This window comes from Mycolicibacterium grossiae (assembly GCF_008329645.1).
GTDB classification, from domain to species: domain Bacteria; phylum Actinomycetota; class Actinomycetes; order Mycobacteriales; family Mycobacteriaceae; genus Mycobacterium; species Mycobacterium grossiae.
In genome coordinates, this window is the sequence record NZ_CP043474.1 from 3,309,548 (window position 1) to 3,366,940 (window position 57,393).

Below are 57,393 nucleotides of genomic sequence, written 5' to 3' on the forward strand. Positions count from 1 at the left end.
GGCGCGGGCGGCTCGGTGCCGGACTGCATCACCAGCGGCAAGTACGTCAAGATGGTCGAGGGCCTCGCGTCGGCCACCGGCATCAACGCCACGCCCACCGTGCGGATCAACGGCGAGGACTACCAGTACTCGACCCCCGACGCGCTGGTCGCCAAGGTCAAGGAACTCGCCGGGGACGTCCCGGGTGCCTCGGCGGTACCGCCGGCGCCCGCCCCCACCCAGCCCGGCGGCGCGCCGACCGCGCCATGACCGTCACCGCACCGGAGGCCACCCCGGCCGACGCATCGGCCACCCCGCCGGTCCGCGTCGGACGGGCCAGCGCGGTATGGATCCTCGTCGCCGGCGTCGTCGGCTTCGTGGCGGCGTTCACGCTCACGGTCGAGAAGATCGAGATCCTGATCAACCCGGCTTACGTCCCGTCCTGCAGCATCAACCCGGTGCTGTCCTGCGGGTCGGTGATGGTCACGCCGCAGGCCGCGGTGTTCGGCTTCCCGAATCCGCTGATCGGCATCGTCGCCTTCACCGTCGTCATCGTCACCGGCGTCCTCGCGGTGGCGAGAGTCAGCCTGCCGCAGTGGTATTGGGTGGGCCTGGCGGTCGGCACACTGCTCGGTGTGGTGTTCGTGCACTGGCTGATCGTGCAGAGCCTCTACCACATCGGCGCGCTCTGCCCGTACTGCATGGTGGTCTGGGCGGTGACCATCCCGCTGTTCACCGTGGCCGCGTCGATCGCGCTGCGCCCGCTGGCCGCGAACCCCGTCGCGCGGCTCGTGCACCAGTGGCGGTGGTCGCTGGTCGCGCTGTGGTTCACCGCACTGATCCTGATGATCCTGGTGCGGTTCTGGAACTACTGGTCGACGCTCATCTGAGGCCAGGTCCCGGGCGGCGCGGGTTAGGGTAGCCCGTGATTTCCAAGCTTCTGGTGGCCAATCGCGGTGAGATCGCGATCCGGGCGTTCCGTGCGGCATACGAGTTGGAGATCGCCACCGTGGCGGTCTACGCCCACGAGGACCGCAACTCGCCGCACCGGTTGAAGGCCGACGAGTCCTACCAGATCGGCGAGATCGGCCATCCCGTCCGGGCGTATTTGTCGGTCGACGAGATCATCCGGGTGGCCCGGCACGCCGGCGCCGACGCGGTCTATCCCGGGTACGGCTTCCTGTCGGAGAACCCGGAACTCGCCGGCGCGTGCGCAGCCGCCGGCATCACCTTCGTCGGCCCGGGCGCCGAGGTCCTCGAGCTGACCGGCAACAAGGCCCGCGCCATCGAGGCGGCCCGCGCGGCGGGCCTGCCGGTGCTCGCGTCGTCGGCGCCGTCGGCATCGACCGACGAACTGCTGGCCGCAGCGGCGGACATGGACTTTCCGGTGTTCGTGAAGGCGGTGTCCGGCGGCGGCGGTCGCGGCATGCGGCGCGTCACCGAACCCGCGGCGCTGGCCGAGGCGATCGAGGCGGCCAGCCGCGAGGCCGAGTCGGCCTTCGGCGACCCCAACGTCTACCTCGAGCAGGCGGTGGTGAACCCGCGGCACATCGAGGTGCAGATCCTCGCCGACGGCCGCGGCGAGGTCATCCACCTCTTCGAGCGCGACTGCAGCGTGCAGCGGCGCCACCAGAAGGTGGTCGAACTCGCGCCCGCGCCGAACCTCGAACCCGAACTGCGGGAACGAATCTGCGCCGACGCGGTCGCCTTCGCGCGCGGCATCGGCTACTTCTGCGCGGGCACCGTCGAATTCCTGCTCGACGAGCGTGGCCGGCACGTCTTCATCGAGTGCAACCCGCGCATCCAGGTGGAGCACACGGTGACCGAGGAGATCACCGACGTCGACCTGGTCGGCTCGCAGCTGCGCATCGCCGCGGGGGAGACGCTGGTTGATCTCGGTCTCAGCCAGGACGCGGTGCGCATCCGCGGCGCGGCCATGCAGTGCCGCATCACCACCGAGGATCCGGCCAACGGCTTCCGGCCCGACACCGGACGCATCACCGGCTACCGGTCCCCGGGCGGCGCGGGCATCCGGCTCGACGGCGGCACGAACCTGGGCGCCGAGATCTCGGCACACTTCGACTCCATGCTGGTCAAGCTGACCTGTCGCGGCCGCGACTTCTCCGTGGCGGCGGCCCGTGCCCGCCGCGCGCTGGCCGAGTTCCGCATCCGCGGCGTGTCGACCAACATCCCGTTCCTGCAGTCGGTGATCGACGACCCCGACTTCCGCGCCGGGCGGGTCACGACGTCGTTCATCGACGACCGGCCGTGGCTGCTGACCGCGCACACCTCGGCCGACCGGGGCACGAAGATCCTGAACTACCTGGCGGACGTGACGGTGAACAAGCCGCACGGCGAGCGCCCGTCGACGGTCTACCCGCACGACAAGCTGCCCGACGTGGACCTGACCGCGCCCCCGGCGCCCGGCACGCGGCAGCGCCTGCTCGCATCCGGCCCGGAGGCGTTCGCCGCGTGGCTGCGCGACGACCCGGCGGTCGGGCTCACCGACACCACCTTCCGCGACGCCCACCAGTCGCTGCTGGCGACGCGCGTGCGCTCCAACGGGCTGCTGATGGTGGCGCCCTACGTCGCGCGGATGATGCCGCAGCTGCTGTCGGTCGAATGCTGGGGCGGCGCCACCTACGACGTCGCGCTGCGCTTCCTCAAGGAGGACCCGTGGGAGCGGCTCGCCGCGCTGCGCGAGGCGATCCCCAACATCTGCCTGCAGATGCTGCTGCGCGGCCGCAACACCGTCGGCTACACACCGTATCCGGAGACGGTGACCCACGCGTTCGTCGACGAGGCCGCCCGCACCGGGGTGGACGTGTTCCGCATCTTCGACGCGCTGAACAACGTCGACTCCATGCGGCCCGCGATCGACGCCGTCCGCGAGACCGGTTCTGCCGTGGCCGAAGTCGCGATGTCCTACACCGGTGACCTGTCGGATCCGGCGGAGACGCTGTACACGCTGGACTACTGGCTGCGGCTGGCCGAGGACATCGTCGCGGCCGGGGCGCACGTGCTGGCGATCAAGGACATGGCGGGCCTGTTGCGGCCGCCCGCGGCGGCGACGCTGGTCTCGGCGTTGCGCAGCCGCTTCGACCTGCCGGTGCACGTACACACCCACGACACCCCGGGAGGCCAGCTCGCCACGTACACCGCGGCCTGGCAGGCCGGGGCGTCGGCGGTCGACGGGGCGGCGGCGCCGCTGTCGGGGACCACCAGCCAGCCCCCGCTCAGCGCGATCGTGGCCGCCGCGGCGCACACCCGGTACGACACCGGGCTGGACCTGGCCGCGGTGTGCGACCTGGAGCCGTACTGGGAGGCGCTGCGCCGGGTGTACGCGCCGTTCGAGGCGGGCCTGCCGGCGCCGACCGGGCGCGTGTACCACCACGAGATCCCCGGCGGGCAGCTGAGCAACCTGCGCACCCAGGCCGTCGCGCTGGGGCTCGGCGACCGCTTCGAGGACGTCGAGAACGCCTATGCCGGCGCCGACCGGGTGCTGGGCCGACTGGTGAAGGTGACGCCGTCGAGCAAGGTCGTCGGTGATCTCGCGCTGGCGCTGGTCGGCGCGAGCGCGACCGCCGACGAATTCGCGGCCGATCCGGCGCGGTTCGACATTCCCGACAGCGTCATCGGGTTCCTGCGCGGCGAACTCGGCGATCCGCCCGGCGGGTGGCCGGAACCGTTGCGCAGCAAGGCACTCGAGGGCCGCGGGCCGGCACGCCCGGAGCAGGAGGTCTCCGACGAGGATGCCCGCGTGCTCGCCGAACCCGGTGTGGCCCGCCAGGCCACGCTGAACCGGCTGCTCTTCCCCGGGCCCACCAAGGAGTTCGAGGCGCACCGCGAGACCTACGGCGACACGTCGAGGTTGAGCGCCAACCAGTTCTTCTACGGCCTGCGGCACGGTGATGAGCACCGGGTGGAGCTGGAACCGGGTGTCGACCTGCTGATCGGCCTGGAGGCCGTCTCGGAGGCCGACGAGCGCGGCATGCGCACGGTGCTGTGCATCATCAACGGCCAGCTGCGGCCGATTCTGGTGCGCGACAGGACGATTGCCGTGGACGCCCCGGTGGCGGAGAAGGCGGAGAAGGGCAACGCCGATCACGTCGCCGCGCCCTTCGCCGGCGTCGTGACCGTGGGCGTCGCCGAGGGGGACGCCGTGACCGCGGGCCAGACGGTCGCCACGATCGAGGCGATGAAGATGGAGGCCGCCATCACCGCGCCGAAGGCGGGCACCGTGGCGCGGGTGGCCGTGTCGGAGACCGCTCAGGTCGAGGGCGGCGACCTCCTGGTGGTGATCGGCTGACCCGCATCATCGGCGGCCGCTTCGGCGGTCGTCGGATCGCGGTGCCGCAGCCGCGGTCCCGCCGTGCCAGTGGTACCCGGCCGACCGCCGACCGGGTGCGCGAGGCGCTGTTCAACGTGCTCGCCTCCGACGTCGGCCTGGACGGTGCGCGGGTGCTGGATCTCTACGCGGGGTCGGGGGCGCTCGGCATCGAGGCCGTCTCGCGCGGCGCGGCGAGTGCGGTGTTCGTCGAGTCCGACCGCCGGGCGGCCGCGGTGCTGGAAGCCAACCTCGCCGATCTCGGCGTCCGCGATGCGGTGGTGCGCCGGGCCACCGTGACCGCGGCGCTGGCGTCGGCGCCGGCCCACCCCGTCGACCTGGTGCTCGCCGACCCGCCCTACGACGTGCCGCACACCGAGGTCGAGGCCGTCCTGGCGGGACTGTCGGCCGCGGGGTGGGTGGCGCCCGGCGCGGTCGCGGTGGTCGAACGACCGGCCGGCGGGCCGGAGCTGACGTGGTCGGACGGCTGGACGGCGTGGCAGGTGCGGCGGTACGGCGACACCCGCTTGGAGTTCGGCGAGTACGAGCCGATCGCGTAGCGTTCCGACCCATGAGCGGCGCGGTGTGTCCAGGTTCGTTCGATCCGGTGACGCTCGGTCACGTCGACGTGTTCGAGCGGGCGTGCGCCCAGTTCGACGAGGTCGTGGTCGCGGTGCTGGTGAACCCCAACAAGAAGGGCATGTTCACCGCCGAGGAGCGCATCGACCTCATCCGCGCGTCCACGACGCACCTGCCGAACCTGCGCGCCGAGTCCGGGCAGGGTCTGGTGGTCGACTTCGCGAAGGCACGCGGCATCACCGCCATCGTCAAGGGGCTGCGCAGCAGCACCGACTTCGAGTACGAGCTGCAGATGGCGCAGATGAACTCCCACGTCGCCGGCGTCGACACCTTCTTCGTGGCGACCAACCCGCGGTACGCGTTCGTGTCGTCGTCGCTGGCCAAGGAGGTGGCCGGGCTCGGCGGCGACGTGTCCGACCTGCTGCCCGGGCCGGTCAACGACGGGCTGCGAGCCAAGCTCGGCGGTTGAACCGGGCCCGCACGGGTAGGCCGGGCGTGGCGACGCAGCCCCGTCGCCATCCCCTTCTCCGCCCGCACGGGAGGTTCGGCCATGGTCGAGACGTTCGTTCAATCCACCGATGACGTCGTCCGGTTCCTCAAGGATCAGCACAACCTGATCAAGGACTTGTTCGAGGAGGTGTTCTCCGCCTCGTCCGACGACGCGCGCCGCACCGCGTTCACCGAGTTGCGCCAACTGCTGGCCGTGCACGAGACCGCCGAGGAGATGATCGTGCACCCGCGGGCCCGCGGCGAGGGCGCCGCGGGCGACGAGGTGGTCGACGCCCGACTCGCCGAGGAGCACCGGGCCAAGGAGATGCTCGCCGCGCTCGAGGACACCGATGTCGCCGCACCGGAGTTCCTCCCGGCGCTGGCGAAGTTCCGCGACGCCGTCGTCGAGCACGCCGACGCCGAGGAGGCCGAGGAATTCGACTCGCTGCAACGCGATCTCGACGCCGGACAGCTCAAGGCGATGGCCGCCGCGGTGCGCGCCGCAGAGGCCATCGCGCCGACGCGGCCGCATCCCGGCGTCGAGTCGGCGACGCTCAACTTCGCGGTCGGACCGTTCGCGTCGATGCTCGACCGGGCCCGCGACGCGATCGGCGCCGTGCTGCGCTGAACGCGACACACCGCGCCGCAAAGCCGAGTCACACGCGCAACACCAGGCACACTGGTCTCAACAACTACGCCTGGAGGGTGTCGCCGTGTACCGAGTTTTCGAAGCGCTCGACGAGCTGGGGGCCATCGTCGAGGAGGCCCGCGGCGTGCCGATGACGGCAGGCTGCATGGTGCCGCGCGGTGACGTCCTGGAACTGCTGGACGACATCAAGGACGCCATCCCCGGCGAACTCGACGACGCCCAGGACGTCCTCGACGCCCGCGACGCGATGCTGCGCGACGCCAAGGAGCACGCCGAGAACATGGTCAACAACGCGACGGCGGAAGCCGATTCGCTGGTCGACCATGCACGCGCCGAGGCCGACCGGCTGCTGTCGGACGCCAAGGGGCAGGCCGACCGGATGGTCGCCGAGGCCCGCCAGCACAGCGAGCGGATGGTCGCCGAGGCGCGTGCCGAGGCCGACCGCATGTCGGCCACCGCCAAGCGCGAGTACGAGGCCTCCACCGGCCGGGCGAAGTCGGAGGCGGACCGCCTCATCGAGAGCGGCAACCTCGCCTACGAGAAGGCCGTCCAGGAGGGCATCAAGGAGCAGCAGCGCCTGGTGGCCCAGACCGAGATCGTGCAGACCGCCACGATGGAGGCGACCCGCATGGTCGACGCCGCCCACGCCGAGGCCGACCGCCTGCGCGGCGAGTGCGACATCTACGTCGACAGCAAGCTCGCCGAGTTCGAGGACTACCTCAACGGCACGCTGCGCTCGGTCAGCCGCGGCCGGCACCAACTGCGCACCGCCGCCGGCACCCACGACTACGCCCAGCGCTGAGCCCGTTGCCGCGCGGCGGATGACGTCGCCGCGCGGTCGTAGGATGACGGCATGACACGGACGAAGGCCACCGGCACGCGACACGCCGCACGGTCGCCGTTCGTCGTCGACGTGGCGCGCCTCGGCCGCAGGCCGGGCTCGGTGCAGGACCTGCACGAGACGGTCGAGGCGCCCGCACGCATCGGCGTCGAACTGGTGGCGATCGCCGCGGGTGCGCCCATCGACCTCGATCTGATCCTGCAGGCGGTGTCGGAGGGCGTGCTGGTGACCGGCACGGTGTCCGCGCCGACCACCGGCGAGTGCGCGCGCTGCCTCACCCCGGTGACGGGCCGGGTCGACATCGACCTGACCGAGCTGTTCGCCTACCCCGACAGCGTCACCGAGGCCACCACCGAGGCCGACGAGGTGGCCCGCGTCGGCGCCTCCGGCGTGCCGGACACCATCGACCTCGAACAGCCCATCGTCGACGCCGTCGGCCTGGCGCTGCCGTTCTCGCCGCTGTGCACCGAGGACTGCCAAGGGCTGTGCCCGGACTGCGGTGTACCGCTGGCCGAGGCGGAGCCCGGCCATCAGCACGACAAGATCGACCCGCGCTGGGCGAAGCTCGCCGCGATGCTCCCCACCGACCCCGACGGCGAGGTCTCCGACGGGGCCCGCGGGTGACGGCCGATCGGACGCCACTGCTCGACGCGCTGGGCGTGACGCTGCCCGAGGAGCTGCTCACCATCGCGCTCACCCACCGCAGCTACGCCTTCGAGAACGGCGGGCTGCCGACCAACGAGCGCCTGGAGTTCCTCGGTGACGCCGTCCTTGGCCTGCTCATCGCCGACATCCTCATCCGCCGCCACCCCGACAGCCCCGAGGGTGAGCTGGCCAAGCTGCGCAACAGCATCGTCAATACCCAGGCGCTGGCGAGCGTCGGGCGCGGCCTCGCCGACACCGGGCTCGGGTCGTTCCTGCTGCTCGGCCGCGGCGAGGTCGTCACCGGCGGCGCGGACAAGGCCAGCATCCTCGCCGACGGCGTCGAGGCGCTGCTCGGTGCGGTGTACCTGGAACACGGCTTCGACGCGGCCCGCGGGGTGGTGCTGCGCCTGTTCGGCGGCCTGCTGGACGCGGCGCCGTCGCTCGGCGCCGCCCTGGAATGGAAGTCCAGCCTGCAGGAACTCACCGTCTCCCGCGGCCTCGGCGTTCCCAAGTACGTCGTGACCTCCGACGGCCCGGACCACGACCGGGTCTTCACCGCCGCGGTGATCGTCAACGGCGAGGAGTACGGCTCCGGCGTCGGGACCACCAAGAAGGACGCCGAGATCAAGGCGGCCGCCCAGGCGTGGACCGCGCTGGACTCCGAGGCGGCGCAGCCGGGCCCGTCCGACGCCGCGGTGCCCGATATGCCCGATGCCTGAGCTGCCCGAGGTCGAGGTCGTACGCCGCGGGCTCGACGCCCACGTCACCGGCCGCAGGATCACCGCCGTGCGCGTGCACCATCCGCGCGCCGTGCGCCGGCACGAGGCCGGGCCCGCCGACATGACCGCCCGCCTGCTCGATGCCGAGATCGTCGGCACCGGCCGGCGCGGCAAGTTCCTGTGGCTGGTGCTCGGCGGCAACCGCCCGCGCGAGGCCCTCGTGGTGCACCTCGGGATGAGCGGCCAGATGCTGCTGGGACCGGTCGCCCGCACCGAACACCTGCGCATCGCCACGCTGCTGGACGACGGCCTGTCGCTGAGCTTCGTCGACCAGCGCACGTTCGGCGGCTGGATGCTGTCCGACATGGTCACCGTCGACGGCACCGAGCTGCCCGAGCCGGTCGCGCACATCGCGCGTGACCCGCTCGACCCGCTGTTCGACCGCGACGCCGTCGTGAATGCATTGCGGCGCAAGCACTCCGAGATCAAGCGGCAGCTGCTCAACCAGACCGTGGTGTCGGGCATCGGCAACATCTACGCCGACGAGGCGCTGTGGCGGGCCAAGGTGAACGGCGCCCGGCTCGCCGAGGCGTTGAGCAGGCCGAAACTCGCGGCGATCCTCGACCACGCCGCCGACGTCATGCGCGACGCGCTGGGACAGGGCGGCACGTCGTTCGACTCGCTGTACGTGAACGTCAACGGCGAGTCCGGGTACTTCGACCGCTCCCTGGACGCCTACGGCCGCGAGGGCGAACCGTGCCGGCGCTGCGGCGCGGTGATGCGTCGCGACAAGTTCATGAACCGCTCGTCGTTCTACTGCCCGAAATGCCAGCCCCGCCCGCGTGGTTGAGCGGTGCGGGGATACGAGAAGGGATCGGAGGCCACATGACCGAATTGTGGGTGGAGCGCACCGGGGTGCGCCGCTACACCGGCAAGAGCAGCAGGGGCGCGGAGGTGCTCGTCGGCTCCGAGGACGTCGAAGGGGTCTTCACCCCCGGTGAGTTGCTGAAGATCGCACTCGCGGCGTGCAGCGGTATGTCGAGCGACCATCCGCTGCGCAGCCGCCTCGGCGACGATTACCAGACCACCATTCGCGTCTCCGGGCCCGCCGACCGCGACCAGGAGCGCTACCCGCTGCTCGAGGAGAGCATGGAGATCGACCTGTCCGGTCTCTCCGAAGCCGAGGTGGCCAAGCTGCGGACCATCGTGGAGCGGTCGATCGACAGGGTGTGCACCGTCGGGCGGACGCTGAAGTCCGGCACCGAGGTGCGCTTCGAGATCTCGTGAGTGCGTCCGACGCCGACGACGTCCGGCTGAGCGCCTGGGTGCACGGCCACGTGCAGGGCGTCGGGTTCCGGTGGTGGACGCGGGCCCGGGCCCTGGAACTCGGGCTCACCGGCTTCGCCGCCAACAAGCCCGACGGTCGCGTGCACGTCATCGCCCAGGGCCGCCGCGACGCATGCGAGCAGCTGCTCGACGCCCTGCGCGGCGAGGCCACGCCGGGCCGGGTCGACACGGTGGTCGAGGACTGGTCGAGCGCAGGTCAGCCCTTCGACGGCTTCGTCGAGAGGTGACCGCCGGGCACCACGCCGGAAGGTAGGGTCACACGCCATGCATCTGAAGAGTCTGACGCTGAAGGGCTTCAAGTCCTTCGCCTCGCCGACGACTCTGCGCTTCGAGCCGGGCATCACCTGCGTGGTGGGGCCGAACGGTTCGGGCAAGTCGAACGTCGTGGACGCCCTCACGTGGGTGATGGGCGAGCAGGGCGCCAAGACGCTGCGCGGCGGGAAGATGGAGGACGTCATCTTCGCCGGCACGTCGTCGCGCGCGCCGCTGGGCCGCGCCGAGGTGACGCTGACGATCGACAACTCCGACAACGCCCTGCCCATCGAGTACTCCGAGGTGTCGATCACCCGGCGGATGTTCCGCGACGGCGCGGGGGAGTACGAGATCAACGGCAGCGGCTGCCGTCTGATGGACGTGCAGGAGCTGCTGAGCGACTCGGGCATCGGGCGGGAGATGCACGTCATCGTCGGTCAGGGCAAGCTCTCGGAGATCCTCGAATCGCGCCCCGAGGACCGGCGCGCCTTCATCGAGGAAGCCGCCGGGGTGCTCAAGCACCGCAAGCGCAAGGAGAAGGCGCTCCGCAAGCTGGACTCGATGCAGGCCAACCTCGCCCGGTTGACCGACCTCACCACCGAACTGCGCCGCCAGCTCAAGCCGCTCGGCAGGCAGGCCGAGATGGCGCGGCGCGCGCAGACCATCCAGGCCGACCTCCGCGATGCGCGCCTGCGGTTGGCCGCCGACGACCTGGTCACCCGGCAGGCCGAATTCGACGACACGAACCAGGCGGAGACGACGCTGCGCCGCGAACACGGCGAGGTGACCACCCGGCTGGAGGCCGCCGCCATCGAACTCGACGCACACGAGGCGGCGGTGGCCGGACTGTCCGAACGCGCCGAAGCCGCCCAGCAGACGTGGTTCCGGCTGTCGTCGCTGGCCGAGCGGGTCGGCGCCACCATCCGCATCGCCCGCGACCGCGCCCAGATGCTCGACGCCGACCCCGACCGCTCACCGGGCGCCGACCCCGAGGCCCTCGACGCCGAGGCCGACGAGGTCGCCGAACACGAACGCGAACTCCTCGAAGACCTCGAGGAGTGCCGACTGCGGCTGGAGACCGCCCGCGAGGAACTCGCCGAGCGCGAACGCGTCGCCGCCGAGGCCGAACGCGCGCACCTGGCCGCCGCGCGCGCCGAGGCCGACCGCCGCGAGGGCGTGGCCCGTCTCGCCGGTCAGGTCGACACCATGCGCACCCGGGTCGAATCCACCGACGAGGGCGTGGCCCGCCTGACGGTCGGCATCGAGGAGGCCGCCACCCGCACCCAGGCGGCCAGGGCCGAGTTCGAGACCGTGCAGAGCCGCGTCGGCGAACTCGACGCCGGCGAGGCCGGCCTCGACGAACACCACGATCGCACCGTCGCCGCCCTGCGCCTGGCCGACGAGCGGGTCGCCGAACTGCAGGCGGCCGAGCGCAGCGCCGAACGCCAGGTCGCCTCACTGCGCGCCCGCATCGAAGCGCTCGCGGTCACCCTGGACCGCCGCGACGGTGCCGCGTGGCTGCGGGACCACCGCGGCGACGCCGGCCTGTTCGGGTCGGTCGCGACGCTGGTCAAGGTGCGCGCGGGACACGAGGTGGCGATCGCCGCCGTCCTCGGCGCCGCGGCCGACGCGCTGGCCGCCGACGACTTCGGCACCGCGCGCGACGCCGTGGCCGCCCTGAAGGAGGCCGACGGCGGACGCGCCGCGCTGCTGCTCGGCGACTGGCCGGAGGATCTGGCCGCGCACCGCGGCAGCGGTGACCTGCCCGACGGCGCGACGTGGGCGCTGGACCTGGTGGACGTCCCGGCGCGGCTGCGCGGCGCCGTCACCGCACTGCTCGGCGACGTCGCCGTGGTGACGGACCTCGCGGCCGCCCAGCGGCTCGTCGCCCAGCGCCCCCGGCTACGCGCGGTGACCGCCGACGGCGACCTCCTGGGCGCCGGCTGGGTGACCGGCGGCTCGGACCGCAAGCCCAGCACGCTGGAGATCTCGTCGGCCATCGACACCGCGACGGCCGACCTCGAGCGTGCCGAACGCCAGGTCGACGAACTCGCGGCGGCGCTGGCCGGCGCCCTGACCGAGCAGCGCGCCCGTCAGGACGCCGCCGAACAGGCGCTCGCCGCGCTCAACGAGTCGGACGCCGCCATCTCGTCGATCTACGAACAGCTCGGCCGGCTCGGCCAGGAGGCCCGCATCGCCGACGAGGAGTGGCAGCGCCTCATCCGGCAGCGCGAGGAACTCGAAGCAGGACGGACGCGGACCGTCGAGGAACTGACCGCCCTGGAGGAGCGCCTGCACAACGCGCAGCAGGCACCCACGCTGGAGGCCGCGCCGGTGGACCGGCAGACCTCGACCGCAGCCGCCGAGATGGCCCGGGCGGTCGAGGTCGAGGCTCGCCTCGCCGTCCGCACCGCCGAGGAGCGCGCCAATGCCGTTCGCGGACGGGCGGATTCGCTGCGCCGCGCCGCGGCTGCCGAACGCGAGGCCCGGGAGCGGGCGCGCCGGGCGAAGGAGGCCCGCGAGCGCGCCGCCCGCGTCGCCGCCGCCGTCGAGGACGCCGGCCGGCTGGTCGCCGCCCGGCTCGCCGAGGCGGTGGCCGTCGCGTCGCGCACCCGCGACCAGCTCGCCGAGGAGCGCCGCGTGCGCAGCGAGGGGCTGGCCCGCGCGCGGACCCAGGTGAACGAACTCGGTGCGCGGCTCACGACGCTGACCGACGCGCTGCACCGCGACGAGGTGGCCAAGGCGCAGGCCGCCCTGCGCATCGAACAGCTCGAAGCGCAGGTACTCGACCAGTTCGGCATGGCGGTCGCCGACCTCGTCGCCGAGTACGGGCCGCAGGTGCCGCTGCCGCCGACCGAGCTGGAGATGACCGAGTACGAGCAGGCCCGCGAACGCGGCGAGCAGGTCGTGGAGCCGGCCCCGATGCCCTTCGACCGGCCGACCCAGGAGCGGCGGGCCAAGAAGGCCGAACGCGAGCTGGCCGAACTCGGTCGGGTGAATCCACTGGCGCTCGAGGAGTTCGCGGCGCTCGAGGAGCGCTACACCTTCCTGTCGACGCAGCTCGAGGACGTCAAGGCTGCGCGCAAGGACCTGCTGGACGTCATCTCCGACGTGGACGACCGCATCCTGCGGGTATTCACCGAGGCCTACGCCGACGTCGAGCGCGAGTTCACCGGCGTGTTCGCGTCGCTGTTCCCCGGCGGTGAGGGTCGGCTGCTGCTGACCAACCCCGACGACATGCTGACCACCGGCATCGAGGTCGAGGCCCGACCGCCCGGCAAGAAGGTCAAGCGGCTGTCGCTGCTCTCCGGCGGCGAGAAGTCGCTGACCGCGGTCGCCATGCTGGTGGCGATCTTCCGGGCGCGGCCGTCGCCGTTCTACATCATGGACGAAGTCGAGGCCGCGCTCGACGACGTCAACCTGCGCCGGCTGCTCGGGCTGTTCGAGCAGCTGCGGGAACGCTCGCAGCTCATCGTCATCACCCACCAGAAGCCGACCATGGAGATCGCCGACGCGCTCTACGGCGTCACCATGCAGGGCGACGGCATCACGCAGGTCATCTCGCAGCGCATGCGCGGCCAGGAACTGGTAGCGCCCGCGGGCTGAGCGCCGCACGCGGGCGTATCGCCGCCGACGCGTCCTGAGACAATGGCCGCGTGACCCAGACTCTGCCGCCAGCCCTCTGGATCGCCATCGCGGTGATCGCCGTCCTGGTCGTCGTCGCGTTGGTCGTCGGACTGGTGCGCTACCGCAGGCGCCGCATCAGCCTGACGCCGCCCGACGGCACCACCCCGATCGACCGCTCCGGCGGCTACAAGGCGTCCTCGGGCATCACGTTCAGCCAGACGACGACCGCGCCGCCTCCCGCCCAGCCCGCCGAGCGGATCGACACCAGCGGGCTGCCGGCCGTCGGCGACGACGCCACCGTCCCGCGCGATGCCCCGAAGCGGACCATCGCGAACGTCACGCTGCCCGAGCCGGTCGACACCGCGCCGCCGACGGTGCCCGAGACGCCCGCGCCGCAGGCGCCCGCAGCACCCGCGCCGGAGGCGCCCGAGACACTCGCCCCGGAGGCGCCCGCAGCTCCGGAGACCGCCGCACCGCCGGCACCGGAGATCGAGCCGATCGCGCCGGCCGAGGGCCGCCTCGAACGCCTGCGCGGCCGGCTCGCCAAGTCACAGGGCGCGCTGGGCCGCAGCATGCTTGGTCTGCTGGGCGGCGGCGACCTCGACGAGGACTCCTGGGAGGCCATCGAGGACGTGCTGCTGATCGCCGACCTCGGGCCGGTGGTCACCCAGTCCGTGGTCGCGTCGCTGCGCAGCAGGATGGCCAGCAGCACCGTCCGCACCGAGGCCGACGCCCGCGCGGTGCTGCGCGACGTGCTGATCACCGAGCTGCACCCGGAGATGGACCGCTCGATCCGCGCGCTGCCGCACGCCGACAAGCCGTCGGTGCTGCTGGTGGTGGGCGTCAACGGGACCGGCAAGACCACCACCGTTGGCAAGCTGGCCCGCGTCCTGGTGGCCGACGGCCGGCGCGTCGTGCTCGGCGCGGCGGACACGTTCCGCGCCGCCGCGGCCGATCAGCTGCAGAGCTGGGCCGCGCGGGTGGGCGCGGAGGTCGTGCGCGGGCCCGAGGGCGCCGACCCGGCGTCGGTCGCCTTCGACGCGGTCGACAAGGGCATCGCCACCGGCGCGGACGTCGTCGTCGTGGACACGGCCGGCCGGCTGCACACCAAGACCGGTCTGATGGACGAACTCGGCAAGGTCAAGCGCGTGGTCGGCAAGCGTGCGGAGGTCGACGAGGTGCTGCTGGTGCTCGACGCGACCATCGGTCAGAACAGCCTTCCGCAGGCGCGCGTCTTCGCCGAGGTGGTCGACATCACCGGGGTGGTGCTCACCAAGCTCGACGGAACGGCCAAGGGCGGGATCGTGTTCCGCGTGCAGCAGGAACTCGGCGTGCCGGTGAAGCTCGTCGGATTGGGCGAGGGGCCGGACGATTTGGCGCCGTTCGAGGCCGCCGCGTTCGTCGACGCCCTCCTGGGGTGACCGCGCGAGCAGGTGGTTAACGTCACCGAAACGCAAAGGGCCGATCCGTTCACCTCCGCGAAACGCCGCTGCGTCGTCGGCGAAACAACCACTGCGCATTGTCTTGGCCTAGGTCACCGGTGATCAACCGTGGCATGGGCGAAGGAGGAAATCGCGAGTGGACCAATTCCCGACGCTGGGGTTGCCGGATACCGGCGACACGGCATGGATGTTGGCGAGTGCGGCGCTGGTGTTGTTGATGACGCCGGGCCTGGCGTTCTTCTACGGCGGCATGGTCCGCGCCAAGGGCGTGCTCAACATGATCATGATGAGCGTGAGCGCCATGGGCGTGGTCACGGTGCTCTGGGCGCTGTACGGCTACTCGATGGCCTTCGGCGAGGACAAGTTCAACCTGTTCGGTGATCCCACCCAGTTCTTCGGACTGAAGGGCCTCATCGGCGGCAACGGCGCGGCCGAGGTCGTCCCCGATGCGTCGGCCGGCGTGGAAGCCGCCGCGGCGGTGAACATCCCGCTCGTCGGCACGCTGCCGGCCACGGTGTTCGTGGCCTTCCAGCTGATGTTCGCCATCATCACCGTCGCGCTGATCTCGGGCGCCGTCGCCGACCGCATCAAGTTCGGCGGCTGGCTGCTGTTCGCCGGCCTGTGGGCGACGCTGGTGTACTTCCCGGTGGCGCACTGGGTCTTCTCCTTCGACGGCGTCACCGCCGAGACCGGCGGCTGGATCGCCAACAAGCTCGCCGCGGTGGACTTCGCGGGCGGCACCGCGGTGCACATCAACGCCGGCACCGCCGGTCTGGTCCTCGCGATCATCCTCGGCAAGCGCCGCGGCTGGCCGGGCACGCCGATGCGGCCGCACAACCTGCCGTTCGTGATGCTGGGCGCCGGTCTGCTGTGGTTCGGCTGGTACGGCTTCAACGCGGGTTCGGCGACCTCGTCCAACGGTGCGGCCGGTTCGACGTTCGTCACCACCACCATCGCCACGGCCGCCGCGATGCTGGCCTGGCTGCTCACCGAACGCATCCGCGACGGGCACGCCACGTCCCTGGGCGCCGCGTCGGGCATCGTGGCGGGCCTGGTCGCCATCACGCCGTCCTGCTCCTCGGTGAACGTGCTGGGCGCCTTGATCATCGGCGTCGTCGCCGGCGTGTTGTGTGCGCTGGCCGTCGGTCTGAAGTTCAAGTTCGGCTTCGACGACTCGCTCGACGTCGTCGGCGTGCACCTCGTCGGCGGTATCGTCGGCACGCTGCTCGTCGGGCTGGTCGCCACCCCGGAGGCGGTGGCCGGTGTGTCCGGCCTGTTCTACGGTGGCGGTTTCGACCAGCTGTGGCGTCAGGCCGTCGGTGCCGGTGCGGTACTGCTGTACTCGGCGATCGGCACGGCCGTCGTGGCGCTCATCGTGAAGTTCACGGTGGGTCTGCGGCTCGAGGCGGAGGACGAGCACAACGGCATCGACGAGGCCGAGCATGCGGAAACCGCTTACGAACTGGCTTGATCGGGAAGAATTCACGAGAACCTGCAGAAGGGATCCGACTACATGAAGCTGATCACCGCGATCGTCAAGCCGTTCACGCTGGAGGACGTCAAGACGGGCCTGGAGCAGACGGGCATCCTCGGGATGACCGTCAGCGAGGTCCAGGGTTACGGACGTCAGAAGGGCCACACCGAGGTCTACCGCGGCGCCGAGTACTCCGTCGACTTCGTCCCGAAGGTCCGGGTCGAGGTGCTGGTGGACGAATCGGCCGTCGACAAGGTGGTGGACGTCATCGTTCAGGCCGCCCGCACCGGCAAGATCGGTGACGGCAAGGTCTGGGTGAGTTCCGTGGACACCGTGGTGCGGGTGCGCACCGGGGAACGGGGGGCCGACGCCATCTGATGCGCGGCTGATCCCGGCACCGTCCCCCGACCATGCACCAGGCAACGATCGACAGCACCGGAGGGAACGGGCCGAGATGACCAAGCAGACACCGGATCCCGCCGCCGGGGCCCCCCGTTGGGAGGCCCCGCCGGCGGGATCGTCGCGTCCGGCCACGGATCTCGTGAAGGCGGCCGGGCAGCTACTCGACGGCGGTGCGCGGCAACTGGATTCGGCCGGGCTGCGGGACGCGCTGCTCGATCTGCACGAATTCTGGTTGACCACCAAGGCCGCCGAGATCGGCATCACGCCGACCAGCGGCTTCGCCATCGTCGCGACCGGCGGGCTGGGTCGTGGCGAGTTCCTGCCCTACTCCGACCTCGATCTCATGCTGCTGCACGACGACATGCCGCGCGAGATCGTCACGCAGGTGGCCGAGCTGCTGTGGTACCCGCTGTGGGACGCCAATATCTCGCTCGACCACAGCGTGCGCACCGTGCCCGAGGCGCTGCACGTCGCCGCGGACGACGTCTCCGCGGGCCTGGCGATGCTGGACGCGCGGCACATCGCCGGTGACGCCGACCTGTCGGCGCTGCTGATCGGCGGGGCTCGTCGGCAGTGGCGCACCGGCATCGCGGGCCGCTTCGACGCGCTGGTCGAACACGCCGAGGCGCGGTGGCAGCGCAGCGGTCAGATCGCCCACCGCGCCGAACCGGACCTCAAGAACGGGCGCGGGGGACTGCGTGACGTCCAGCTGCTCAACGCGTTGGCCATCGCCCAGCTGGCCGACGTCTATCCCAGTCCGTCACTCGCCTCGCCGACCGGCACCCTCGGCGGGGCCCACCTGGCGCTGCTCAACGTGCGCACCGAACTGCACCGGGTGTCGCGGCGCGGTCGCGAGACGATGCTCGCCCAGTACGCCGACGAGATCGGCGCGTCGCTGCGCATCGGCGACCGCTTCGACCTCGCCCGCACGCTGTCCGACGCCGCCCGCACCATCAGCTACTACGTGGACGCGGGCCTGCGCACCGCGGCGAACGCCCTGCCGCGCCGCGGTTTCGCCGCACTGCGCCGCCCGCTGCGCCGACCGCTCGACGAGGGCGTCGTCGAATTCAACGGCGAGGTGATCCTCGCCAAGGGCGCCCGCCCGGAACGCGATCCCGGCCTCAGCCTGCGCGTGGCGGCCGCCTCGGCCACCACCGGGCTGCCGATGGCGGCCTCGACGCTCAGCCGGCTCGCCGAGACCGCGCCCGAACTGCGCACGCCGTGGCCGACCGCGGCGCTCAAGGACCTGCTGGTGATGCTCGCCGCGGGCCCGTCGACCGTGGCCACCGTGGAGGCGCTCGACCGGACCGGGTTGTGGGGCCGGCTGTTCCCCGAATGGGGTGCGGTGCGCGACCTTCCGCCGCGCGACGTGGTGCACATCTGGACCGTCGACCGGCACCTCGTCGAAACCGTCTCGCGCGCAAGCGCATTCACGACGCGGGTGTCGCGGCCGGACCTGCTGATGCTGGGCGCACTGTGTCACGACATCGGCAAGGGCCGCGGCGGTGACCACAGCGTCATCGGGGCCGACCTCGCCACCCAGATCGGCACCCGGCTGGGGCTGTGGCGCGAGGACGTCGACGTGCTGTCGGCAATGGTGCGCTACCACCTGTTGCTCCCCGAGACCGCCACCCGCCGCGACCTGCAGGACCCGAAGACCATCGCCACCGTGGTCGACAAGCTCGGCGGCGACACGGTGCTGCTGGAACTGCTGCACGCGCTCGCCGAGGCGGACTCGCTGGCCACCGGACCGGGCGTGTGGGGGGACTGGAAGGCCGCCCTCATCGGGGACCTGGTGCGCCGCTGCCGGCTGGTGATGACCGGCGAGCCGCTGCCGCACCCCGATCCCGTCGACCCGCGGTACCTGGCGCTGGCCGCCTCCGGCGGCGTGCACGTCGACCTCACCGCCGCGGGACCGCACCTCTTCGAGGTGACGATGATCGCGCCCGACCAGCGCGGTCTGCTGTCCAAGGCCGCCGGCATCCTGGCGCTGAACGCGCTACGCGTGCACTCGGCGTCGGTCAACAGCGCCGACGCCACCGCGATCAACACCTTCACGGTGTCGCCGCACTTCGGTTCGCCACCCGCCGCCGAACTGCTGCGCCAGCAGTTCATCCTGGCCCTGGCCGGCGACCTCGACGTCATCGGCTCCCTCGAGCGCCGCGACGCCGAGGCCGCGGCGAGCCAGCCGCACCGCGCGGGTGAGATCCCCGCGGCGGTGCCGGGCAATCCCGCCGTCGCACCGCCGCGCGTCCTGTGGTCCGACACCGACCCCGACGCCGAGGACGGGCAGCTGGCCGTGCAGATCCGCAGCGTCGACCGCAGTGGGCTGCTGGCCCGGCTGGCGGCGGTGATCGAACGGGACGGTCTGGACGTGTCCTGGGCGCGGGTCACGACGCTCGGCTCCTCGGTGGTCGACGTCTTCGGGCTCACCGTGCCGCCCGGGTTCCGCGGGGCCGCCGGCGAGCAGGCGCGCCTCGAACTGGAGCGGGCGCTGTACGCGGTGCTGCCCGCGCCGCCGCCCAAGAAGAAGGTTCCCGAGGCCAGCTGATGGTGGCGTGGGCCGACGCCGCACCCGCCCGGTTAGGCTGGTCGGGTGTTTGAATCCCTGTCCGATCGGCTGACCGGGGCACTGTCCGGCCTACGCGGCAAGGGCCGGCTGTCCGATGCCGACGTCGACGCCACCGCGCGCGAGATTCGGCTGGCTCTGCTCGAGGCCGACGTCTCGCTGCCCGTGGTGCGCGAGTTCATCGGCCGCATCAAGGAGCGCGCCAAGGGCGCCGAGGTCTCTGGTGCGCTGAACCCGGCGCAGCAGGTCGTCAAGATCGTCAACGAGGAACTCGTCGGGATCCTCGGCGGGCAGACCCGTCAGCTGACCTACGCCAAGACCCCGCCGACGGTCATCATGCTCGCGGGCCTGCAGGGCTCGGGCAAGACCACGCTGGCCGGCAAGCTCGCCCGCTGGCTCAAGGGTCAGGGGCACACGCCGCTGCTGGTGGCCTGCGACCTGCAGCGTCCCGGCGCGGTCAACCAGCTCCGCATCGTCGGCGAGCGCGCCGGTGTGGCGGTGTTCGCGCCGCACCCGGGCGTCTCGCCCGACGGCGCCACCATCGAGCAGATGACCGCGGGCAATCCCGTCGAGGTCGCCGCCGCGGGCCTCGCCGAGGCGCGCGCCAAGCACTACGACGTCGTCATCGTCGACACCGCGGGACGACTCGGCATCGACGAGGAGCTGATGGGCCAGGCGGCCGCGATCCGCGACGCCGTCCAGCCCGATGAGGTGTTGTTCGTCCTCGACGCGATGATCGGTCAGGACGCCGTCACCACCGCCGACGCCTTCCGCGAGGGCGTCGGCTTCACCGGCGTGGTGCTGACCAAGCTCGATGGTGACGCGCGCGGTGGCGCCGCGCTGTCGGTGCGCGAGGTGACCGGCGTGCCGATCCTCTTCGCGTCCGCTGGGGAGAAGCTCGAGGACTTCGACGTCTTCCACCCCGACCGCATGGCCAGCCGCATCCTCGGCATGGGTGACGTGCTGACCCTCATCGAGCAGGCCGAGCAGGTCTTCGACGCGCAGCAGGCCGAGGCCGCCGCCGCGAAGATCGGGTCCGGAGAACTCACGCTCGAGGACTTCCTCGAGCAGATGCTCGCGATTCGCAAGATGGGCCCGATCGGCAACCTGCTCGGCATGCTGCCGGGTGCCGGCCAGATGAAGGACGCGCTGGCCGCCGTCGACGACCGCCAGTTCGACCGCGTGCAGGCCATCATCCGCGGCATGACGCCCGCCGAGCGGGCCGACCCGAAGATCATCAACGCCTCCCGCCGGCTGCGCATCGCCAACGGCTCCGGTGTCACGGTGTCCGAGGTGAACCAGCTCGTCGACCGGTTCTTCGAGGCCCGCAAGATGATGTCGCAGATGGCCGGTCAGATGGGCATGCCGTTCGGGCGCAAGGGCAATCAGCGCAAGGCCGCCAAGGGCAAGAACAAGCAGGCCGGCAAGAAGAAGGGTGGGCGCGGACCCACACCGCCGAAGAACCGCAACCCGCTGGGCGCCGGGATGCCGGGCATGCCCGCCGGGTTCCCGGATCTGTCCAACATGCCGAAGGGCCTCGACGAACTGCCGCCCGGGCTCGCCGACATCGACCTGTCCAAGCTGAAGTTCCCGAAGAACTAGTGACCGGCCCCGCCCGTCTGCACGTGCGGGGCCACGGCCTGCCCGACGGCGGGCCCGTCGAGTGGTGGATCCACGACGGCGTGCTGAGCGCCGAGCCGATCCCCGGCGCCGACACCGTGTTCGACGGAGGCTGGGTGATCCCCGGCCTGGTCGACGCGCACTGCCACGTCGGGTTGGGGCCGGGCGGTGCCGTGCCGCACGACGAGGCCGTCGCCCAGGCGCGCACCGAACGCGACGCGGGCGCGCTGCTGCTGCGCGACGCCGGATCACCGGTCGACACCCGCAGTTTCGACGACCGCGAGGACCTGCCGCGCATCATCCGCGCCGGGCGGCACCTCGCGCGGCCCAAGCGCTACCTACCGGGTCTGCCCATCGACGTCGCCGACGAATCCGACCTGCCGGCCTACGTGACCGCGCAGGCGCGCTTCGGGGACGGTTGGGTCAAGCTCGTCGGCGACTGGATCGACCGCGGCGTCGGCGATCTCACGCCGCTGTGGTCGGACGACGTCCTGCGCGCGGCGATCGCCGCCGCCCACGCCGAGGGCGCCCGGGTGACGGCGCACGTCTTCGGCGAGGACGCGCTGCCGGGGTTGATCACCGCGGGCATCGACTGCATCGAGCACGGCACCGGCATCACCGACGACGTGATCGACCTGATGCTCGAGCACGACACCGCGCTGGTGCCGACGCTCGTCAACATCGAGAACTTCCCCGGAATCGCCGACGCCGCAAGCAAGTACCCCACCTACGCGGCCCACATGCGGGATCTGTACGCGAAGTGCCCGACGCGGATCGGCGCGGCGCACGAGGCGGGCGTGCGGATCTACGCGGGCACCGATGCCGGGGGCATGATCGCCCACGGCCGCATCGGCGACGAGGTGGCGGCCCTGCGCGGCATCGGCATGGACCCGACGGCGGCGCTCGGCGCCGCCTGCTGGGACGCGCGGGCCTGGCTGGGCCGACCCGGACTCTCCCACGGTGCGTCGGCGGATCTGCTGTGCTTCACCGCGGATCCGCGCGAGGCGGGGGCGCTCGACCGGCCCGACCTGGTGATCCTGCGCGGGGTGCCCTACCGCGGTCAGTAGACGTCGCGCACGTAGCGGTGGGTCTTGATGAGGTCGTTGACGTAGGCGTGCGCGTCGTCGGCGGTCAGCCCACCGGCGCCGGACACGATGGCGCGCAACGCCGCATCGACGTCACGGGCCATGTGCCGTTCGTCGCCGCACACGTACAGGTGCGCACCGTCGCTCAGCCAGCCGAACAGCTCGTCGGCACAAGCCGCCATCAGATGCTGCACGTACACCTTGTGTCCGTCGGCGCGGTCGCGGGAGAAGGCGAGGTCGAGGCGGCTCAGCGTGCCGTCGGCCACGAAGCCGTCGAGGTCGTCGCCGTACAGGTAGTCGGTCGCGCGCCTGCGGTCGCCGAAGAACAGCCACGAGGGCCCGGTCGCCGCGGTCGCGCGGCGCTCCTGCAGGAAGGCGCGGAACGGGGCGATCCCGGTGCCGGGGCCGACCATGATGATCGGCACGTCCGGCGCGGGGAGCCGAAAGGCGTTGTTGGGCCGCAGCTGCACCCGCAGCCGTTCGCCGCGATCGGCGAGGAACGTCGACGCCACGCCGCCGTGGCGGCGCTCGCCCCGGGCGTAGCGCACCGTCGCGACGGTGAGGTGTACGCGGTCCGGATGGACGAGCGGGCTCGACGCGATCGAGTAGTCGCGAGACTGCAACGGGCGCATCGTGTCCACGACCTCGTCGAGGTCGAGGTCGGCCAGCGCCAGCAGGTCGAGGACGTCGCGGCCGTAGGCGTAGGCACCCGGGGTCAACGCATCGCCGGTCGCCAAGCCCGTTGCGGCGTCGGCGTTCGTGGTGCGCGCCGCGACGAGGGCCTGCAGGGCGCGCGAGGGTGTCCGGATCTCCCACCGCTCGGCGAGCAACACGCCCAGCGGGGCGTCGTGGTCGGCCACGCGATGATCGGGACCGACGCGGAAACGCTGCAGCAGCGCGGCGACCAGGACGGGATCGTTGGTGGCGTGCACCGCCAGGGAATCGCCCGCCCGGTACGTGATTCCCGTTGCGGCGAGGTCGATCTCGTAGTGCCGGACCTCCTTGTCCGAGTCGGGGTGGTTGAGCCGCCGGTTGACGGCCAACCGGGCGGCCACGGGCCCGCGGTCGCGGTCCGGACGGACAGTGGTGGCGACCGCCGGCGGCTCGGCAGTGCCCAGTTCGGCCTGCAGCAGCTTCACCACGTCGGTGGTCCAGGCGGCGGCGGGTTGCTCGTAGAAACCGTCGACGTCGACGCGGTCGGTGAGCCGCGTCGCGCCCAGCTCCTCGAGCCGGGTGTCGAGCAGTTTCCCGGCGTTGCAGAACGATTCGTAGGAGGTGTCGCCGAGGGCCAGGACGGCGAAGGACAGGTGGTCGAGCCGGACGGCGTCCGCGGCGGACAGCGCCTCCCAGAACAGCAGGGCGTTGTCGGGGAACTCGCCCTCGCCGAACGTCGAACACACCACCACGAAGTGCGTCGCGTCGCGCAGCTCGGCGAGGTCCACCTGATTCAACTCGCGGGCCGAGACGTCGATGCCGATGTCGGCGACGCCTTCGGCGAAGGTCATGGCGGCGTCCTCGGCGTTGCCCATGTCGGTGCCGAAGGCGACGACGAGCGAGACGTCGGTCATGGTGCACCCCCTCGGGTCAGTTCGAAGTTAGGGCGACCTTACTTCGGTGAATCCGAATATGGGGTGCTCCCTCAGGCCGGTGGGCTCTACGCTTCGCCGATGCCCGAGTACCGCGCCGTCTTCGACTTCGAGATCCGCTTCGCCAATTCCGGAGACCTCACCGGACACGGCTTCCGGCTCGACGTTCCCGCGGCCGACCTCGACGAAGCCGCCATCGCCCGCCTGCTCGTCACTCACCTCGGGCTGACGCTCGTCGACACCGTCGCGCTGCACGACCTGCGCATCGTCGCCGAGGCCCACCGGGGCAGCCGCGGCGTCCCGCGCCCCGAAACCGGGCCGACGGCGGCCGTGGTCGACCTCAGCCACCCGATCCGTGCCGGCCTGACCACGTACCCGGGACTGCCCGCGCCGGAGATCACCGCGCACCTCACCCGCGAGGACTCCCGCGCCCGGTATGCGCCGGGCACCGAATTCGCCATGGACGTCATCACGATGATCGGCAACACCGGTACCTATCTGGACTCGCCGTACCATCGCTACGCCGACGGCGCCGACCTCGCGGGTCTGGACCTGGCCACGCTGGTCGGTCTGCGCGCCGAGGTGTTCCACCTGACCGACGCATGGTCGTCGGACCGTCGCGGCATCCAGGCCGCCACGCTTGCCGACCGCGACGTCCGCGGCGCCGCGGTCCTGCTCCACACCGGCTGGGACGCGCACTTCGGCACTCCGGCCTACGGTCGCGGTGCGCCGTTCCTCACCGCCGACGGGGCCGAGTACCTGATCGCCGCCGGCGCCGTGCTGGTCGGCATCGACTCGGTGAACGTCGACGACACCGAGTCCGGGGGAGAGCGCCCCGCGCACACGCTGCTGCTCGGTGCGGGTGTGCACGTCGTCGAGCACCTGACGAACCTGGCCGCACTGCCCCCGTCGGGCGCCACCTTCACCGCTGCGCCGCCGGCCGTCGAGGGCTTCGGCACCTTCCCAGTGCGGGCGTTCGCCCAGCTGCCCGTCAAGGCCGGCTGAAGCCCCAGTCCAGTAGGTCGGTGGCCTGTCCGTAGAGGTCGCCGGTGCCGTACATCTGCACGACCACCAGCCGTCGGTTCCCGCGCTGCGCAGCGCCGACGTAGGTCTTGCGCGCCAGGTTGGTGTAGCCGGTCTTGCCGCCGATATCGCCGGGGTAGCGGCTCAGCAGCTCGTTCTGGTTGGTCAGAGTGCGGCCGGGGAACGGCGCCGACGGCTGGCGCACGAGCTCGGCGATCAGCGGCTGGCCGAGTGCTGCGCGGAACAGCACCGCGAGGTCGTGCGGGGACGTGACCGACTCCCAGCCCGGCCCGTCGAGCCCCGACGGCGACGCGGCGCGGGTACTACGCGCGCCGAGGGCGGCCGCCTTGCGGTTCATCGCCGCGACCGCGACCCGTTGGCCGCCCAGCATGTCCGCGAGCATCGTGGCCGCATCGTTGCCGGACACCATCAGCAGCGCCGACAGCAGCTGTCGCACGGTGTACGGCGTGCCGGGCGTCAGCCCGACGCAGGAGCACTCGATCCTGGTGTGCGAGGCGTTCGCCCGCGCGAAGTTGTCCGGGCTCAGGTGGTCGAGGACCACCATCGCCAGCAGCACCTTGATCGTGCTTGCGGGTGCGTATGCCCCGTAGGGGTCCTTGGCGGCCAGCACGGCGCCGGTGTCCACATCGGCCAGCAGCCACGCCTTGGCGGGCCCGTCGGCGATGGCGGCGGCCGGTTCGACGGCGGGTTGCGCACCGGCGGGCACCGTCGACGTGGCGAGCAGCACGCCCGTGGCGGCGAGGGCGGCGAGCAGCCGACGCGAATGCGCGGCTGGAGGAGACGGCACGGATGCCGAGGCTACGAGCCGCGGGACTCGCCGAGGTCTCGCCGCGGTCTCGATCGTCGCCGTGGGGGAACGGACCCCTACAGCGCGCCGACGCTCTCCGAGCGATCCTGCGCGAAGCCCCAGTCCAGCAGCCGGGTGGCCTGGTCCCAGTACGTCGGGCCGCCCTCCTTCACCAGGCCGAACATCATGGCCACCACCAGGCGCCTGCCGTCGCGCTGCGCGGCGCCGACGTAGGTCTTGCGGGCGACGTCGGTGAAGCCGGTCTTGCCGCCGAGCATGCCGGGATACCGGTCGAGCATCTCGTTCTGGTTGACCAGCGTCACCGGGCCGTCCTTGCCGGGGAACGGTGCGGTGCGCGAACCGGTGATCGCCGCGAACTCCGGGTGGGCCAGCGCCGCACGGAAGATCACCGCGAGGTCGTGCGGCGTGGTGTAGCCGTCGATGCCGGGACCGTTGAGGCCCGACGGCGACCCGGCCCGTGTGGCCGTGGCGCCCAGGGAAGCCGCCTTGGCGTTCATCTTCGCCACCGCGGCGTCCGTGCCGCCCAGCATGTGCGCCAGCGTGTTGGCGGCGTCGTTGCCGGAGACCAGCAGCAGCCCGTCCAGGAGTTGTTCGGTGGTGTAGGTCTGACCGGCCCGAACGCCGGCGCAGTTGCACTCGACGGCGGTGTCGTGCTCGTCGGCCACGACGGTGGCGTCGAGGGGCAGCTCGTCGAGCACCACCAGCGCCAGCAGCGTCTTGATCGTGCTCGCCGGCGCGTGCGTCACGTACTGGTCGCGTCCGGCGAGGATCTGCCCGGAATCCATGTCGGCGACGATCCACGCCGGTGCCGGCCCATCCGGCACCGGGAGCGCGCCGACCGGCGCCACGTCGATGTCCGCCGTCGCCACCGGTGCGCCCACACCCGTGAAGATCGAGGTCAGAGCCGTCGCGGCGGCCAGTGTGAACTTCCCCACGGGCCAGCAGCCTAACCGCTGTCCTCCGGTCGCGAGGAATGGGTTTGGCGACAATGATCTTGGGGCAGTTACTGACGAGGGCGACATTCGTGGCTACCGCCATGCGACATGCCGGTACCCACGGCGACGACCAGCCGAAACGGGTCGCCCGCGAACGAAAGGGTGACGCGAACTCCATGTGTGGCTTAGCCGGCGAGATCGCCACGGGCCGTCCGGCCAACCTCGCGGCGGTGGCCGCCATGACCGACGCGATGGTGCCGCGCGGGCCGGACAGCTCCGGTGCCTGGTCCTCAGAGCGGGTGGCCATGGGCCACCGGCGGTTGGCGATCATCGACTTGTCGAGCAACGGCCACCAGCCGATGCACGACCCCGACCTCGGCCTGACCGTCGCGTTCAACGGCTGCATCTACAACTACCCCGAGCTGCGCCGCGAACTGCTCGGCAAGGGCTACCGCTTCTTCTCCCACAGCGACACCGAGGTGGTGCTGAAGGGATACAAGGAGTGGGGCGAGAACGTCGTCGACCACCTCTTCGGCATGTTCGCCTTCGCGATCACCGAGACCGACAGCGGCCGGGTGGTGCTCGGCCGCGACCGCCTCGGCGTGAAGCCCCTGTACTGGGCCGACGTCGTCGAACCGACGGGCGGTCGTGCGCTGCGCTTCGCCTCCTCGCTGCCGGCCCTGCTGGCGGCAGGCGGTATCGACACCGACCTCGACCCGGTGGCGCTGCACCACTACCTGAGTTTCCACTCCGTCGTCCCGGCGCCGCACACCATCCTCAAGGGCGTGCGCAAGCTGTCGCCGGGCACCCTGATGCGCATCGAGCCGGACGGGACGCGTAGCGAGAAGACCTACTGGACACCGGAGTTCGAGCGTTCGGCCGAGCGCGCCGGGTGGTCGGAACGGGATTGGCAGGAGGCCGTGCTCGCCTCGCTGCGCACCGCCGTCGAGCGCCGGCTGGTCGCCGACGTACCGGTCGGTTGCCTGCTGTCGGGCGGCCTCGACTCGAGTCTGATCGTCGGTCTGCTCGCGGAGGCCGGCCAGCACGGCCTGCAGACCTTCTCCATCGGCTTCGAGGCCGCCGGTGGCGAGGAGGGCGACGAGTTCAAGTACTCCGACGTCATCGCCCGCCACTTCGGCACCGACCACCACCAGATCCGGATCGACACCGCCCGGATGCTGCCGTCGCTGTCGGGGGCCATCGGCGCGATGAGCGAGCCTATGGTCAGCCACGACTGCGTCGCGTTCTACCTGCTGTCCGAAGAGGTGAGCAAGCACGTCAAGGTCGTGCAGTCCGGTCAGGGCGCCGACGAGATCTTCGCCGGCTACCACTGGTACCCGCCCATGGCACACGCCCGCGACGACGACCCCGCCGACGCGCTGGCGCGGTACCGCACCGCGTTCTTCGACCGCGACCACGACGCGCTGAACGCCCTGTTGCAGCCGCAGTGGCGGCTCGGCGACGACGTCTCCGGTGAATACGCGCTGCGCCACTTCGCCCAGCCCGGGGCGCAGACCGGCACCGACCGGGCGCTGCGGCTGGACACCACGGTGATGCTCGTCGACGACCCGGTGAAGCGCGTCGACAACATGACCATGGCCTGGGGGCTGGAAGGGCGCGTGCCGTTCCTCGACCACGAACTCGTCGAGCTGGCGGCCACCTGCCCGCCGGAACTCAAGACCGCCTACGAGGGCAAGGGCGTCCTCAAGGAGGCTGCCCGCCAGGTGATCCCGGCCGAAGTGATCGACCGGCCCAAGGGGTACTTCCCGGTGCCGGCGCTCAAGCACCTGGCCGGGCCCTACCTCGACCTGGTGCGCGACGCGCTGCACAGCGAGGCGGCCCGTTCGCGCGATCTGTTCGCACCCAAGGCGGTCGACGCGATGCTCGCCGACCCGAACGGCAACCTGACGCCGCTGCGCGGAAACCCGTTGTGGCAGCTGGGATTGTTGGAGCTGTGGCTGGCCCGGCACGTGGACGGAGTGGCATGACCGTGGTGTCCGACACCGAGAGTCACCCGAGCACCGACGACGCCGGCCGCGCCCGCGGCGTCGTCCAGGACCTCGGCTGGGGCAGGCTGGTCTTCGGCCAGACCTTCGACGATCCAGACGAGTTCGGCAACGCCCTGCGCGCCGAGGCCACCGGCCGCCGCGACATCGGCATGTACCTCGATGCGCCGCACGTGTTCGTGGCGCTGCACCCGCACGAGTTCTTCATCGACCCGTCGTTCACCTACCGGCTGTACTTCGACGCCCCCGGCGAGTACCGCCCGTCGGACGTGTCCGGGGTGTCGATCCGGGCCGTCGACTCGATCGAGGACTGCGCGGCGATCAACCAGATCTACGTGCAGTGCCGCATGGTGCCCGCCGACGTGGACCTGATGTGGCACAACGTGCGGGCCGAGGAGCACATGGTCTACCTCGTCGCCGTCGACGACGAGACCGGCACGGTGGTCGGCACCGTCACCGGCATCGACCACGCGCAGCTGTTCGGCGACGAGGAGAACGGCTCGAGCCTGTGGTGCCTCGCGGTCGATCCCACGGTGCTGCGTCCGGGAATCGGCGGCCTGCTGGTCCGCTCGCTGGTCGAGGAGTTCATGCGCCGGGGACGGCGTCAGATGGACCTCTCGGTGCTGCATGACAACCAGGGCGCCATCGCGCTGTACGAGCGGATGGGCTTCGAGCGCGTCCCCCCACTCGGCATCAAGCGCAAGAACGCCATCAACGAGAAGCTGTTCGCCCCCGTGCAGGAGGAGGAGGGCCTCGCCGAACTGAACCCCTACGCCCGCATCATCGCCGACGAGGCCATCATGCGCGGCATCGCGGTCGAGGTGCTCGACGGCAAGGGCGGCTACCTGCGCCTCACCCATGGCGGTACCAGCGTGGTGACGCGAGAATCGTTGTCGGAGTTGACCAATGCGGTCGCCATGAGTCGCTGCGACGACAAGCGGGTGGCGCGCAAGGTGGTCTCCGAGGCCGGCATCCGCGTCCCGCGCGGCCGCACAGCAGCGTTCGACGACAGCGACTACGGCTTCATGCGTGAGGTCGGCTCCGTGGTCGTCAAACCAGCCCGCGGCGAGCAGGGCGCCGGCATCACGGTCGGGGTGAGCAAGCCCGACGACCTCGATCGTGCGATCGCGTGGGCCGCCAAGCACTGCCCGGACGTCATCCTCGAAGAGCGTTGCGAGGGCGACGATCTGCGCCTCGTCGTCATCAACGGCAAGGTGATCGCCGCCGCGGTGCGCCGCCCCCCGGAGGTCGTCGGCACCGGCAAGCACACCATCCGGCAGCTCATCGAGGCGCAGAGCCGGCGGCGCTCGGCCGCGACGCACGGCGAATCGGTGATCCCCGTCGACGACGTGACCGAGGACACGGTGCAGGAGGCGGGCTGGAAGCTCGACGACGTCCTGCCCACCAACTCCCACCTCGTCGTGCGGCGCACGGCCAACCTGCACACCGGCGGCACGATCGTCGACGTGACCGATGAGGTGCACCCGACGCTGGCCAAGGTGGCCGTCGACGCCGCCGACGCGATCGGCATCCCGGTCACCGGCATCGATCTCATGGTGCCGTCCGTGCAGGGTGACGAGTACGTCTTCATCGAGGCCAACGAGCGTCCCGGGCTCGCCAATCACGAACCTCGGCCCACCGCACAGGCTTTCGTCGACCTGCTGTTCCCACGGACCGCGGCCACGCCGTGGGCGTGGCAGCCGGGGCCCGTCGAGCAAGACTGACCCCCGCCGCCGGCGCGCCACCGGCGTACGTTTGGATCGTTCTCGAACGACTGATGAGGAGGCGCTGTGTCCGGGACCGTGGCCACCATGCCGGAGGCCGATCGCGCGTGGATGATCGACACCCTGCTGGCCCTGCTGCAGACGCCGAGCCCCTCGGGGCGCACGGACGCGGTGATGCAGCTGATCGGTGACACCCTGGACGAGCTGGGCGTGCCCTTCATGCTCACCCGGCGCGGCGCGCTGACCGCCGAGCTGCCGGGGGAGTCGGACACCACCGACCGCGCGATCGTCGTGCACGCCGACACCATCGGCTGCATGGTCCGCGACCTCAAGGACAACGGCCGGCTCGAACTGATCCCCGTCGGCACGTTCTCCGCCCGCTTCGCGACCGGCGCCCGGGTGCGGATCTTCGGCGACGACCCCAACGAGTTCTTCACCGGGACGGTCATGCCGCTGAAGGCCTCCGGGCACGCGTTCGGCGACGAGATCGACACCCAGCCCACGCTGTGGGAGCACGTCGAGGTGCGCATCGACCGCAAGGTGAGCAGCCGTGCCGACCTGGACCGACTAGGCTTCCACGTCGGTGACTTCGTCGCGCTGATCGCGAGCCCGGAACTCACCGAGGACGGTTTCATCGTCTCCCGGCACCTCGACGGCAAGGCCGGCGTGGCGGTCGCCCTGGCGCTCGCCCGCAACGTCGCCCAGGAGCGGCTGGTGCTGCCGCACCGCACGACGATCATGGTGACGATCACCGAGGAGGTGGGTCACGGCGCCAGCCACGGCCTGCCACCGGACGTCGCCGAACTCGTCTCGGTCGACAATGCGGTGTGTGCCCCCGGGCAGCACTCCATCGAGGACGGCGTCACCATCCCGATGGCCGATCTGCACGGGCCGTTCGACTACCACCTCACCCGCAAGCTGTGCCGACTGGCCGAGGAGCACGCGATCCCGCACGCGCGCGACGTGTTCCGGTACTACCGCTCCGACGCGGCCGCGGCCATCGAGGCCGGCGCCGCCACCCGCGCGGCGCTCGTCGGGTTCGGGCTCGACGGCAGCCACGGCTGGGAGCGCACCCACATCGCGTCGTTGGAGGCGGTGTACAACCTGCTGCACTGTTGGCTGCAGACGCCGCTGACGTTCGAGAAGTGGGACGCGCACAGCCAGGGCTCGCTGCGCGACTTCCCGTCCTCCAAGCAGCCGGCGCCGAGTGAGCAGTGGGTGCCGCTGTCCCGAGGTGACCACACCGAGCCCGGCGAGTGGTCGGGGGAGCACTGGCCGCCCTCGGAGGGTCCGCAGGCCTGATCGGCGCGATTCCGGGTCGCCCGGCGGTGGTCCGGCGGTACAACTGACGGCGTGCTGAGCCTCGAAGAGATCTCCGACCGCCTCGAAATCCAGCAGCTGCTGATCGACTACTCGACGGCGATCGACACTCGCCGCTTCGACGATCTGGACCGCGTCTTCACCGCCGACGCCTACATCGACTACCGCGCCATGGGCGGCATCGACGGACGGTTCGGCGAGGTCAAGGCGTGGCTCGCCGAGGTGCTGCCCAACTTTTCGGCCTATGCCCACCTGATCGGCAACGTCGACGTGCGCGTCGACGGCGACACCGCGTCCTCGCGCACCATTTGCTTCAACCCGATGGTGCTGGGCGGCGCCACCGAGGCCGGCGCGCAGGTGCTGTTCTGCGGGCTCTGGTACGACGACGAGTTCGTCCGCACGCCCGACGGCTGGCGGATGACCCGCCGCGTCGAGACCAAGTGCTTCGACAAGCTGGTCTGAGGCCCCGCGTTCGGCGATTTCTTCTGCGCGCCCGCGCTCTGGCAGAATGAACCGCTGTCCGCCCGCGGCTTCCCGGCTGGGATGCGCCGCGCGGGGGTCACACACGTAGGGCAAAACCGGGTGCCGGCATCCCGCCGGCACCGCTGAATTGCAGCGTGGCACGCATACAGGAGACGTAGTTCATGGCCGTCAAGATCAAGCTCACCCGGCTCGGCAAGATTCGCAACCCCCAGTACCGCATCGCCGTCGCCGACGCGCGCACCCGCCGCGACGGTCGGTCCATCGAGGTCATCGGCCGGTACCACCCGAAGGAAGAGCCCAGCCTGATCGAGATCGACTCGGAGCGCGCGCAGTACTGGCTGAGCGTCGGCGCCCAGCCCACCGAGCCCGTCCTGCAGCTGCTGAAGATCACCGGTGACTGGCAGAAGTTCAAGGGCCTGCCGGGTGCCGAGGGCACGCTGAAGGTCAAGGAGCCCAAGCCGTCCAAGCTGGACCTCTTCAACGCAGCGCTGGCCGACGCCGACGGCGGCTCGGGTGGCGACGCCACCACGCCGAAGAAGAAGAAGGCCCCGGCCAAGAAGGCCGAATCGTCCACCAGCGAGGCCTCCGACATCGAGGCCACCGCCGACCCGTCCGGTGCGGCCGACGCCTCCGAGCCCGCCGCCGAGGGCCCCGACGCCACCGTCGCCGGCGCCACCGAGAGCTGAGTCCGCGGTGAGTTCCGTCGTCGTCGACGCCGTCGAGCACCTGGTGCGCGGAATCGTCGACAACCCCGAGGACGTTCGCGTCGACATGGTGACCAACCGTCGCGGCCGCACCGTCGAGGTGCACGTGCACCCGGATGACCTGGGCAAGGTCATCGGGCGCGGCGGCCGCACGGCCACCGCGCTGCGGACCCTCGTCGCCGGCATCGGCGGCCGGGGGATCCGCGTCGACGTGGTCGACACCGACCAGTAGTTCGCCACCGGCATGGACCTGGTCGTCGGGCGGGTCGTCAAGGCGCACGGCATCCGCGGTGAGGTCGTCGTCGAGGTCCGCACCGACGACCCGGAGGACCGCTTCGCGGCCGGAGCGACGTTGCGCGGCAAGGTCGGTCCGCGCGGACCCGAGCGCGAATTCGTGGTCGACACGTTGCGCGAGCACTCCGGACGGCTGCTGCTGGGCCTGCGTGGCGTCGCCGATCGCACCGCCGCCGATGCGCTGCGCGGCACGCTGTTCGTCGTCGACTCCGGCGAGTTGCCGCGCATCGAGGACCCCGACGAGTTCTACGACCACCAGCTCGAGGGCCTGCGCGTCCGCACGGTCGACGGCGCCGAGGTGGGCGTCGTCGCCGAGGTGTTGCACACCGCGGCAGGCGAGCTGCTGTCGGTGACGACCGGCGAGGGCCGGGAGGTGCTGGTGCCGTTCGTCACCGAGATCGTGCCGACGGTGTCGCTCGCCGAGGGCAGCGTCGTGATCGACCCGCCCGATGGCCTGCTCGACATCGACGCTCTCTAGGACGCGGCCGTGCGCATCGACGTCGTCACGATCTTCCCCGACTACCTCGCCCCGCTGCGACAGTCGTTGCCGGGCAAGGCCATCGGCTCCGGTCTGGTCGAGCTGGGCGTGCACGACCTGCGGGCCTGGACCCACGACGTGCACCGGTCGGTGGACGACGCGCCGTACGGGGGCGGCCCGGGCATGGTGATGAAGGCGCCCGTGTGGGGCGCCGCGCTCGACGACCTGTGCACCGCCGAGACGCTGCTGGTCGTGCCGACGCCGGCCGGGCGGCCGTTCCGCCAGGCCGACGCCGAACGCTGGACCGCCGAGCGGCATCTGGTGTTCGCGTGCGGCCGCTACGAGGGCATCGACCAGCGCGTCGTGGACGACGCCGCGCGGCGGATGCGGGTCGAGGAGGTCTCGATCGGCGACTACGTCCTCAACGGCGGCGAGGTGGCCGCGCTGGCGATGATCGAGGCCGTCGTGCGGCTGCTGCCCGACGTGATCGGCAATCCGGCCTCCCACGAACAGGATTCGCATTCCGACGGTCTGCTCGAGGGACCCAGCTACACCCGGCCGCCGAGTTGGCGCGACCTCGACGTCCCGGCGGTGCTGCTGTCCGGCGACCACGCGAAGGTGGCGGCCTGGCGGCGCGAGCAGTCCCTGGCGCGCACCCGCGAGCGCCGGCCGGACCTCCTCGACTAGACGTGCCCCTCGGGGAACATCGTCCGCACGGCCTGGGTGATCGTCTGGCGGGCCTCGGCCGCGTCGGCCGGCTCCATCGAACTGATCGCCATCACGAAGCGCCGGTCCGGACCGATGACACCCGTCGACAGGTGCATCCAGTCCGACCCGACGCAGCACATCCAGCCCTGCTTCACCGCGACGGGCTCGCCGGGGATGCCCTCGGGGATGCCGAAGCGCTGCGGGTAGACCCCGCCGGGCACCATGCCGTCGGGCGCGGTCGGCGTGGAGGCGGCGAGGTTGGCCAGGATGATGCTGGCCTGCTCGGGCGGGAGCCCGCCGGTGCCTGCGAGCATCATGTCGTAGTAGTGCACCAGGTCGGTGACGGTGCTGATCGTGTTGAACCAGCGTCCGTTGTTCGGCGGCCGGGTGGCGGCCAGGCCGTAGCGCGCGACGACGCGCTCGATGATGGCGCTGCCGCCGCTGCGGTTCCAGAAGACCTCGGCGGCGCTGTCGTCGGAGGACCGCAGCATGACGTCGAGCATCTGCCGGTCCGCGGGCGACAGCTGCGTCTGCCCCTTGGCCACCTGCAGCAACAGATCGTCGGCGATGAAGAGCTTGACCACCGAGGCGATCGCGATGCTGTCGTTGCGGCCGTTGGTGACCAGCTGGCCGGTGTTGCGGTCGAGCACCGCGGCGGTGATGTCGGCGCCCGACGCGGCGGCGTCGGCGGTGGCCTGGCGCTCGCGGTCGGCGAGACCGGTGAACACGGCAGCCGGTGCGTCCGGTGGTGCCTCGGGCAGCGGCGCCATGTCCCCGAGCGGCGCCACGACGGTCAGTGCGGGCGGCGTCGGGGTAGTGCCGTAAACCTTTGCCTCGCAGCCCGCCGTCGTCGCCGCGACGGCGGCCGCAGCGACCATCAGCAGCGTCGACGGCCGCCGGAACATGGCCCTCCTCGAAAACGACTGTGCTGCGCCACGCCCGTGACGTGGTGGTGCATGACCCGTTCGGGCCAGCCTAACCGCTGCCGTTGCGCGGCGCGCCGCGAGACGGCGGCCGCCCGGCCGCACGTCACGGGACGATTTCGCCGGTGAGGGGGCGGTCTGGCACAATTGAGCAGTTGTCCGCGCAGGGCGTGGGTCGAGACGACCGCACCGCCCGCTGTGGACACCGCCAAACGTACGCACGAGAACGGCTCGGTGCTGCGTCGTGACCACGACGCGACGGTGCCCGGGCCACTGATGAGAAGGTGTCACCGATGAACACGCTGGACTTCGTCGACCAGTCGTCGCTGCGCGACGACATCCCGACCTTCGGCCCCGGCGACACGGTCAACGTGCACGTGAAGGTCATCGAGGGCTCCAAGGAGCGCATCCAGGTGTTCAAGGGCGTCGTGCTGCGTCGCCAGGGTGGCGGAGTCCGCGAGACCTTCACCGTGCGCAAGGAGAGCTACGGCGTCGGCGTCGAGCGCACCTTCCCGGTCCACTCGCCGAACATCGACCACATCGACGTCGTCACCCGCGGTGACGTCCGTCGCGCCAAGCTGTACTACCTGCGCGAGCTGCGCGGCAAGAAGGCCAAGATCAAGGAGAAGCGCTGACCGCGCGTCGGTCGGGCATCCCTGACGTGACGTCCGCCGTCGCTACGCTGTTGGCGTGACCGGACCCGCCGACGCCGCGGACGCGGCCGATACCTCCGCCGACGCGGCCGAGACCCACGCCGTGCAGGAGCCGGACCCGCCGAAGAAGAAGCGGGGGGCACTGCGCGAGACGGCGATCCTGCTGACCATCGCGATCGTCCTGTACTACGTGATGCTCACGTTCGTGGCGCGCCCGTATCTGATCCCGTCGGAGTCGATGGAGCCCACGCTGCACGGCTGCCCCGGCTGCGTCGGCGACCGGATCATGGTCGACAAGCTGACCTACCGGTTCACCGAGCCCGAGCCCGGCGACGTCGTCGTCTTCAAGGGTCCGCCGGCCTGGAACATCGGCTACAAGTCGATCCGCTCGGACAACCCGGCCATCCGCGCCGTGCAGAACGCGCTGTCGTTCATCGGGTTCGTCCCGCCGGACGAGAACGACCTGGTCAAGCGGATCATCGCGACCGGCGGCCAGACCGTCGAGTGCCGCGCCGCCACCGGGCTCACCGTGAACGGCCGCAAGCTCGACGAGCCGTACCTCGATCCGGCGACGATGATGGCCGACCCGGCGGTCTACCCGTGTCTGGGCAACGAGTTCGGCCCGGTGACGGTGCCCGACGGTCGGCTGTGGGTGATGGGCGACAACCGCACGCACTCCGCGGACTCGCGCGCCCACTGCACCAACCAGCCCGCCGACGCGCAGCGCGGGCTGCTGTGCACCGGTGACCCCATGGCGGGCACGGTGCCGGTGGAGAACGTCATCGGCAAGGCGCGATTCATCGCATGGCCGCCGTCTCGCTGGGGTGGCGTGAGCAGCGTGAATCCGCAGGTTCAGCCCTAACCCACCGTGCCGTCCAGCTGGCCGCCCCGTACCGTGATCCGCAAGTCGGCGGGTCTGCGCACGCTCGAATCCGCCTTGTATCGCGGCGGTTTGGGGCCCGTGGCGGGCGTCGACGAGGTGGGTCGCGGCGCGTGCGCCGGACCGCTGGTCGTCGCGGCCTGCGTGCTGGGCCCCAACCGGCTGGAGAGCCTCGCGGCGCTCGACGACTCCAAGAAGCTCACCGAACGCGAACGGGAGCGCCTGTTCCCGCTCATCCGGCGCTACGCGCTCTCCTATCACGTGGTGGTCATCGACTCCACCGAGGTGGACCGCCGCGGCGTGCACGTCGCCAACATCGAGGGCATGCGGCGCGCCATCGCGGGCCTACCGGTGCGGCCCGGGTACGTGCTGAGCGACGGCTTCCGCGTGCCCGGCCTGCCGATGCCGTCGCTGCCGGTGATCGGCGGTGACGCGGCCGCGGCCTGCATCGCCGCGGCGAGCGTCCTGGCCAAGGTGAGCCGCGACCGGATGATGGTCGAGATGGAGAAGACCCATCCCGGGTACGGCTTCGCGGTGCACAAGGGCTACAGCACGCCGACGCACACCGCCGCGCTCGCCGAGCTGGGGCCGTGCAGCGAGCACCGCTACTCGTTCGTCAACGTGCGCCGCGCCGACCGTCGCGCCGGCGCGGACGGGCCGTACGAGGTGGTGCTGTGCGACGACGCCCAGGCGCCGGAACCGGTGCCGACGCAGCGTCGGGAATGGGGCTGAGGGAAGATGGAACGGATGCCGACCGAAGGACCGCTGAGCCGATGAGTGCCGAAGATCTCGAGAAGTACGAAACCGAGATGGAACTCTCGCTGTACCGCGAATACAAGGACATCGTGGGGCAGTTCAGCTACGTCGTGGAGACCGAGCGCCGGTTCTACCTGGCCAACAGCGTCGAGATGGTGCCCCGCAACGCCGATGGCGAGGTGTACTTCGAGCTGCGGCTGGCCGACGCCTGGGTGTGGGACATGTACCGGCCCGCACGATTCGTCAAGCAGGTCCGGGTCATCACGTTCAAGGACGTCAACATCGAAGAGGTCGAGAAGCCCGAACTGCGGCTGCCCGAGTAGGCGATGGCCGAGCAGCGGGTCCGCACCGCCGTCGTCACGGGCGCCAGCCGCGGCGCGGGACGCGGCATCGCGACGGCCCTGCTGATGCGGGGTTGGCTGGTGTACCTCACCGGCCGCACGATCGCCGACGCCGGCGACGGTGGCGTTGCCGTGCGGGTCGACCACCGCGACGACGCGCAGGTCGAGGCGTTGTTCGCCCGCGTGGCCGACGACGGCGACGGTTCGTTGGACCTGCTGGTCAACAATGCCGCCGCGATCGACGACGCACTGACCGGCGCGGCGCCGTTCTGGGAGAAGCCGCTGCGGCTGGCCGACGTGCTCGACGTCGGGTTGCGTTCGGCCTACGTCGCCTCCTGGTACGCCGCCCCGCTGCTGGTGCGCGCCGAGCGGGCGTTGCTCGCGTTCACGTCCTCCCCGGGGGCGGGCTGTTACATGCACGGCCCGGCCTACGGCGCGCAGAAGGCCGGCGTCGACAAGATGGCCGCGGACATGGCCGTCGACTTCGCCGGTACCGGCGTGCACACGGTGTCGATCTGGATGGGCATCCTGCTCACCGAGAAGTTCCGCGCCGCGTTCGACGGGCACCCCGAGGCGCTGGCCCGCACCGCCGAACACGCCGAGACCCCCGAGTTCACCGGCCACGTGCTCGACGCGCTGTACCACGACCCGGACCTCGAAGACCTCGCCGGCCGTGCGCACATCGGCGCCGAACTCGCGAGACGGTACGGCCTGACCGACGCCGACGGGCGCACGCCGCCCTCGCATCGCGATGCCCTCGGCGGACCGCGCGAGCCCCATCCCGCCGTGGTCCGCTGACACCGGCGCTCCGGGTCGTCAGACTGGAGCCATGCGCACCCCACCGCAGTGCTGGCTGACCGACATGGATGGCGTTCTCGTGCGGGAGGAGCAGGCGCTGCCCGGCGCCGCCGAGTTCCTCGAAGCGCTCACCGCGCGCGAGCGGCCGTTCCTCGTGTTGACCAACAACTCGATCTTCACCCCGCGCGACCTCGCCGCCCGGCTGCTGCGGTCCGGTCTGGCGGTGCCCGAGGAGTCGATCTGGACCTCGGCGCTCGCGACCGCGGCGTTCCTGCACGACCAGCTGCCCAGCGGCTCCGCCTACGTCATCGGCGAAGCGGGACTGACCACGGCCCTACACCACGTCGGCTACACGCTGACCGACATCGAGCCCGACTTCGTGGTGCTCGGCGAGACCAGGACCTACTCGTTCGAGGCCATCACCAAGGCCATCCGGCTCATCCTCGGCGGCGCGCGCTTCATCGCGACCAACCCGGACGTCACCGGCCCGTCGGCAGAGGGTCCGCTACCGGCCACCGGGTCGGTCGCGGCGCTCATCACCAAGGCGACCGGCCGGGAGCCGTACTTCGTCGGCAAGCCCAATCCGATGATGTTCCGCAGCGCGCTCAACCGCATCGAGGCGCATTCGGAGAACACCGTCATGGTCGGCGATCGGATGGACACCGACGTCGTGGCCGGCATCGAGGCCGGCCTGGAGACGATCCTCGTCCTCACCGGCTCCACCTCGCGCTCGGACATCGAGCGCTATCCGTTCCGCCCCAGCCGGGTGCTCGACTCCATCGCGGACGCCGTCGCGCTGGTCTGACGGCACGGGCTCGGTGTGACGACACGGCGCTGGTGTGCCGGCTGACTATCGTGTCCGGGTGACCTCCTCCGGCGCGCAGGACGCGTCCCGCCCCCTCGCGGGCGTGCGGATCATCGAGATCTCCAGCTTCGTAGCCGTGCCTCTCGCCGGGATGACGCTGGCGCAGCTCGGCGCCGACGTGGTGCGGGTGGACCCGGTCGGCGGTGCCGCGGACTACCGCCGCTGGCCGGTGACCGACGAGGGCGACAGCATCTACTGGGCGGGGCTCAACAAGGGCAAGCAGTCCGTCGCGGTCGACGTCCGCTCCGCCGAGGGCCAGGACGTGGTGCAGCGTCTCATCGCCGACGCCGGCGTCCTCATCACCAATGCCGCCGGGCGCGACTGGCATTCGCACGAGGTGCTGGAACGACTGCGGCCCGACCTGATTCACGTCGAGGTGTCCGGCCGTGCCGACGGCGGCACCGGCGTCGACTACACGGTGAATGCCGGCATCGGCTTCCCGCTGGTGACGGGGCCCGCCGATCTCGACGTGCCGGTGAATCACGTGCTGCCGGCGTGGGACGTGGCGTGTGGGCTGTACACCGCGCTGGCCGTGCTCGCCGCCGTGCGGCACCGCGACGCCACCGGTGCCGGGCAGCGGGTGTCGATCCCGCTGGAGAACGTCGCGCTCGCCACGGCGGGCAATCTGAGCTTCCTCACCGAGGCCATGGTGACCGGCACGTCGCGCGCGCGGCTCGGCAATGCGATCTACGGCCAGTACGGCCAGCAGTTCAGCAGTGCTGACGGCGCCGCCTTCATGGTCGTCGCCCTCACCAACCGGCACTTCCGCGACCTCACCGAGCTGACCGGCACGTCGTCCGCGGTCGAGGCGCTGGGGCGCAGTCTGGGCGTCGACTTCACCGACGAGGGCGAGCGCTTCCGGCACCGCGACGCACTCACCGGGCTGTTCACCGTGTGGTTCGCCGGCCACACCGCCGCCGAGGTGACCGAGGCCTTGTCGGCGACGTCCATCCTGTGGGAGCGCTACCGCGACTTCGCCGAGGTGGCCGCCGATCCCAAGGTGACCGCCAACCCGCTGTTCACCGCCCTCGAGCAACCCCGCGTCGGGACGTATCTCGCGCCCGGGCTCCCGCTGGCGATCGACGGCGCCTACCCGCCCGCGGTCGCCGCGCCGGCCCTCGGCGACCACACCGCGTCCGTCCTCGCCGACCGGCTGGGCCTGTCGGACGCCGACGTCGCCGCCCTGCGCGACGCGGGGACCGTCGCGTGAGCAGGCTCCTGGCGCTGCTCGCCGTGCGGCAGCGCGACGACGGCCGCTTCCTGGGGCCGGCGAGCGGGCCGGCGGGCAAGCGGGCGTTCGGCGGTCAGTTCATGGGGCAGAGCCTCGCCGCCGCGGCGGCGACCGTCGACGCGGCCAAGCTCCCCACCACCATGCACCTGCAGTTTCTCCGGGGCGGTGAGGCCGGTGATCCCGTCGAGTACGTGGTCACGCCGGTCTACGACGGCCGCACGACGAGCGCCCGGCGCGTGGACGCCTTCCAGGCGGGCCGTCTGCTGACCACGGCCACCGCGTCGTTCGCGGTGCCGCTACCGGGCCCCGAGCACGGTCACCGCGAGACACTGCCGGACGACCCGGAGGCGTTGGAGCGCACCGGCCCCGCGGGGCCCGCCCCGTCGATGCCGCTCGACGAGATCGACGTGCGCCTCGTCGACGACTGGTCGTCGGGGGAGTTCGTCCGGCGGCTGTGGTGGCGCGTCACCGTGCCGCTGCCCGACGATCCGCTGCTGCACACCGTCATCGCGGTGTACGTCGCCGACGTCTACATGATCGACCCGGCGCTGGTGGTGCACGGACATTCGATGGTGGCGCGCAGCCACCGCAGCGGCACCACCGATTCGTCGGTCTGGTGTCACCGGCCGGTGCGGGCGGACCGGTGGAACCTGGTGGAGACCAGGTCGCCGGCAGCTGCGCGCGGACGCGGTGTGATCACCGGCAGCCTGCTGGGTGCCGACGGCGCGATCGCCGCGACGCTCGCGCAGGAGGGCCTCATCGCCGAGCGGGAGCCGGCGCGGGACTGACGGCCGCGCCGTGGCGCAACCGGAGCCACCGCCGGACCACCGTCAGCAGCTGCGTCAGCACGATGCCGACCGCGACCGCGGCGATCACGCCGAGCAGCCGGTGCTCGCCGAACAGCGGATACACCTGGTAGTGGGTCAGGTAGGTGAACAGCGACGCCTCGGCCACCAGCCCGGCGGTCACCGTCAGCGCCGACGGGCAGCGGATGGCGGGCAGCCAGATGAGCAGCGCGAGGCCGACGAACACCAGCGCCTCGCGCTTCGGCTGCCCGAAGTAGCCGACGATGCCGACCGCCAGGACGGCGGTGACGAACAGCCGCTGCCACACCGTCGAGGACTTGGCCGCCGCCCAGCCGACCGCGAAGAACCAGAACGCCAGCACGGTGAACCAGGCGTCGTGGCCGAGGCCGAATCCGAACACGTCCCACCGCAACGCCATGCCCAGGGCGAGGAACGCGACGGCGACGCCGAACGGCCAGCGGCGTTCGGCGCGGTCGCCGAGCGGCGTCCAGCACAGCAGCGCCAGGGCGAGAAGCACCCACACCAGCACTTCGACGAACCACAGCCGGCCCGCGGTCAAGCTGTCGTGCGGGCCGAGGAACTTGTTGAGCAACAACAGGTTCGACGGGGTGTAGTCGTCGGTGATGAGCAACGCGATCGCGATCCACGCGATGGACGGCACGGCGATCCACGCGATGGTGCCGGCGAGGTGCCGGGCGCGGGTCGCCCGGGGCAGCGGCGTGAGGCAGAAGCGACCGAAGTTGTAGCCGGCGACACCGAGCAGGACGTGGGCGCCGCCCCACAGCACCCACAGCTCGGCGTGCGAACCGGCGACCAGGACGATCGCGGCCGCCCGCAGCGCGACGCTCGTCTCCAGTGTCGTGCCCCACCATCGGCGCGTCCGGCGCGTGACCTGCAGTTCGCGCAGCGGGCGGCGCTGCCAGTCGCTCGGGAGATGTCCCAGGGCGCGCTCCAGCCGCACCGACATCGCGACGTAGGACAGCGAGTTGCCGCCCAGGTCGACGAAGCTCTGCTGCGGGTCGATGCGTTCCGGGTCGAGCTGCAGGACGTCGGCGAACAGCCCACGCAGGTCGAGGGCGTCGTCGGCCTCGTCGCTGCGTTCGGCCTCGTCGCTGCGTTCGGCGGCGAGCACGGGCAGCCTGCGGTAGTCGGGCTTGCCGGTGGGCAGGCGTGGGATGTCGTCGACGTCGAGCACCCGGATCGCGGCGCGGGGCAGGCCCGAGGCGTCTGCCGCCGCGGCCGCGACGTCGCAGTCCGGCGGCCGTGCGGCGGCGGCGACCAGCAGCTGCCCGTCGCCTGCGGTGCAGATCGCGGTGATGCCGTCGGCCAGCAGGCCGCCCTCGACGCGCTGCAGGTCGATCCGCAACCCGTAGAGCTTGACGAACCGGTCGCGGCGGCCGAGGACCTCGTAGAGCCCGTCGTCGCCGACGCGCGCGACGTCGCCGGTGCGGAGTTCGTCGACGGTCGGGCCGTCGCGCAGGTCGTCGCGGGCGTGCGCGTAGCCCATCATGACGTTGGGTCCGCGGTAGACGAGTTCGCCCGTGCCGTCGGCCATGCCGTCGCCCGCGTCGATCCGGAAGGAGCCGCCGGGGATCGGCACGCCGATCGCGGTGGGGCGGTCGGCGGCCAGGTGCGGTGGCAGGTACGCCATCCGCGCGGTCGCCTCGGTCGCGCCGTACATCACGAACAGCTGCCAGCCGCGCCGCGCGCCGAGGTCGGCGTAGCGGCGCACCCGCTCCGGGGCCAGCCGCCCGCCGGCCTGTGTGACGTAGCGCAGGTCCGGCAGCGCCATGTCGGCGAAGCCGACCCGGTCGAGCAGGTCGAACGTGTGCGGTACCCCGGCGAACGTCGTGCCGCGGTGCGCCCGCAACAGGGCCCAGAAGTCGTCGTCGACGACCGAGCGGTCGGTGAGGATCAGCCCCGCCCCTCGAAGCAGGTGGCTGTGCACCACCGACAGGCCGTAGCAGTAAGACATCGGCAGTGTCGTGGCCGCCCGGTCGGTCGGCGCGATGTCGAGGTAGTCGGCGATCGAGGCGGCGTTGGCGGCGAGGTTCGCCCGGGACAGCCGGACCAGCTTCGGCGATCCGGTGCTGCCCGACGTGGACAGCAGCAGCGCCAGGTCCGGGTGCAGCGCAGTCGGCGTGCGGTGGCGCCGAATCTCGGTGCGGCCGTCGCGCACCAGCACGTCGGGCCGGTAGGTGTCGACGACCGCGGAGTGATCGCCGCCGGCGGGCAACGGCAGCACCACGTGGCCTCCGGCGAGGGCCGCGAGGTAGGTGGTCAGGGTGGCGAGGTCGTTGCGGGTCTCCAGGAGCACCAGTCGGCGTGGGGTGCCGAACTCGGCGGCGCGCGCCGCGACGTCGGCGGCCAGCTCGGCGTAGCCGACGGTGCCGTCGGCGGTGTGCACGGCGGGCCGGTCGCCGAACCCGGCGAGGTGGGCGACGACGTCGTCGAACATGGTCGGGCCGTCGAACATGTTTGGGCCGTCGAACGTGGTCGGGCCGTCGGCCATCACGGGCGCCGGTCGCCGAACACCACGGCGGCGCCCGCGACCTGGATGCGCACCTTGGCGTCGACCGAGGGCGGCGCGACGCTGTGCTGGCGCACCGTGATGGGATCGACGTCGGCGCCGAGGTCGACGGTCAGCAGCACGTCGTGGCCCCGGAACTCCGAGGACAGCACGGTGGCGAGCCCGTCGCCGCGGTCGTCGTCGGCCACCGTGACCGCTTCGAGCTGTTCGGGGCGCAGCATCAGCGTGCCCGGTCCGTCGGACGCGCCCTTGCGCAACGGCAGCCGGCCGAGGGGGCTGTCGGCGACGCCGCCGTCGACGGTGCAGGGGAGCAGGACGCAGTCGCCGAGAAATTCGGCGGTGAAGCGATCGTCGGGGTCGCGGTAGACCTGTTGCGGCGTCCCCACTTTCGTGAAGCGGCCGTCGCGCATCACGGCGACCTGGTCGGCGATCGACAGCGCCTCCTCCTGGTCGTGGGTGACCAGCAGGGTCGTCACGCCCGCGTCGGCGAGCAGCGCCGCGACGGCCTTGCGGGTCGAGGCGCGCAGGCCGGTGTCGAGTGCGCTGAACGGTTCGTCGAGCAGCATGATGGCGGGCTGCCGGGCGAGGGCACGCGCGAGCGCGACCCGCTGCTGCTGGCCTCCGCTCAGTTCGTGCGGGCGGCGGTCGGCGTGGGCCGCGTCCAGGGAGACCGTCTGCAGGAGTTCGGTGACGCGGTCGCGGACCCGCCTGCCGCGGCCGGGCAACCCGTAGGCGATGTTCTGCCCGACGGTGAGGTGCGGGAACAGCGCGCCGTCCTGCGCCACGTAGCCGACGTCGCGCCGATGCGCTGGCACGCCGGTGACCCGTCGTCCGGCGATCGCCACCGTGCCCGCGTCCGGTGTCTCGAAGCCCGCCACCAGCCGCAACAGCGTGGTCTTGCCGCAGCCGGAGGCGCCGACGACCGCGGTGATGGTGCCGGGCGCGACGTCGAGGTCGACGCCGTGCAGCACGGTGTGGCCGTCGAAGGCCTTGACCAGCCCGGCCACCTCGAGCGCCCGCGCGGTCACAGCGCGGCCGCCCGGGTCGACTGGCGGAACAGCACGATCGTGACCGGGACGGCCAGCAGCACCAGCAGCAGCGCGTACGGCGCCGCGCCGGCGTAGGCCAGTTCGCTCGACAGCGACCAGAACCGCATCGCCAGGGTGTTCGTGCCGGTCGGCGCGAGCAGCAGGGTGGCGGTGAGTTCGGTGGCGACCGCGACGAAGACGAGCGATGCGCCGGCCGCGGCGGCGGGGGCGGTCAGGCGCAGCGTCACCCGCAGGAACGTCCACGTCGGAGAGATCCCGAGCGAGCGCGACGCCTCCTCGAGTCCGGGCGGCACCTGCGCCAGACCCGAACGCAGATTGACCATCGCCCGCGGCAGGAACATCAGCACGTACGCCGCCAGCACCAGCGTCGCCGTCTGATACAGCGGGGGAGCGAAGCGGATCGCGACGGTCACCAGTGCGAGGGCGGTGACGATGCCCGGCATCGAGCTGGTGACGAAGTTCGAACCCTCGACGAAGCGAGCGAAGACGCCGCGGTAGCGCACCGCGACCCAGGCGAACGGGAAGGCCAGCAGCGTCGTCAGCGCGGCGGCGGCACCGGCCAGGGCGATGGTCTGCAGCGTCGACGGCAGCAGCACGTCGACGTCCCACACCGCGCTGCCGCCGATCCACAGCCAGCGCAGCACGGTCCACGCCGGCACGCCGAGCGCAAGGACTGCCAGCGCGGTGAGCCCGGCCAGCGCGGGCAGCGCCCACGCGCCGAGCCGCTGCGGCGTCGAACCGCGTTGGGCACCGCCGCCGACGCGGGCGTAGCGCGCGCTGCCGCGGACGCCGGCTTCGCCGACCAACAGCACCAGGCACAGCAGGATGAGGATGCCGGCCAGCGTGCTGCCCGCGGCACCGTTGAACGTCGCCTGGAACTGCTCGAAGATCGCGGTGGTGAAGGTGGAGAAGCGCAGCATCGCGAACGCGCCGTACTCGGCGAGCAGGTGCACGCCGATCAGCAGCCCGCCGCCGAGCACCGCGAGCCGCAGCTGCGGCAGCACGACCCGCCAGAACACCGCGCCGGGGCCGGATCCCAGCGCCCGCGCCGACTCCTCGATTGCCGGGTCCAGGCGGCGCAGCGTCGCGGCGGCGGGGACGTAGACGAACGGGAAATAGGACAGCGTCGCCACCAGGAGACCGGCGCCGAAGCCGTGCAGCGTGGGCACGACGCTGACCCAGGCGTAGCTGTTGATGAACGCGGGCACCGCCAGCGGCGCGACGAACAGCGGGCGCCACACCGCGCGGCCGGGTACGTCGGTGCGCTCGACCAGCCAGGCGGCGGCCACGCCGAGCACGATGCAGATCGGCACCGTGACGACGACCAGCCCGACGGTGTTGACCAGCAGTTCCAGGACGCGGGGCCGGGCGACGAGGGCGTACAGCTCGCCGCCGCCGAGCGAGGCCACCGACCACACGACGTAGCCGATCGGGATGACGGTGGCGGCGACCAGCAGGACCACGGCGCCGGTCACCACGGGGCCGGGGCGACCGCCCCGGGCACGGCCGGCGCCGGTCGTCACGGCGGCCGGCGCGAGCGGCGACGCGGCGACGGCGACGTCGGGATCGGTGGCAACCACCTCACTCACCCATCTAGAGCAGACCCGCCTTGGTCATCAGGTCGGTGACCTTCTGCGCGTCGAGGTTCGACGGGTTGACGGCGGGAGCCTGCAGGTCGGCGAGCGGCACCAGCGCCGGGTTGGCGGGAACGCCGCTGGCGACCGGGTACTCGAACGACGTGCCCTTCTCCAGCACCTCCTGACCGGCCTTGCTGGTGATGAAGGTGAGGAACTTCTGCGCGTCGGCCTTCTTCTTGCTGGAGTTCAGGATGCCGCCGCCGGAGATGGAGACGAACGCGCCGGGGTCCTGGTTGCGGAAGTAGTGCAGCGCGGTGTTGCCGCTGATCTCCTTGGTCTCGGCCTGATCGCGGAACCAGTAGTAGTGGTAGATGATGCCGCCGTCGACCTGCCCGTCGTTGACCGCGCGCAGCGTCGCGATGTTGTCGGAGTAGATCTCCGCACCCGCCTTCATGCCGGCCAGCCACTGCGAGGTGGCCTGTTCGCCGGTCAGTTCCAGCATGGCGGCGACGATGGCCTGGAAGTCCGGCTTGACCGGCGGGGCGCCCCAGCGGCCCTTCCACTGCGGGTTCTGCAGGTCCATGATCGAGCGCGGCAGCTGCGCCTCGGTCAGCTTGGTCTTGTTGTAGGCGAACACCGTGGTGCGCGCGGCGACGCCGGTCCACTTGCTGGTGGCGGGCCGGAACTGCGGCGGCACCTGCGAGATGGTGGCCTGGTCGACGTCGGCGAACAGGCCGGCCTTCTCGACGGCCGCCATCGCGGGGGAGTTCTCGGTGAGGAAGACGTCGGCGGGCGACGAGGCGCCCTCGGCGATCAGCTGGTTGCCCAGTTCGGTGTCGCCGCCCTGGCGGTAGGTGACCTTGATGCCGGTCTCCTTGGTGAAGGCGTCGATCCACTCCTTGGTCAGCGATTCGTGCTGTGCGTTGTAGATCAGCAGCCCGTCCTGCTCGTCGGACGACGACGAGCAGGCCGTCAGGCCCACCGCCAGCGCCACCGTGGCCGCCACGGCGGCGATCCGGCTCCAACGACTCCGACGAAACATCGACCGGCCTTTCCGCAAGGTGAGGATTGCCTAACGAAGATACCCCGCCGAGCTGTGCGTCCTCGGCCGGTCGTGGCCTCCGTCAAAGGCGGCTCTCGTGGTGCGGCGGTCGCGACGGCGCGGTCAGCCCTCCACCTCGACGGACAACCACTGTTCGAGCGTGATGCCGAAGGCGTGCGCCTGGCACAGCTCGGCGTCGCGGTGCCTGCCGATCGCCGGGTCCACCCATTCGACGAACTCGCGTTCGGGGTGGCTCGCGTCGCGCATGTGGATGAAGTAGTCGAAGGCGCCGTAGCCGGGCACGCGGTCGCGCCGGATCCGCCACGGCAGCGGCAGCCGGTAGAGCCGCGTGCCGCGGACGCCGACGTCGACGAGTTCGGCGTCGGAGTCGACGACGAGCTTCTCGAACGACAGGAAGGTCAGGGCAACCGAGCGCTGATCGGCGTTCTCGAGCTGCGCGATCTGCTGAATGAGCAGCTCGCTGCCCAGCACCTTCCGGTACAGCGCGGGCTCGAACTCGGCACCGCGCAGGTAGTAGTCGCCGGTACCGTCGCGCCACTCGACGGCGGGCCGACCGGTGTCGTCGTGCAGCAGGTCGGGTCTGTCCTCGGCCGTGCGCACCGCGGGCAACGGCACGGCCAGCAGCTCGCCGCGTGCGGGCACCAGCCAGCCCAGGCCCGCGGCGTGCGCGTCGGTCAGGGCGCGGGAGAAGTGCGCCCACCGGCTCGCGACGACGACGGCCTCGGTGTCGAGCCACCAGTGTCCCGGGCTGCGACGCCGAAGCTCGGCGTCCAGCACCCGGTCGAAGACCGTGCGGGCCTCGTCCCGCGCCGCGGGGGCGACCGTGGTGGCGGGCGTGCTCCCGATCGTTGTGCCGGCCGCGTTGCCGAACAGCGTGTCGCCGGGGTCGTCGTCGGCGGCCCAGAACGACGCGGTCCGCCAGGTGGGGTCGGTGCCGCGCTGGGCGGCGATCCCGAGGGCGTGGTCCAGCCGCGCGATGACCGTGACGGTGTCTTGGATCAGCCCACGGACGGCGGCGAAGTGGGCCACCGCGGCCCGCACGGCAGCCTCGTCGAACGCCATGACGGCCGGTCAGTCCTGCACGTAGCGCATCCGTGGGCGTGGGTCGACCGACGAGCCGACGTCGTACTCGGTCTTGCGCAGCACGCGCCAGATGCCCGCGGGGACGTCGAGTTCCCGGTGCTGGTCGTGGTCCTTGCGGTGCGAGAGCCGGGTGGGCTGGTCGAGGTCGACGTAGAGGTCGCCGTTGGCCGCGACGATCCGGGCGAAGGCGGTGTCGCTGTCCAGGACGTGGTGGTGACCGGACTCGCTGTGCCCGACGACGCACGTGGTGACGAGTTCGGTGAAGCCGGCCGGCGCGCAGCGGACCGGGAGCAGCATGACTTCGCCGTGACGGATGGGATTGTGCATGGACGGTCTCCTCGCGCTCGTACCCTGATGGCGGTGACCGTACGGCGGGGGTCCGACAGATGGGCGTGGTCACGGAACGGTCACGATTCGATCACCTGGTGTTGCCGCATTTCTTAGCTCGACGCCCGCTTCCTTAACCCTCCTTCAGGATTGGCGACGGAAGTGCGGCGAAGGTCACGCGCTGAGCTGTAACGCTCCTCGGCGGTCCGAAAAGCGGCGCCGCAGCGGCATTTCGACCCGTCGGTGCGTCGGTACGTTGGCTCTGGGCCGGGGGATGCCCACGAGAGACACCGAAGGAATCGACGAAATGAACATGACGAAATCGACCGTGCGCCGTGCCGTTGCCGGCGTCGTGGCCACCGGCGCGTTGAGCGTCATGGCGGGCGCCGTGGCCGTGCCGACGGCGAGTGCCGCCCCGTGCACCGCCAGCGGTCTGGCGACCACGGCCAGCGGCGTGCTGGGCACCGCCGGCGGCTACCTGGATGCGCACCCGGGTGCCAATGACGCGCTGACCAAGGCCGCGAACCTGCCGGCCGACCAGGCGGAGTCGTCGGTGCGCGCCTACTTCACGGCGCACCCGAACGAGTACGTGGACCTGCAGAACATCGTGCGGCCGCTCAAGGACCTGCGGGGCCAGTGCGGCGTCTCGGTGACGCCGGCCCAGCTGGCGATGCTGGTCGACGCGCTGTAGGTCGGACCTCCCGATGACCGCCGCCGCACCCCTCGGGTGCGGCGGCGGTGTCGTGTCGGGCGGGTGCTAGCGCGAATGTCGCTGCGGCGCAACCGCCATGTGCGGTACTTGGGGATAACGGCGTGACTGTGCACAACCGGGCTCGTCGACCCGATTTCGTCGGCGCCGGGGCGCAGCGTGTCAGCCATGACCCAACCCACGACACGCGCTCAACTGGGAGCGCTCGGTGAGCAACTGGCCGTCGAGCATCTGACCGCGCTCGGCTGGCGGATCCTGGCCCGCAACTGGCGCTGCCGGTGGGGCGAACTCGACGTGATCGCCGACGATCCGGCGGCCGGGGCGGTGGTCTTCGTCGAGGTGAAGACCCGCCGCGGGGACGGGTTCGGCGGGGTGGCCCAGGCCGTCACGCCGGACAAGGTGCGCCGGTTGCGGCGGCTGGCCGGGCTGTGGCTGATGGAGCAGTCGGGCAGCTGGCCGCACATCCGCATCGACGTCATCGGCGTCCGCGCGGCGCCCCGGGCCGAGCCGGAGATCAGCCACGTCGTGGGGGTGGGGTGATGGCGCTGGGGCGGGCGTTCTCGGTCGCGGTACGGGGGCTGCAGGGGCACCTGGTGGAGATCGAGGCCGACATCACCTCGGGGCTGCCCGGCGTGCACCTCGTCGGGTTGGCCGATGCAGCGCTGCAGGAGTCGCGAGACCGGGTGCGCGCCGCGGTCACCAACTGCGGCAACACCTGGCCGATGGCGCGGCTGACGTTGGCGCTGTCGCCGGCGACGCTGCCGAAGATGGGCTCGGTGTACGACATCGCGCTCGCGTTGGCGGTGCTGTCGGCCGACCGCAAGACCGCGTGGTCGCGGCTCGAGAAGAGCGTGCTGCTGGGCGAACTCGCCCTCGACGGGCGGGTGCGTCCGGTCGCGGGCGTGCTGCCGGCGGTGCTCGCGGCCAAGCGCGAGGGCATGCCGACGGTCGTCGTCCCGTTCGACAACCTCGCCGAGGCCAGCCTCGTCGACGGCATCGACGTGCGCGGTGCGCGGTCGCTACGGGAACTGCAGGAGTGGGCGGAGGGCAAGGCGCAGCTCGCCGAGCGCGTCGCCGCCCCGGCGTTCGCCAGCGACGTGACCTCCGACCTCGTCGACGTGGTGGGACAGGGCCAGGCCCGCTACGCCGTGGAGGTCGCCGCCGCCGGTGCGCACCACCTGATGCTGACCGGGCCGCCGGGCATCGGCAAGACGATGCTGGCGCAACGCCTTCCGGGGCTGCTGCCGGAGTTGTCGCACGACGAGTCACTGGAAGTGACGGCCATCCATTCGGTGGCGGGTCTGCTGTCGGGGGACCGGCCGCTGATCACCCGGCCGCCGTTCATCGCGCCGCACCACACCTCGTCGGTCGCGGCGATGGTCGGTGGCGGCACCGGCATGGCCCGGCCCGGCGCGGTCAGCCGCGCCCACCGCGGCGTGCTGTTCCTCGACGAGTGCGCCGAGATCGGCGTCAGCGTGTTGGAGGCGTTGCGAACCCCGTTGGAGGACGGCGAGGTTCGGCTCGCCCGCCGCGACGGCGTCGCCCGTTATCCGGCGCGCTTCCAGCTGGTGCTCGCCGCCAACCTGTGTCCGTGTGCCCCTGCCGATCCGCAGGACTGCATGTGCCCCGCGGCGATCAGGCGGCGTTACCTCGGCAAGCTGTCCGGGCCGCTGCTCGACCGGGTCGACCTGAGGGTGCAGATGCATCCGATCAAGTCCGGCGCCATCGCCGAGAACGCGGCGGGCGAGCCCAGCGCGAAGGTTCAGGCACGGGTCGCGGCGGCGCGCGAGGCCGCCGCGGCACGGTGGTCGGCGCACTCCTTCCGGACCAACGCCGAGGTGCCCGGCGCGCTGCTGCGCCGCCGGTACCGGCTCTCCAAGGCGGCGATGCAGCCGCTCGGCATGGCACTCGACCGCGGTCTGCTCAGCGTGCGGGGCCTCGACCGGACGCTGCGCGTCGCGTGGACGCTAATCTAGCAGAGGTGCGGTATTCTGCAATAGTGCGCGCAGCGATTTATCTGAGGCAATCTCAGGACCGAAGTGGGGAAGGGTTTGGCGTCGAACGCCAGCGGCAAGATGTCAACGCGCTCATCACATCTCGCGGCTGGACCACGGTCGCGGAGTTCGTCGACAACGACGTATCCGCCCTCAGTCGCAAGCCCCGCCCCCAATTCACCGAAATGATGCGTCGCGTGGACGCGGGAGACTTCGACGTCATCGTCGCCCGCCACATGGACCGCCTGCTGCGCCGGCTAAGCGAGTTCGAGAGCGTCCTCGAGCGGTGCCAGAAGGTGGGTGCCGCGATCGTCACGGCCGCCGACGGCGTCGACACCTCGACCGACGGCGGCAGGCTGGTTGCCCGCATCCTCTCGTCCGTCGCGCAGGGGGAGGTCGAGAGAAAGGGCGCACGGCAACGGTCCGCCGCGGTGCAGGCTGCCCAGCAAGGCCGGTGGGTCGGAGGGCGGCGTGCGTTCGGGTACGAGCAGGACGGCGTCACCATCCGTGACTCCGAGGCGGACCTCATTCGAGTTGGCTTCGCCGACGTCATGGCCGGTGAGTCGCTTGGGGAGATCGCTCGGCGCTGGACGGCGTCCGGTCTGCCGACGAGCCAGGGGCGGGAGACGTGGAGTCGGGGCGCAGTGAAGGACGTGCTGACTAATCCGCGCTGCGCCGGCTTACGTCGGTACCGCAGCGTCGAGGACCGCGCTGCCATCCGTCAAAATCCCGAACTCGGGATTACCGGGACTGCAGAATGGCCGGCGATCGTCGACGAAGCGACCTGGCGCGCAGCGGTCCGGATCCTCTGCGACCCCGGCCGGTACAGGCCCGCCAAGTGGGGCAAGGGGCTTCTCACCGGTGTCGCTGTCTGCGGTGAGTGCGGCGCTGCTGTACACCGCGGAGGCGGCTATAGCCGCGAGGTGCCAACGTACCGCTGCACCAGCGGCAAGCACTTCGCGCGGAAGGCCGACCCGGTCGACGAGTACATCACCATGATCACCATCGGTCGGCTGACGGAACCCGACGCCGCGGCGCTCTGGTCGGCCGACCTGCCTGACGCAGCCGACCTCATGGCACAAGCGGACATCCTCCGGCGCCGCCGAGACGACATCGCTCTCGACTATGCAGACGGCGTCATGGACCGGCAGCAATTCAGAGCCGCCAACGAACGCGTCCTAACCAAGCTCGCCGACGTCGAGCGGCAGATCGCAGCCGCCGGCACGTCCTCGCCCCTATCGATCGTCGCGGCCGACGACGTGGCGGCCACCTGGGACACCCTCTCGGTGGCACAGCGCCGCGGTATCGTCGCCGCGCTTATGACGCCCGTTCTCCATCGGCCGGGTAGGGGAGCCCGTGATTTTCGACCCGAGACGGTCGACATTCGCTGGAAGGGACAGAACCGGTGACCGAGCCGAACCTGACGGAGTGGTGGCATGCCCTTGTCGCCGCCTCGAGCGACCGTGACAAAGCTATTCAAGACGCCTGGCAGCAGCTGCGGGATGGCAAGTTCATCTCAAAGGTGACTGTTCACACTTATCGATGCCCACGGTGCAGTGGCCCCCCATTAGTCGTAGTCATTCGCATCGGCGACAACACGCTTGCGCATGTCCGCGACATCAAATTGTCGCGCGGAAAGAACAATGCGTCATCAACGCCGGCAGCACGCGAGCGGAACACGCTCGACGGCGATCGACACTGGCCATCCCATGTCTACGACGTCGGTCAGCTGGCTCCCGATGGCGGCTTTCGCGTGGAGTGCCGACACGTCTCGAAGACGGTGAGTGCGGCCGAGGTGTTAGCGATAACGGCGAACGTAAAACCCGGACATCCCGGCGCGCCGACCGTCCTTTGATTTGCAGATGCGCTAGCATCAGCAGTACTTGCCCGCCTGTGGAGGCGAATTCGGAATCGTGCAGGGCGCCGGAACCCAAAGGGGTTCTGCATGCCTGCATCCAGTACGAAACAGTTGCAAGCCAAGACGGCCGCGGCGAAACGATGGAACAGCCCTGACGTCGACAATCTCTCTCGCGAGTACGCCGCCCGGCGCATCACGGACTGCGTCAAGAAGGTGCTCGCCTCCGCGCCACCACTGACCGACGAACAGCGCGACCGCATCGCCGCCATCCTCCGCGGGGGTGATGCCGCGTGAAGCGACGAGATCCAATGGCACTGCCGAGACATTGCGACCAGTGCAGAACACGCCTCGCCGCCGACACTGTCAGCAGGGACTGGTTCCTGGTGCTAGACCGCACTCCGGCGCCGTTGTTGACCTGTTCAACAAGGGCGCCGGAGTGCGGTCGTCGATGCAGGGCATGCGCGATGCAGCACGGTGTCGTACTGGGACACGGTGGTGATAGCGCGTGACCGAAAAGAGAAACCGCCCGGGCGGGCGGTCCCAGGCGGCTTCAGAGTCATCGGCGGACGACTACTCCAATCCTACCGCGCGCTGCCGTCACTGCAGGCGACCAATCCGCGCTGCCCTGAGCGTGTCTCGGGCAAGCGGGCCGCGCTGCTGGCGGCGCAACCGTCACCTCCTGGGTAGCAGTTCGGTGGTGGCCGCATGACTCAACCACCCATCGGTACCCACCCGGACGCGGACGTCCTGTTCATTGGCGCGCTCCTCTGGGCCAAGGCGCGTTTCGAGGCGCGACTGATGGTCCGCACAATCCGCGAGGAAGACTTCGAGAAGCCCAGCGTCGCAGCAGTGTTCGCGGCAATCACGACGCTCATCGAGGACGAGTCAAAGCCATACGGTCCTCAATTGGTTCTCGACGAATTGCGCCGCAGCGGAACCTTCGATCCGAACGTCTCGCGTCATCTCCAAGACGCGACGACGTCCGGCGTCGACACGGGAGCCCCTCTGCGTCATTACGCCGCGGCGATGTTGGCGAACACGTTCCGGCGTCGCGTCGAATCGCTGGGCACTGCGCTCATCCAAACGGCGCCCTACGCGTCGGAGGACGAGCTGGCTCACGTCGTCGAAACCGGCGCTTCATCGGTCAACGACTGCCTTGCGCGGCTACGGCAGATGCGAGGTGAGGCGCAGTGAGCATGTTCGACGACCGTGCATTCGACGAGTCCTACCGTACGACTGCCGAGGCGATGTTCTCGTCGGGAACAGGATCTCACTCAAGCCCTGCGCAGGCCCTCAAGCGGGCTCACGCCGTCTTCCAGAAGTGGCTCGGCGCCGACTACGACGTCGCAGCCCTTGACGCCGTCCTCGCAGCCGCAGCGGTCGAGCGACTCGACGGCGACCCGCTCTGGCTTCTCCTTATCTCCGGACCCGGGAACGCGAAGACCGAAACGGTGCAAGCCCTCGACGGCATCGGCGCCGTCGTGACGAGCACCATCTCGTCAGCCGGCGGGCTCCTCTCCGCGACGCCCAAGCGAGAACGCGAGAAGGACGCGACCGGTGGTCTTCTGCGCCGCCTCGAGCCCGGCGGCGTCCTGGTGGTCAAGGACGTCACCTCGATCCTCTCCATGAGCGGTGACGCCCGAGCCGAGGTGTTCGCCGCACTACGAGAGGTCTACGACGGCCGATGGTCACGCAACGTCGGCACCGACGGCGGCAAGACACTCGACTGGCGAGGACGAATCGCCATGGTTGGCGCTGTCACTACCGCATGGGACAAGGCGCACGGCGCCGTCTCTGCGATGGGCGACAGGTACGTGCTCATCCGCATGGATTCTCGGCGAGGCCGGTATGCGGCCGGCCGGCAAGCCATCGCCAACACCGGCTCCGAGATCGTCATGCGGGCGGAGTTGTCCGACGCGGTCACCGACGTCATCGACCACATGGACACAGAGCCGATCGTGCTCGACGAGGCGGAGTCGGAGGCGCTGCTGGCCGCGGCGGATCTCGTCACGCTGGCGCGCACCGGGGTCGAGTACGACTACCGCGGCGACGTCACCGACGCTCACGCACCGGAGATGCCTACCCGCTTCGCAAAGCAACTCGCCCAGGTAGTCCGAGGAGCAGTAGCGGTAGGCGTCCCACGCGCGGCAGCCCTGCGGCTCGCGATTCGCTGCGCTCGGGACTCGGTGCCACCGTTGCGGCTCGGCATCATCGACGACCTGTCGGCGCACCCGCACAGCACCACGACCGACGTGCGGCGCCGGCTCGATCAACCGCGCAACACCGTCGACCGCCAACTACAGGCGCTGCACATGCTCGGCGTCTGCACCGTCGACGAGCAGGAGTACGGGGAGTCGGGGAAGTCCCGCTGGTTCTACTCGCTCGCCGATGAGATCAGACCAGGCGCCCTGGCTAATGAGAAGGAGCCGAACTCCCGCTCAACGTCATCTGGAACTGTTCTCGATGATCCCAGCGAGCCCGGGCAGGTCGAGCCTGCGATAGCTACATCTCAACCTTCACCGAGTAGCTCTACGGGCCTCAAAACTGTCCCAGATTCTGCTGGACCTACCCCCAGACCCCAAAGAAGAGGGGTCAATGAGGGCCTTCCCATGGGTCCAGCACTTTCTGGGAAAGACGGCGGACCGCTCCTCCGCCTCGCCGGTAACGACCGCTGCCCGAGCTGTTCCTTTCACATCCCCACTCAAGGGCATCGCGACGCGTGCCCAGACGACGAACAGGAGACCACCAAATGACCACCAACGACAGCGACCGCATCATCGCCGACAGACTGGCCGCAGCCGAGCGCATCCGGCAGCAACTCAAAGAAATCGACCGCATGAAGACCGAGCAGCCGGACCGCCTCGCGAAGGCCCGCTCCGACGCCGACCAAGCCCGCGGCTGGGCACTCATCGAGGATCCCTGGGATCGGCACGTCACCGCACTGCCCGCCCATGGTCCCGACGGCACACGCAACGGCAACTCCCTCACCCTGCCATCCCTCACCGCGAAAGAGCTGTGGGGCGCACGGTTGGCCTTTGATCTGCTCGACTGCGGCGACGACTTCGACCAAGTCGACGAAGTCATAAGCCGCAACTTCTCCATGGTCCACGGTGACACCGGCCTCGCCATGCTGCTGATGTCCTCGGCGCTGTCGACGATCGCCACCCTGGTCGTCCCGCAGCTCCTCAACGAGATCGAACGTCAAGGGTCGAACTGGGACGAACGGGTCCGGCTCTGCGAGGCCCGCGCGAAGGCATGGAACGCGCGAGTCGATGAAATCCCCACCGAGGAGGAAGCGGCAGACGGCGGCGTCAAGCCGATTGACGGATTCGACCTGGGATCGGCGGCGCTCGGAGACGACGATGAGTGACGCCTACGGTTCGCAATTGCTCCTGCTGCTGGCCGGCGCACCGAGCCTGCCCGGTGCTAGGTGCCGCGGGCGCAGCCACCTGTTCGATGCCGGCGAATCGGATGAGCCGAAGGCAGCGGCAGCCGAACGGTACGCGCAGGCGCTTGGGCTGTGTGAGCACTGCCCGTCGCTCAACCCGTGCGGCGACTGGTTCGACAGCCTTCGACCGTCACAGCGGCCCAAGGGCGTCATCGCTGGCAGGCTGAACGTGCCGTCTGCCGGCGGCCGGCCGAAGGCGGTGGCGTCGTGACCGATGACCGCATTGCCGCGGGCATCAGCGCCCGCATCAACACCGACGGCTCCGTCTCCGTTCCTCCACGCATAGCTCGCTGGCTGGAGAAGCAGGTTCAGATGACCGCTGACCGCCGAGCGATCCTCCGCAGCACCGACCCGGAAGCCTACGAG

General features: G+C 71.1%; 56 protein-coding genes and 1 pseudogene (2 of these 57 only partly in view). 47 read left to right on the forward strand and 10 right to left on the reverse strand.

Going from position 1 to position 57,393, the window contains the following annotated elements; all coding sequences use genetic code 11:
- The 19 genes from FZ046_RS15885 to FZ046_RS15975 all read left to right on the forward strand — a co-directional run.
- Positions 1–249, forward strand: partial view of a DsbA family protein gene (locus FZ046_RS15885; RefSeq protein ID WP_070352212.1) — the end only. 537 nt of this gene lie to the left of the window's left edge; the window shows 249 of its 786 coding nt (coding positions 538–786); its start codon lies off the left edge, out of view; its stop codon occupies positions 247–249.
- Positions 246–869 (forward strand): vitamin K epoxide reductase family protein, encoded by a 624-nt coding sequence (locus FZ046_RS15890; protein ID WP_070352213.1) that lies wholly within the window; start codon positions 246–248, stop codon positions 867–869. The genes FZ046_RS15885 and FZ046_RS15890 overlap by 4 nt, the downstream gene beginning before the upstream one ends.
- A gap of 35 nt (positions 870–904) precedes the next feature.
- Complete coding sequence (locus tag FZ046_RS15895) at positions 905–4,288, forward strand: pyruvate carboxylase (RefSeq protein WP_070352214.1); 3,384 nt, start codon at positions 905–907, stop codon at positions 4,286–4,288.
- Entirely contained in the window at positions 4,285–4,866 is a 582-nt protein-coding gene (gene rsmD / locus FZ046_RS15900) for a 16S rRNA (guanine(966)-N(2))-methyltransferase RsmD (protein WP_149484364.1), read from the forward strand. Before FZ046_RS15895 ends, rsmD begins: the two co-directional genes overlap by 4 nt.
- A gap of 11 nt (positions 4,867–4,877) precedes the next feature.
- Positions 4,878–5,354: a pantetheine-phosphate adenylyltransferase gene (gene coaD, locus FZ046_RS15905; RefSeq protein WP_070352216.1), complete on the forward strand. Its 477-nt coding sequence runs from the start codon at positions 4,878–4,880 to the stop codon at positions 5,352–5,354.
- 81 nt (positions 5,355–5,435) lie between these two features.
- The gene (locus FZ046_RS15910) at positions 5,436–6,002 is read left to right on the forward strand and encodes a hemerythrin domain-containing protein (protein ID WP_070352217.1); all 567 of its coding nucleotides are present in this window, start codon (positions 5,436–5,438) and stop codon (positions 6,000–6,002) included.
- Positions 6,003–6,087: 85 nt separating this feature from the next.
- Positions 6,088–6,825, forward strand: a complete 738-nt coding sequence (gene sepIVA, locus FZ046_RS15915) for a cell division protein SepIVA (RefSeq protein WP_070352218.1) — start codon at positions 6,088–6,090, stop codon at positions 6,823–6,825.
- Between the two features lie 51 nt (positions 6,826–6,876).
- Positions 6,877–7,488 carry a YceD family protein gene (locus FZ046_RS15920; RefSeq protein ID WP_070352219.1) on the forward strand — a complete coding sequence of 204 codons (612 nt, stop codon included), beginning with the start codon at positions 6,877–6,879 and terminating at the stop codon, positions 7,486–7,488.
- Positions 7,485–8,228 (forward strand): ribonuclease III, encoded by a 744-nt coding sequence (rnc, locus tag FZ046_RS15925; protein WP_070352220.1) that lies wholly within the window; start codon positions 7,485–7,487, stop codon positions 8,226–8,228. The genes FZ046_RS15920 and rnc overlap by 4 nt, the downstream gene beginning before the upstream one ends.
- Positions 8,221–9,078 carry a bifunctional DNA-formamidopyrimidine glycosylase/DNA-(apurinic or apyrimidinic site) lyase gene (gene mutM, locus FZ046_RS15930; RefSeq protein ID WP_070352221.1) on the forward strand — a complete coding sequence of 286 codons (858 nt, stop codon included), beginning with the start codon at positions 8,221–8,223 and terminating at the stop codon, positions 9,076–9,078. Before rnc ends, mutM begins: the two co-directional genes overlap by 8 nt.
- Positions 9,079–9,113: 35 nt before the next feature.
- Positions 9,114–9,515 (forward strand): OsmC family protein, encoded by a 402-nt coding sequence (locus FZ046_RS15935; RefSeq protein WP_070352222.1) that lies wholly within the window; start codon positions 9,114–9,116, stop codon positions 9,513–9,515.
- Positions 9,512–9,802, forward strand: coding sequence for an acylphosphatase (locus FZ046_RS15940; protein WP_070352223.1), 291 nt, complete (start codon positions 9,512–9,514; stop codon positions 9,800–9,802). Before FZ046_RS15935 ends, FZ046_RS15940 begins: the two co-directional genes overlap by 4 nt.
- Before the next feature lie 37 nt (positions 9,803–9,839).
- Positions 9,840–13,433 carry a chromosome segregation protein SMC gene (smc, locus tag FZ046_RS15945; RefSeq protein ID WP_149484271.1) on the forward strand — a complete coding sequence of 1,198 codons (3,594 nt, stop codon included), beginning with the start codon at positions 9,840–9,842 and terminating at the stop codon, positions 13,431–13,433.
- Between the two features lie 62 nt (positions 13,434–13,495).
- Positions 13,496–14,875 carry a signal recognition particle-docking protein FtsY gene (ftsY, locus tag FZ046_RS15950; protein WP_099045816.1) on the forward strand — a complete coding sequence of 460 codons (1,380 nt, stop codon included), beginning with the start codon at positions 13,496–13,498 and terminating at the stop codon, positions 14,873–14,875.
- A 208-nt stretch (positions 14,876–15,083) separates the two neighbouring features.
- Positions 15,084–16,367: an ammonium transporter gene (locus tag FZ046_RS15955; protein WP_070351723.1), complete on the forward strand. Its 1,284-nt coding sequence runs from the start codon at positions 15,084–15,086 to the stop codon at positions 16,365–16,367.
- A gap of 42 nt (positions 16,368–16,409) precedes the next feature.
- Entirely contained in the window at positions 16,410–16,748 is a 339-nt protein-coding gene (locus tag FZ046_RS15960) for a P-II family nitrogen regulator (protein WP_070351622.1), read from the forward strand.
- A 76-nt stretch (positions 16,749–16,824) separates the two neighbouring features.
- Complete coding sequence (locus FZ046_RS15965; RefSeq protein WP_070351623.1) at positions 16,825–19,323, forward strand: [protein-PII] uridylyltransferase; 2,499 nt, start codon at positions 16,825–16,827, stop codon at positions 19,321–19,323.
- Positions 19,324–19,368: 45 nt separating this feature from the next.
- Positions 19,369–20,943: a signal recognition particle protein gene (gene ffh / locus FZ046_RS15970; protein ID WP_070351624.1), complete on the forward strand. Its 1,575-nt coding sequence runs from the start codon at positions 19,369–19,371 to the stop codon at positions 20,941–20,943.
- Positions 20,943–22,028, forward strand: a complete 1,086-nt coding sequence (locus FZ046_RS15975; protein ID WP_070351625.1) for an amidohydrolase family protein — start codon at positions 20,943–20,945, stop codon at positions 22,026–22,028. Before ffh ends, FZ046_RS15975 begins: the two co-directional genes overlap by 1 nt.
- Here FZ046_RS15975 and FZ046_RS15980 read toward each other — a convergent pair.
- Entirely contained in the window at positions 22,022–23,614 is a 1,593-nt protein-coding gene (locus FZ046_RS15980; RefSeq protein ID WP_070351626.1) for a diflavin oxidoreductase, read from the reverse strand. The genes FZ046_RS15975 and FZ046_RS15980 overlap by 7 nt on opposite strands.
- A 99-nt stretch (positions 23,615–23,713) precedes the next feature.
- Between FZ046_RS15980 and FZ046_RS15985 the strand changes: the two genes are divergently transcribed.
- Positions 23,714–24,637 (forward strand): cyclase family protein, encoded by a 924-nt coding sequence (locus tag FZ046_RS15985; RefSeq protein ID WP_070351627.1) that lies wholly within the window; start codon positions 23,714–23,716, stop codon positions 24,635–24,637.
- Here the strand turns inward: FZ046_RS15985 and FZ046_RS15990 are convergent.
- Together FZ046_RS15990 and FZ046_RS15995 are read right to left on the reverse strand one after the other, a co-directional pair.
- Complete coding sequence (locus FZ046_RS15990; RefSeq protein WP_149484272.1) at positions 24,624–25,463, reverse strand: D-alanyl-D-alanine carboxypeptidase family protein; 840 nt, start codon at positions 25,461–25,463, stop codon at positions 24,624–24,626. The two genes, FZ046_RS15985 and FZ046_RS15990, sit on opposite strands and share 14 nt — an antisense overlap.
- A gap of 77 nt (positions 25,464–25,540) precedes the next feature.
- Entirely contained in the window at positions 25,541–26,419 is an 879-nt protein-coding gene (locus FZ046_RS15995; RefSeq protein WP_407664399.1) for a D-alanyl-D-alanine carboxypeptidase family protein, read from the reverse strand.
- Positions 26,420–26,595: 176 nt separating this feature from the next.
- On the opposite strand from FZ046_RS15995, the gene FZ046_RS16000 reads away from it, so the two are divergent.
- From FZ046_RS16000 to trmD, 8 genes are all read left to right on the forward strand, one after another.
- A complete protein-coding gene (locus FZ046_RS16000) occupies positions 26,596–28,407 on the forward strand; it encodes an N-acetylglutaminylglutamine amidotransferase (RefSeq protein WP_070351725.1) in 1,812 nt (603 codons plus the stop codon).
- Complete coding sequence (gene ngg, locus FZ046_RS16005; protein WP_070351629.1) at positions 28,404–30,149, forward strand: N-acetylglutaminylglutamine synthetase; 1,746 nt, start codon at positions 28,404–28,406, stop codon at positions 30,147–30,149. The genes FZ046_RS16000 and ngg overlap by 4 nt, the downstream gene beginning before the upstream one ends.
- Before the next feature lie 87 nt (positions 30,150–30,236).
- Complete coding sequence (locus FZ046_RS16010) at positions 30,237–31,451, forward strand: osmoprotectant NAGGN system M42 family peptidase (protein WP_070351726.1); 1,215 nt, start codon at positions 30,237–30,239, stop codon at positions 31,449–31,451.
- A gap of 51 nt (positions 31,452–31,502) precedes the next feature.
- The gene (locus FZ046_RS16015; RefSeq protein WP_070351630.1) at positions 31,503–31,931 is read left to right on the forward strand and encodes a nuclear transport factor 2 family protein; all 429 of its coding nucleotides are present in this window, start codon (positions 31,503–31,505) and stop codon (positions 31,929–31,931) included.
- A 182-nt stretch (positions 31,932–32,113) separates the two neighbouring features.
- Positions 32,114–32,638, forward strand: a complete 525-nt coding sequence (rpsP, locus tag FZ046_RS16020; protein WP_070351631.1) for a 30S ribosomal protein S16 — start codon at positions 32,114–32,116, stop codon at positions 32,636–32,638.
- Between the two features lie 7 nt (positions 32,639–32,645).
- On the forward strand, positions 32,646–32,888 hold the full coding sequence (locus tag FZ046_RS16025; protein WP_070351632.1) for an RNA-binding protein: 243 nt from the start codon (positions 32,646–32,648) through the stop codon (positions 32,886–32,888).
- A gap of 12 nt (positions 32,889–32,900) precedes the next feature.
- A complete protein-coding gene (gene rimM / locus FZ046_RS16030) occupies positions 32,901–33,428 on the forward strand; it encodes a ribosome maturation factor RimM (protein WP_070351633.1) in 528 nt (175 codons plus the stop codon).
- A 9-nt stretch (positions 33,429–33,437) separates the two neighbouring features.
- The gene (gene trmD, locus FZ046_RS16035; protein ID WP_070351634.1) at positions 33,438–34,115 is read left to right on the forward strand and encodes a tRNA (guanosine(37)-N1)-methyltransferase TrmD; all 678 of its coding nucleotides are present in this window, start codon (positions 33,438–33,440) and stop codon (positions 34,113–34,115) included.
- Here the strand turns inward: trmD and FZ046_RS16040 are convergent.
- Positions 34,112–35,041 (reverse strand): serine hydrolase, encoded by a 930-nt coding sequence (locus FZ046_RS16040; protein ID WP_070351635.1) that lies wholly within the window; start codon positions 35,039–35,041, stop codon positions 34,112–34,114. The genes trmD and FZ046_RS16040 overlap by 4 nt on opposite strands.
- 311 nt (positions 35,042–35,352) lie before the next feature.
- Between FZ046_RS16040 and rplS the strand changes: the two genes are divergently transcribed.
- From rplS to FZ046_RS16080, 8 genes are read left to right on the forward strand one after another with little or no spacing between them, the layout of a single operon-like run.
- Complete coding sequence (gene rplS / locus FZ046_RS16045) at positions 35,353–35,694, forward strand: 50S ribosomal protein L19 (RefSeq protein ID WP_070351636.1); 342 nt, start codon at positions 35,353–35,355, stop codon at positions 35,692–35,694.
- Between the two features lie 55 nt (positions 35,695–35,749).
- Complete coding sequence (gene lepB, locus FZ046_RS16050; protein ID WP_070351637.1) at positions 35,750–36,574, forward strand: signal peptidase I; 825 nt, start codon at positions 35,750–35,752, stop codon at positions 36,572–36,574.
- A gap of 6 nt (positions 36,575–36,580) precedes the next feature.
- The gene (locus tag FZ046_RS16055) at positions 36,581–37,324 is read left to right on the forward strand and encodes a ribonuclease HII (RefSeq protein WP_083298008.1); all 744 of its coding nucleotides are present in this window, start codon (positions 36,581–36,583) and stop codon (positions 37,322–37,324) included.
- A gap of 41 nt (positions 37,325–37,365) precedes the next feature.
- Positions 37,366–37,671: a DUF2469 domain-containing protein gene (locus FZ046_RS16060; RefSeq protein WP_066983311.1), complete on the forward strand. Its 306-nt coding sequence runs from the start codon at positions 37,366–37,368 to the stop codon at positions 37,669–37,671.
- Positions 37,672–37,674: 3 nt separating this feature from the next.
- Complete coding sequence (locus FZ046_RS16065; RefSeq protein WP_070351638.1) at positions 37,675–38,487, forward strand: SDR family NAD(P)-dependent oxidoreductase; 813 nt, start codon at positions 37,675–37,677, stop codon at positions 38,485–38,487.
- A 31-nt stretch (positions 38,488–38,518) separates the two neighbouring features.
- The gene (locus FZ046_RS16070) at positions 38,519–39,292 is read left to right on the forward strand and encodes an HAD-IIA family hydrolase (RefSeq protein ID WP_070351639.1); all 774 of its coding nucleotides are present in this window, start codon (positions 38,519–38,521) and stop codon (positions 39,290–39,292) included.
- A gap of 58 nt (positions 39,293–39,350) precedes the next feature.
- A complete protein-coding gene (locus tag FZ046_RS16075) occupies positions 39,351–40,562 on the forward strand; it encodes a CoA transferase (protein ID WP_070351640.1) in 1,212 nt (403 codons plus the stop codon).
- Positions 40,559–41,371 (forward strand): acyl-CoA thioesterase, encoded by an 813-nt coding sequence (locus tag FZ046_RS16080; protein WP_070351641.1) that lies wholly within the window; start codon positions 40,559–40,561, stop codon positions 41,369–41,371. The genes FZ046_RS16075 and FZ046_RS16080 overlap by 4 nt, the downstream gene beginning before the upstream one ends.
- Here the strand turns inward: FZ046_RS16080 and FZ046_RS16085 are convergent.
- From FZ046_RS16085 to FZ046_RS16110, 6 genes are all read right to left on the reverse strand, one after another.
- Entirely contained in the window at positions 41,340–43,847 is a 2,508-nt protein-coding gene (locus FZ046_RS16085; protein ID WP_070351727.1) for an AMP-binding protein, read from the reverse strand. The genes FZ046_RS16080 and FZ046_RS16085 overlap by 32 nt on opposite strands.
- Positions 43,848–43,900: 53 nt before the next feature.
- Positions 43,901–44,947: an ABC transporter ATP-binding protein gene (locus tag FZ046_RS16090; RefSeq protein ID WP_070351642.1), complete on the reverse strand. Its 1,047-nt coding sequence runs from the start codon at positions 44,945–44,947 to the stop codon at positions 43,901–43,903.
- Positions 44,944–46,557: an ABC transporter permease gene (locus FZ046_RS16095; RefSeq protein ID WP_407664401.1), complete on the reverse strand. Its 1,614-nt coding sequence runs from the start codon at positions 46,555–46,557 to the stop codon at positions 44,944–44,946. The genes FZ046_RS16090 and FZ046_RS16095 overlap by 4 nt, the downstream gene beginning before the upstream one ends.
- 4 nt (positions 46,558–46,561) lie before the next feature.
- The gene (locus FZ046_RS16100) at positions 46,562–47,587 is read right to left on the reverse strand and encodes an iron ABC transporter substrate-binding protein (RefSeq protein ID WP_070351643.1); all 1,026 of its coding nucleotides are present in this window, start codon (positions 47,585–47,587) and stop codon (positions 46,562–46,564) included.
- A gap of 123 nt (positions 47,588–47,710) precedes the next feature.
- Positions 47,711–48,670, reverse strand: a complete 960-nt coding sequence (locus FZ046_RS16105; protein ID WP_070351644.1) for a hypothetical protein — start codon at positions 48,668–48,670, stop codon at positions 47,711–47,713.
- Positions 48,671–48,679: 9 nt separating this feature from the next.
- Positions 48,680–49,018, reverse strand: coding sequence for a DUF8820 family protein (locus FZ046_RS16110; protein ID WP_070351645.1), 339 nt, complete (start codon positions 49,016–49,018; stop codon positions 48,680–48,682).
- Between the two features lie 313 nt (positions 49,019–49,331).
- Here FZ046_RS16110 and FZ046_RS16115 point away from each other — a divergent pair, with 313 nt between their 5' ends.
- The 11 genes and pseudogenes from FZ046_RS16115 to FZ046_RS16165 form a co-directional block, all read left to right on the forward strand.
- Complete coding sequence (locus FZ046_RS16115) at positions 49,332–49,709, forward strand: heme-binding protein (protein ID WP_328514348.1); 378 nt, start codon at positions 49,332–49,334, stop codon at positions 49,707–49,709.
- A gap of 186 nt (positions 49,710–49,895) precedes the next feature.
- Positions 49,896–50,267, forward strand: coding sequence for a YraN family protein (locus FZ046_RS16120; protein ID WP_070351647.1), 372 nt, complete (start codon positions 49,896–49,898; stop codon positions 50,265–50,267).
- Positions 50,267–51,697 (forward strand): annotated as a pseudogene (locus FZ046_RS16125) (YifB family Mg chelatase-like AAA ATPase); the annotation flags it as partial. The gene FZ046_RS16120 and the pseudogene FZ046_RS16125, both read left to right, overlap by 1 nt.
- Before the next feature lie 29 nt (positions 51,698–51,726).
- On the forward strand, positions 51,727–53,130 hold the full coding sequence (locus FZ046_RS16130; protein ID WP_170292443.1) for a recombinase family protein: 1,404 nt from the start codon (positions 51,727–51,729) through the stop codon (positions 53,128–53,130).
- Complete coding sequence (locus tag FZ046_RS16135) at positions 53,127–53,576, forward strand: hypothetical protein (RefSeq protein ID WP_125939665.1); 450 nt, start codon at positions 53,127–53,129, stop codon at positions 53,574–53,576. Before FZ046_RS16130 ends, FZ046_RS16135 begins: the two co-directional genes overlap by 4 nt.
- A gap of 90 nt (positions 53,577–53,666) precedes the next feature.
- Positions 53,667–53,873 (forward strand): hypothetical protein, encoded by a 207-nt coding sequence (locus FZ046_RS16140; RefSeq protein WP_125939666.1) that lies wholly within the window; start codon positions 53,667–53,669, stop codon positions 53,871–53,873.
- A gap of 411 nt (positions 53,874–54,284) precedes the next feature.
- Positions 54,285–54,773, forward strand: a complete 489-nt coding sequence (locus FZ046_RS16145; RefSeq protein WP_070351650.1) for a DnaB-like helicase N-terminal domain-containing protein — start codon at positions 54,285–54,287, stop codon at positions 54,771–54,773.
- Positions 54,770–56,332 carry an ArsR family transcriptional regulator gene (locus FZ046_RS16150; protein ID WP_246182799.1) on the forward strand — a complete coding sequence of 521 codons (1,563 nt, stop codon included), beginning with the start codon at positions 54,770–54,772 and terminating at the stop codon, positions 56,330–56,332. Before FZ046_RS16145 ends, FZ046_RS16150 begins: the two co-directional genes overlap by 4 nt.
- Positions 56,329–56,949, forward strand: coding sequence for a hypothetical protein (locus FZ046_RS16155; protein WP_070351651.1), 621 nt, complete (start codon positions 56,329–56,331; stop codon positions 56,947–56,949). Before FZ046_RS16150 ends, FZ046_RS16155 begins: the two co-directional genes overlap by 4 nt.
- Positions 56,942–57,238, forward strand: coding sequence for a hypothetical protein (locus FZ046_RS16160; protein ID WP_070351652.1), 297 nt, complete (start codon positions 56,942–56,944; stop codon positions 57,236–57,238). The genes FZ046_RS16155 and FZ046_RS16160 overlap by 8 nt, the downstream gene beginning before the upstream one ends.
- Positions 57,235–57,393: the 5' portion of a helix-turn-helix domain-containing protein gene (locus FZ046_RS16165; protein ID WP_070351653.1), read on the forward strand. 237 nt of this gene lie beyond the right edge of the window; the window shows 159 of its 396 coding nt (coding positions 1–159); it begins with the start codon at positions 57,235–57,237; its stop codon lies beyond the right edge, outside the window. Before FZ046_RS16160 ends, FZ046_RS16165 begins: the two co-directional genes overlap by 4 nt.

Excerpts from the sequence above, each read along its gene's own strand:
- FZ046_RS16065 (WP_070351638.1), top strand. The coding sequence starts at position 37,675 with ATGGCCGAGCAGCGGGTCCGCACCGCCGTCGTCACGGGCGCCAGCCGC.
- FZ046_RS15920 (WP_070352219.1), top strand. The coding sequence starts at position 6,877 with ATGACACGGACGAAGGCCACCGGCACGCGACACGCCGCACGGTCGCCG.
- FZ046_RS16000 (WP_070351725.1), top strand. The coding sequence starts at position 26,596 with ATGTGTGGCTTAGCCGGCGAGATCGCCACGGGCCGTCCGGCCAACCTC.
- FZ046_RS16085 (WP_070351727.1), bottom strand. The coding sequence starts at position 43,847 with ATGTTCGACGACGTCGTCGCCCACCTCGCCGGGTTCGGCGACCGGCCC.
- FZ046_RS15935 (WP_070352222.1), top strand. The coding sequence starts at position 9,114 with ATGACCGAATTGTGGGTGGAGCGCACCGGGGTGCGCCGCTACACCGGC.
- FZ046_RS16100 (WP_070351643.1), bottom strand. The coding sequence starts at position 47,587 with ATGTTTCGTCGGAGTCGTTGGAGCCGGATCGCCGCCGTGGCGGCCACG.
- coaD (WP_070352216.1), top strand. The coding sequence starts at position 4,878 with ATGAGCGGCGCGGTGTGTCCAGGTTCGTTCGATCCGGTGACGCTCGGT.
- smc (WP_149484271.1), top strand. The coding sequence starts at position 9,840 with ATGCATCTGAAGAGTCTGACGCTGAAGGGCTTCAAGTCCTTCGCCTCG.
- rpsP (WP_070351631.1), top strand. The coding sequence starts at position 32,114 with ATGGCCGTCAAGATCAAGCTCACCCGGCTCGGCAAGATTCGCAACCCC.
- FZ046_RS16040 (WP_070351635.1), bottom strand. The coding sequence starts at position 35,041 with ATGTTCCGGCGGCCGTCGACGCTGCTGATGGTCGCTGCGGCCGCCGTC.
- mutM (WP_070352221.1), top strand. The coding sequence starts at position 8,221 with ATGCCTGAGCTGCCCGAGGTCGAGGTCGTACGCCGCGGGCTCGACGCC.
- rimM (WP_070351633.1), top strand. The coding sequence starts at position 32,901 with ATGGACCTGGTCGTCGGGCGGGTCGTCAAGGCGCACGGCATCCGCGGT.
- FZ046_RS15890 (WP_070352213.1), top strand. The coding sequence starts at position 246 with ATGACCGTCACCGCACCGGAGGCCACCCCGGCCGACGCATCGGCCACC.
- FZ046_RS16060 (WP_066983311.1), top strand. The coding sequence starts at position 37,366 with ATGAGTGCCGAAGATCTCGAGAAGTACGAAACCGAGATGGAACTCTCG.
- FZ046_RS15965 (WP_070351623.1), top strand. The coding sequence starts at position 16,825 with ATGACCAAGCAGACACCGGATCCCGCCGCCGGGGCCCCCCGTTGGGAG.
- FZ046_RS16120 (WP_070351647.1), top strand. The coding sequence starts at position 49,896 with ATGACCCAACCCACGACACGCGCTCAACTGGGAGCGCTCGGTGAGCAA.
- FZ046_RS15980 (WP_070351626.1), bottom strand. The coding sequence starts at position 23,614 with ATGACCGACGTCTCGCTCGTCGTCGCCTTCGGCACCGACATGGGCAAC.
- FZ046_RS16140 (WP_125939666.1), top strand. The coding sequence starts at position 53,667 with ATGCCTGCATCCAGTACGAAACAGTTGCAAGCCAAGACGGCCGCGGCG.
- FZ046_RS16105 (WP_070351644.1), bottom strand. The coding sequence starts at position 48,670 with ATGGCGTTCGACGAGGCTGCCGTGCGGGCCGCGGTGGCCCACTTCGCC.
- FZ046_RS16115 (WP_328514348.1), top strand. The coding sequence starts at position 49,332 with ATGACGAAATCGACCGTGCGCCGTGCCGTTGCCGGCGTCGTGGCCACC.
- FZ046_RS16070 (WP_070351639.1), top strand. The coding sequence starts at position 38,519 with ATGCGCACCCCACCGCAGTGCTGGCTGACCGACATGGATGGCGTTCTC.
- FZ046_RS16145 (WP_070351650.1), top strand. The coding sequence starts at position 54,285 with ATGACTCAACCACCCATCGGTACCCACCCGGACGCGGACGTCCTGTTC.
- FZ046_RS15960 (WP_070351622.1), top strand. The coding sequence starts at position 16,410 with ATGAAGCTGATCACCGCGATCGTCAAGCCGTTCACGCTGGAGGACGTC.
- ngg (WP_070351629.1), top strand. The coding sequence starts at position 28,404 with ATGACCGTGGTGTCCGACACCGAGAGTCACCCGAGCACCGACGACGCC.
- FZ046_RS16010 (WP_070351726.1), top strand. The coding sequence starts at position 30,237 with ATGCCGGAGGCCGATCGCGCGTGGATGATCGACACCCTGCTGGCCCTG.
- FZ046_RS16110 (WP_070351645.1), bottom strand. The coding sequence starts at position 49,018 with ATGCACAATCCCATCCGTCACGGCGAAGTCATGCTGCTCCCGGTCCGC.
- FZ046_RS16160 (WP_070351652.1), top strand. The coding sequence starts at position 56,942 with ATGAGTGACGCCTACGGTTCGCAATTGCTCCTGCTGCTGGCCGGCGCA.
- FZ046_RS16155 (WP_070351651.1), top strand. The coding sequence starts at position 56,329 with ATGACCACCAACGACAGCGACCGCATCATCGCCGACAGACTGGCCGCA.
- FZ046_RS15910 (WP_070352217.1), top strand. The coding sequence starts at position 5,436 with ATGGTCGAGACGTTCGTTCAATCCACCGATGACGTCGTCCGGTTCCTC.
- FZ046_RS15985 (WP_070351627.1), top strand. The coding sequence starts at position 23,714 with ATGCCCGAGTACCGCGCCGTCTTCGACTTCGAGATCCGCTTCGCCAAT.
- FZ046_RS15955 (WP_070351723.1), top strand. The coding sequence starts at position 15,084 with ATGTTGGCGAGTGCGGCGCTGGTGTTGTTGATGACGCCGGGCCTGGCG.
- rplS (WP_070351636.1), top strand. The coding sequence starts at position 35,353 with ATGAACACGCTGGACTTCGTCGACCAGTCGTCGCTGCGCGACGACATC.